Source organism: Limnobacter sp. MED105, from assembly GCF_000170915.1.
Lineage (GTDB): Bacteria > Pseudomonadota > Gammaproteobacteria > Burkholderiales > Burkholderiaceae_B > Limnobacter.
The window spans coordinates 56699-114369 of record NZ_ABCT01000013.1; the positions used below are offsets into that span (position 1 = coordinate 56699).

46 protein-coding genes (1 of these 46 cut by a window edge) are annotated in these 57671 nt (G+C 50.6%); 21 read left to right on the forward strand and 25 right to left on the reverse strand.

Annotation, left to right across the window (positions count from 1 at the left end):
* Positions 1-454: 454 nt before the first annotated feature.
* From LMED105_RS11945 to LMED105_RS11955, 3 genes are all read left to right on the forward strand, one after another.
* The gene (locus LMED105_RS11945; RefSeq protein ID WP_008251623.1) at positions 455-916 is read left to right on the forward strand and encodes a replication/maintenance protein RepL; all 462 of its coding nucleotides are present in this window, start codon (positions 455-457) and stop codon (positions 914-916) included.
* Positions 917-984: 68 nt separating this feature from the next.
* The gene (locus LMED105_RS11950) at positions 985-1515 is read left to right on the forward strand and encodes a hypothetical protein (protein ID WP_008251625.1); all 531 of its coding nucleotides are present in this window, start codon (positions 985-987) and stop codon (positions 1513-1515) included.
* A gap of 724 nt (positions 1516-2239) precedes the next feature.
* Positions 2240-4426 carry a hypothetical protein gene (locus LMED105_RS11955; protein WP_156799677.1) on the forward strand — a complete coding sequence of 729 codons (2187 nt, stop codon included), beginning with the start codon at positions 2240-2242 and terminating at the stop codon, positions 4424-4426.
* A 137-nt stretch (positions 4427-4563) separates the two neighbouring features.
* Here LMED105_RS11955 and LMED105_RS11960 read toward each other — a convergent pair whose 3' ends face one another.
* The 4 genes from LMED105_RS11960 to LMED105_RS11975 all read right to left on the reverse strand — a co-directional run bounded on the left by LMED105_RS11960 (position 4564) and on the right by LMED105_RS11975 (position 11887).
* On the reverse strand, positions 4564-7668 hold the full coding sequence (locus LMED105_RS11960; RefSeq protein ID WP_008251629.1) for a type I restriction endonuclease subunit R: 3105 nt from the start codon (positions 7666-7668) through the stop codon (positions 4564-4566).
* 26 nt (positions 7669-7694) lie between these two features.
* A complete protein-coding gene (locus LMED105_RS16445; RefSeq protein WP_008251631.1) occupies positions 7695-8981 on the reverse strand; it encodes a restriction endonuclease subunit S in 1287 nt (428 codons plus the stop codon).
* Positions 8965-11013 (reverse strand): class I SAM-dependent DNA methyltransferase, encoded by a 2049-nt coding sequence (locus tag LMED105_RS11970; RefSeq protein WP_008251638.1) that lies wholly within the window; start codon positions 11011-11013, stop codon positions 8965-8967. Before LMED105_RS11970 ends, LMED105_RS16445 begins: the two co-directional genes overlap by 17 nt.
* A gap of 61 nt (positions 11014-11074) precedes the next feature.
* Positions 11075-11887: a DNA-binding protein gene (locus LMED105_RS11975; RefSeq protein WP_156799678.1), complete on the reverse strand. Its 813-nt coding sequence runs from the start codon at positions 11885-11887 to the stop codon at positions 11075-11077.
* 246 nt (positions 11888-12133) lie between these two features.
* Between LMED105_RS11975 and LMED105_RS11980 the strand changes: the two genes are divergently transcribed.
* The 4 genes from LMED105_RS11980 (at position 12134) to LMED105_RS11995 (ending at position 16493) form a co-directional block, all read left to right on the forward strand.
* A complete protein-coding gene (locus LMED105_RS11980; protein ID WP_008251643.1) occupies positions 12134-12454 on the forward strand; it encodes an H-NS family nucleoid-associated regulatory protein in 321 nt (106 codons plus the stop codon).
* A gap of 37 nt (positions 12455-12491) precedes the next feature.
* On the forward strand, positions 12492-12788 hold the full coding sequence (locus LMED105_RS11985) for a hypothetical protein (protein ID WP_008251645.1): 297 nt from the start codon (positions 12492-12494) through the stop codon (positions 12786-12788).
* A 450-nt stretch (positions 12789-13238) separates the two neighbouring features.
* Positions 13239-15509 (forward strand): galactose oxidase-like domain-containing protein, encoded by a 2271-nt coding sequence (locus LMED105_RS11990; protein WP_008251647.1) that lies wholly within the window; start codon positions 13239-13241, stop codon positions 15507-15509.
* A gap of 9 nt (positions 15510-15518) precedes the next feature.
* The gene (locus LMED105_RS11995) at positions 15519-16493 is read left to right on the forward strand and encodes a hypothetical protein (RefSeq protein WP_008251648.1); all 975 of its coding nucleotides are present in this window, start codon (positions 15519-15521) and stop codon (positions 16491-16493) included.
* Between the two features lie 3 nt (positions 16494-16496).
* Here the strand turns inward: LMED105_RS11995 and LMED105_RS12000 are convergent, their stop codons facing one another.
* The 3 genes from LMED105_RS12000 to fabR all read right to left on the reverse strand — a co-directional run bounded on the left by LMED105_RS12000 (position 16497) and on the right by fabR (position 20184).
* Complete coding sequence (locus tag LMED105_RS12000; RefSeq protein ID WP_008251650.1) at positions 16497-17975, reverse strand: glycosyltransferase family 39 protein; 1479 nt, start codon at positions 17973-17975, stop codon at positions 16497-16499.
* 98 nt (positions 17976-18073) lie between these two features.
* Positions 18074-19486, reverse strand: a complete 1413-nt coding sequence (locus tag LMED105_RS12005; protein WP_008251653.1) for a UbiA family prenyltransferase — start codon at positions 19484-19486, stop codon at positions 18074-18076.
* Positions 19483-20184 carry an HTH-type transcriptional repressor FabR gene (gene fabR / locus LMED105_RS12010; RefSeq protein WP_008251655.1) on the reverse strand — a complete coding sequence of 234 codons (702 nt, stop codon included), beginning with the start codon at positions 20182-20184 and terminating at the stop codon, positions 19483-19485. Before fabR ends, LMED105_RS12005 begins: the two co-directional genes overlap by 4 nt.
* Before the next feature lie 317 nt (positions 20185-20501).
* On the opposite strand from fabR, the gene LMED105_RS12015 reads away from it, so the two are divergent.
* Together LMED105_RS12015 and LMED105_RS12020 are read left to right on the forward strand one after the other, a co-directional pair.
* Positions 20502-21173: a response regulator transcription factor gene (locus tag LMED105_RS12015; RefSeq protein WP_008251657.1), complete on the forward strand. Its 672-nt coding sequence runs from the start codon at positions 20502-20504 to the stop codon at positions 21171-21173.
* A gap of 45 nt (positions 21174-21218) precedes the next feature.
* Positions 21219-23027, forward strand: coding sequence for a HAMP domain-containing sensor histidine kinase (locus LMED105_RS12020; protein ID WP_008251659.1), 1809 nt, complete (start codon positions 21219-21221; stop codon positions 23025-23027).
* A 24-nt stretch (positions 23028-23051) separates the two neighbouring features.
* Here LMED105_RS12020 and LMED105_RS12025 read toward each other — a convergent pair whose 3' ends face one another.
* Positions 23052-24170 (reverse strand): anhydro-N-acetylmuramic acid kinase, encoded by a 1119-nt coding sequence (locus tag LMED105_RS12025; protein WP_008251660.1) that lies wholly within the window; start codon positions 24168-24170, stop codon positions 23052-23054.
* A gap of 3 nt (positions 24171-24173) precedes the next feature.
* The gene (locus tag LMED105_RS12030; RefSeq protein WP_008251662.1) at positions 24174-25409 is read right to left on the reverse strand and encodes a peptidoglycan DD-metalloendopeptidase family protein; all 1236 of its coding nucleotides are present in this window, start codon (positions 25407-25409) and stop codon (positions 24174-24176) included.
* A gap of 281 nt (positions 25410-25690) precedes the next feature.
* Here LMED105_RS12030 and tyrS point away from each other — a divergent pair, with 281 nt between their 5' ends.
* Genes tyrS through LMED105_RS12060 form a run of 6 tightly spaced genes read left to right on the forward strand, consistent with a single transcriptional unit; the run spans position 25691 to position 31310 of the window.
* Entirely contained in the window at positions 25691-26962 is a 1272-nt protein-coding gene (tyrS, locus tag LMED105_RS12035; RefSeq protein ID WP_050771232.1) for a tyrosine--tRNA ligase, read from the forward strand.
* A complete protein-coding gene (locus LMED105_RS12040; protein ID WP_008251675.1) occupies positions 26959-27684 on the forward strand; it encodes a histidine phosphatase family protein in 726 nt (241 codons plus the stop codon). Before tyrS ends, LMED105_RS12040 begins: the two co-directional genes overlap by 4 nt.
* Before the next feature lie 53 nt (positions 27685-27737).
* A complete protein-coding gene (gene glyA, locus LMED105_RS12045) occupies positions 27738-28982 on the forward strand; it encodes a serine hydroxymethyltransferase (RefSeq protein WP_008251677.1) in 1245 nt (414 codons plus the stop codon).
* An 18-nt stretch (positions 28983-29000) separates the two neighbouring features.
* Complete coding sequence (gene nrdR / locus LMED105_RS12050) at positions 29001-29513, forward strand: transcriptional regulator NrdR (RefSeq protein WP_008251679.1); 513 nt, start codon at positions 29001-29003, stop codon at positions 29511-29513.
* A 25-nt stretch (positions 29514-29538) separates the two neighbouring features.
* The gene (gene ribD, locus LMED105_RS12055) at positions 29539-30672 is read left to right on the forward strand and encodes a bifunctional diaminohydroxyphosphoribosylaminopyrimidine deaminase/5-amino-6-(5-phosphoribosylamino)uracil reductase RibD (protein WP_008251681.1); all 1134 of its coding nucleotides are present in this window, start codon (positions 29539-29541) and stop codon (positions 30670-30672) included.
* Positions 30673-30680: 8 nt separating this feature from the next.
* Complete coding sequence (locus LMED105_RS12060; protein ID WP_008251683.1) at positions 30681-31310, forward strand: riboflavin synthase; 630 nt, start codon at positions 30681-30683, stop codon at positions 31308-31310.
* 43 nt (positions 31311-31353) lie between these two features.
* Here LMED105_RS12060 and LMED105_RS12065 read toward each other — a convergent pair whose 3' ends face one another.
* From LMED105_RS12065 to LMED105_RS12100, 8 genes are all read right to left on the reverse strand, one after another.
* Positions 31354-31872 carry a porin family protein gene (locus LMED105_RS12065; RefSeq protein ID WP_008251685.1) on the reverse strand — a complete coding sequence of 173 codons (519 nt, stop codon included), beginning with the start codon at positions 31870-31872 and terminating at the stop codon, positions 31354-31356.
* Positions 31873-31991: 119 nt separating this feature from the next.
* Positions 31992-32744: a DUF3047 domain-containing protein gene (locus LMED105_RS12070; protein ID WP_198006853.1), complete on the reverse strand. Its 753-nt coding sequence runs from the start codon at positions 32742-32744 to the stop codon at positions 31992-31994.
* Between the two features lie 47 nt (positions 32745-32791).
* Entirely contained in the window at positions 32792-34174 is a 1383-nt protein-coding gene (locus LMED105_RS16690; protein WP_008251689.1) for a TIGR04283 family arsenosugar biosynthesis glycosyltransferase, read from the reverse strand.
* Between the two features lie 9 nt (positions 34175-34183).
* Positions 34184-35680, reverse strand: a complete 1497-nt coding sequence (mgtE, locus tag LMED105_RS12080; RefSeq protein ID WP_008251691.1) for a magnesium transporter — start codon at positions 35678-35680, stop codon at positions 34184-34186.
* A 21-nt stretch (positions 35681-35701) separates the two neighbouring features.
* The gene (locus LMED105_RS12085) at positions 35702-36961 is read right to left on the reverse strand and encodes a putative Na+/H+ antiporter (protein WP_008251692.1); all 1260 of its coding nucleotides are present in this window, start codon (positions 36959-36961) and stop codon (positions 35702-35704) included.
* A 22-nt stretch (positions 36962-36983) separates the two neighbouring features.
* Positions 36984-38783 (reverse strand): bifunctional chorismate-binding protein/class IV aminotransferase, encoded by a 1800-nt coding sequence (locus LMED105_RS12090; RefSeq protein WP_050771227.1) that lies wholly within the window; start codon positions 38781-38783, stop codon positions 36984-36986.
* Positions 38784-38843: 60 nt separating this feature from the next.
* Positions 38844-40046 carry a patatin-like phospholipase family protein gene (locus LMED105_RS12095; RefSeq protein ID WP_050771228.1) on the reverse strand — a complete coding sequence of 401 codons (1203 nt, stop codon included), beginning with the start codon at positions 40044-40046 and terminating at the stop codon, positions 38844-38846.
* Between the two features lie 86 nt (positions 40047-40132).
* Entirely contained in the window at positions 40133-42448 is a 2316-nt protein-coding gene (locus LMED105_RS12100) for an NADP-dependent malic enzyme (protein WP_040513353.1), read from the reverse strand.
* 93 nt (positions 42449-42541) lie between these two features.
* On the opposite strand from LMED105_RS12100, the gene LMED105_RS12105 reads away from it, so the two are divergent.
* Positions 42542-43741 (forward strand): aminotransferase class I/II-fold pyridoxal phosphate-dependent enzyme, encoded by a 1200-nt coding sequence (locus tag LMED105_RS12105; protein WP_232222752.1) that lies wholly within the window; start codon positions 42542-42544, stop codon positions 43739-43741.
* Positions 43742-43750: 9 nt separating this feature from the next.
* Here the strand turns inward: LMED105_RS12105 and LMED105_RS12110 are convergent, their stop codons facing one another.
* Positions 43751-44611: a lytic transglycosylase domain-containing protein gene (locus tag LMED105_RS12110; RefSeq protein ID WP_008251698.1), complete on the reverse strand. Its 861-nt coding sequence runs from the start codon at positions 44609-44611 to the stop codon at positions 43751-43753.
* A gap of 417 nt (positions 44612-45028) precedes the next feature.
* Between LMED105_RS12110 and LMED105_RS12115 the strand changes: the two genes are divergently transcribed.
* Positions 45029-46612 (forward strand): UbiD family decarboxylase, encoded by a 1584-nt coding sequence (locus LMED105_RS12115; RefSeq protein ID WP_008251700.1) that lies wholly within the window; start codon positions 45029-45031, stop codon positions 46610-46612.
* Here LMED105_RS12115 and LMED105_RS12120 read toward each other — a convergent pair.
* From LMED105_RS12120 to LMED105_RS16450, 5 genes are all read right to left on the reverse strand, one after another.
* Complete coding sequence (locus LMED105_RS12120; protein ID WP_008251706.1) at positions 46590-47000, reverse strand: hypothetical protein; 411 nt, start codon at positions 46998-47000, stop codon at positions 46590-46592. The genes LMED105_RS12115 and LMED105_RS12120 overlap by 23 nt on opposite strands.
* Positions 46997-47395 (reverse strand): phage holin family protein, encoded by a 399-nt coding sequence (locus LMED105_RS12125; protein ID WP_255348728.1) that lies wholly within the window; start codon positions 47393-47395, stop codon positions 46997-46999. Before LMED105_RS12125 ends, LMED105_RS12120 begins: the two co-directional genes overlap by 4 nt.
* Before the next feature lie 9 nt (positions 47396-47404).
* Positions 47405-47704 (reverse strand): YqjD family protein, encoded by a 300-nt coding sequence (locus LMED105_RS12130; RefSeq protein ID WP_008251715.1) that lies wholly within the window; start codon positions 47702-47704, stop codon positions 47405-47407.
* 104 nt (positions 47705-47808) lie between these two features.
* On the reverse strand, positions 47809-49260 hold the full coding sequence (gene dacB, locus LMED105_RS12135; RefSeq protein ID WP_198006854.1) for a D-alanyl-D-alanine carboxypeptidase/D-alanyl-D-alanine-endopeptidase: 1452 nt from the start codon (positions 49258-49260) through the stop codon (positions 47809-47811).
* 75 nt (positions 49261-49335) lie between these two features.
* Complete coding sequence (locus tag LMED105_RS16450; protein ID WP_050771229.1) at positions 49336-49926, reverse strand: hypothetical protein; 591 nt, start codon at positions 49924-49926, stop codon at positions 49336-49338.
* Between the two features lie 361 nt (positions 49927-50287).
* Here LMED105_RS16450 and LMED105_RS12145 point away from each other — a divergent pair, with 361 nt between their 5' ends.
* The 3 genes from LMED105_RS12145 to LMED105_RS12155 all read left to right on the forward strand — a co-directional run bounded on the left by LMED105_RS12145 (position 50288) and on the right by LMED105_RS12155 (position 54207).
* On the forward strand, positions 50288-52147 hold the full coding sequence (locus tag LMED105_RS12145) for a DEAD/DEAH box helicase (protein WP_083797195.1): 1860 nt from the start codon (positions 50288-50290) through the stop codon (positions 52145-52147).
* A gap of 126 nt (positions 52148-52273) precedes the next feature.
* Positions 52274-53644, forward strand: coding sequence for a chloride channel protein (locus LMED105_RS12150; protein ID WP_083797196.1), 1371 nt, complete (start codon positions 52274-52276; stop codon positions 53642-53644).
* Positions 53641-54207, forward strand: a complete 567-nt coding sequence (locus tag LMED105_RS12155) for a hypothetical protein (RefSeq protein ID WP_008251724.1) — start codon at positions 53641-53643, stop codon at positions 54205-54207. Before LMED105_RS12150 ends, LMED105_RS12155 begins: the two co-directional genes overlap by 4 nt.
* Here LMED105_RS12155 and LMED105_RS12160 read toward each other — a convergent pair.
* Positions 54186-54854: a response regulator transcription factor gene (locus tag LMED105_RS12160; RefSeq protein WP_008251726.1), complete on the reverse strand. Its 669-nt coding sequence runs from the start codon at positions 54852-54854 to the stop codon at positions 54186-54188. The two genes, LMED105_RS12155 and LMED105_RS12160, sit on opposite strands and share 22 nt — an antisense overlap.
* Complete coding sequence (locus tag LMED105_RS12165; protein ID WP_008251733.1) at positions 54841-56832, reverse strand: PAS domain-containing sensor histidine kinase; 1992 nt, start codon at positions 56830-56832, stop codon at positions 54841-54843. Before LMED105_RS12165 ends, LMED105_RS12160 begins: the two co-directional genes overlap by 14 nt.
* 113 nt (positions 56833-56945) lie before the next feature.
* Between LMED105_RS12165 and LMED105_RS12170 the strand changes: the two genes are divergently transcribed.
* The coding region annotated (locus LMED105_RS12170; RefSeq protein WP_008251734.1) for a TRAP transporter substrate-binding protein crosses the window boundary (this coding region is incomplete at its 3' end): on the forward strand, positions 56946-57671 show 726 of its 936 nt. Its footprint extends 210 nt past the window's final position.

Below are 57671 nucleotides of genomic sequence, written 5' to 3' on the forward strand. Positions count from 1 at the left end.
ACAATTTTGTGCTAATTCAACACATTTTTATCGTGGGAGCCATAATCCAAATTGTGGTCGTTTCAACACAATTTTGTGCTGATTTAACACATTTTTCATGCGGGGTTTAAGGCGACGCCCACCTCGGGGGGGCTAGGCATCGGGGGTCAAAAAGTGCTGAGCGAACGCGAACACTTTTCCTAGATATTCTATATATCTATTCTTAAGGGACTCCGAGACCCGCTACCAGCAACCTTCTCCAGCCATCGATTGTGGTGGTTTCAACACATTTTTGTGGTGGTTTCAACACATTAATTGTGGTGGTTTCAACACAATTTTGTGGTGGTTTCAACACATTGACAAAAGCAATTAATTTTATAATTTGAATTGAAATCAACAATTAACTCACTTGCACGTGTTGACTTTTACAACTCTTTTTCGTAATCAATTAGAGGAGATTAAAAAAGGAATTTAAATGGAATCAACAACAAGAGAACTGAGTGACGTTTTGGAAAATAATCTAGGCTTCGCAGCAGATGAAAAGTTTGACATCAGTATTAAAGACAAACGAGCGAAAGCGGGGCAAGAATTCGCTCTTGTTTTTCTGGAAAACCTCTCAAGCGTAATAGACAATCTGTCTAAGATGGAATTTAAAGTTCTGATCGCAATAGTCAAAATATGCCAGTTTAATAACGTCTACAAAGTCACACACGAATTGATTTCCAAGAGCAGCGGCATTGAACGCTCAAACGTGACACGATCAATTAAAAAGCTAAAAGAAAAAGGCTATATCTTGGTTGATGAGGAAACAAAGACTGAGTTCGTCAATCCTAATGTTTTCATGAAAGGCTCGTTACACTTGTTCAAAGGAAGTAACACATACCGGAAGATTAAAGAAGGAAAAATCAATTCCGGAGGACTTCCACAAGCGTTCTAAAATAAAACCGATCACCAATTTAAATCACAATTTATAACATTGGTGTATCTGATGAAGCACAAATACGGGTGCATATTTTATTAACGTATTGCGAGCAATATCAACACGAACTTTTTACAGACGAAGAACAACAAGAAAATAGCGGTGGTAGCATGAAAAAAATGAAACTAAGTAAAGAACAACAAGACTTGTTAAAAATTTTGTTAAGCAAAGCTTTTGCACCAACCAGCATTGGATTAATAAACGCTTACGATGAATTCAATTATCAAAATATAAACTGGGACTTTGGCCACCCAGATTATTGGTGTAGATACAGTGAAAGAGAAATCAGGCATTTCAGAGTATTAGCGAAAATATATGAAGCATATAAAAGTGGCCAGCCTATGCAAGTAGAATTTCATATCTGCATCGTTAATAACAACGAATCCCCAATTACTTTTAAATTCAGCGAAAAAGAAAACTCAACGGATACAAGAAGCGAAATTTACGAACATCCGCTTTACTTGTTTCTGAAAATGCAGGAAGAAAAAAAGGCAATGTGCGAAGGCTTGGTAGTAACTGACGAGCCGACGCAAAGCAAGGGACGAGCGCGATTATGATGATAAATTTCGTCAATAACTGAGAAGGTGTAGTGATATACACCTTTTTGCTCCGCAACAAAGTTACATTCGCAGCCAATCTTCTTTCAGCTATAAGCCTATCCCGCTCTTTAATGAAAATTAAATAATTTGGATGGGCATGGTGAAAGGATGAACGAAATCCAATCATTAGAACACCCAGCAACGATGAAAGCACTAGCCACACCAATCATTTAAATGCATCGGGTAGCCTACAACTCGAGCCATCCAAACCGAATCAATCGGATGAAAACCCCCACCCAAAACCGACCAAGTTAAGCCCCAAAACGGATGCAGGTCAAAAACGTGTAACGGCCTGTTTGCAATCTGTAGCAGGGGTTTTGTCTTTAGTGCCCCTCCCTTTTAAGGGGGGATAGGCACCAGGGGTGCACGCTTGCGTGCGCGTCGCAGACCCCTCGGAGAGTCCCCCGGAAGGGCCGACAATGACACAAAATGCCGATAGGCGTTTTTGTTATTGATAGTCGGTATTTTAGGATTATAAAAAGGGGTTGCTTTAGGATTTTAAATTAATATAATGAATAGAGAAGGATAAAAATAACAATAACACTTAGGAATAGGAATTGCACTAAAAAACCTAACTTTTAAAAGCCGGAGTAACGGGGGTCTATTTTAGGATTTGTTTTTCGGAAATTAGGATTTTCAAAAAAAGTAGCAACTTCTTTTCCAGAATTTTGAGGTAAAGAAGATGGAGCTTTTTAAATCGTGGGATCAGATGACCGAGGTTCAAAAGATCCGATTTTTGATCAAAGAAGATGAAGCCAAGCAGCGTGCGAACAAAGCCACCAGCCGCCGTGACGATAGCGAACAATCGATCGCTGAATACATTGAAGCCAGCAAGATCCGCAACAAGAATTACCGCAACAACGGGGTCGCATTCCTGCGCATTGAAGCCCGTCCAATCCACGATCAAAAGTTCGCCATGGATGGTGAAGTGAAGGCCCTAAAGAGTCGTGTGGCGAACCAAACGTTCAAGGATTTTTCGATTGAAAAGAAGTCCGATCGCAAAAAAATTTACAAACAAATTAGCTCGATGATCAATCGGGCTGGAACCCCGAAATCGGTGAAAAAAAGATTGCGCGGTGGTGTTCAACGAACGATTGATGAAGCGTTGCGATTGGGAGCCCTGAGCCACCTTAAGAACGATCAGCCAGAACACATTGCATTGGCGTTTGGGGATCCGGATGAGATGAAGGATTTGGATCGGTATTTGCGGGAAGAGTGGTGGCCTAGCGTCTGTGAATTGGATCAATCGGAGGGATCGGAATCATTTCAACAACGCCTCTATGAAGCATTGACTGGACCCAAACCCGAGGGCAAAAGGAAAGCTAAAAAAGATCAAAAAGAGATCCCAGAAAGTGCCTTGGGCTACCTTGGTGGGGTGATCTCTGCCCCGCCCTATGTGGATGACTCCATTCAATTTGCCTTCCTGGATTCCGCGTTAAATTACCTTAAAAAGGAATACGGGGAAAACCTGTTGGGCGTGGTGTTCCATGACGTCGAGGAACGCTTTGCAAAGGAACCTGCGGATGCTCAAGGCGGCCGCCATTTTCACTTCTTTATCAAACCGAAATTGGGTCAGCGGCTCGAAGACTTGCATCCAGGATTGAAAGCCTCCTTGGACTTGATTAAGACTGAAACCAAAGAGCACTACACCAACCCACGCCAATACATTGAAACCGAAATCACACGGCAAAAAGTGGATGGGGTTTTGATTGAAAAGACCCGCGAACGGTTGGTGGATGTGTGGTGGGATCCTGAAACCAATAAGGTAGAACGCCATGGTAATGAGTGGGAAACTAAGCCCGAGATCCAAACACCTGGTGGGAAATTTGATGCCCGAAAAGCCTTGGTTCGCAAGTTCAAACGAACAGAAAACCAATTGAAACTGGATAAGGAATTCGATAGAACATTGTTTGCCCGCCGTCGAATGGTTTACAGCGCTGCCATGACCAAGATCCAGGATCGGTTCTTCTATGAGGTGGCGAGCCAGTTTGAATTCACCCGCCTAGGGCCAAATCGCAAACGCTACAACCCGTTGGAATGGTCTGCCCACCGTCAACACCGTCAGCTTGTGGACAACAATCGGGAGATGATTCGCACCGAGAACAAGACCCGCAAGCAAATCGGGAAGCACAAACAAACATTGACCGATTTGAAAGATCAAAGTGTGAAAGTGGTTCAGGGAATCACCCGAACGATCACGGAACAACAGCGGATCCGAAAAGAGATTGAAGCCAAAAACCTGGAATTGAAGCTAACGGATGAAAACTACAAGAGAAAAAAGGAAGAAATTGAACGCGAGTTGGCGGAACACGATCGGCAATTGAAAGCGAAGATCGAGGTTCAGGAAAAGACCATTGAACAGCTTGAACAAAAGAAGATTGAGTCCGCCAAGGGATTGGAGGACATCACCGTTAAGACGAAAAAGACCAAAGAAGAGTTGAGAATGCTCATGGCCCGCCGCAAAAAACAGGCTCAGAAAATCGATGTGGCGGCTCAATTTACGGGGCGCGTGGCAGGGGTTGCCAAGGCCACACAAGAGAGCCTGCAAAGCATCTTGCCATCGGGTAAAAAGGAATTGGAAGAAAAGGCCGCCAAGTTGGAGGATGACTATCAAGCCAAATCAGCTCAATTAGACCGCATTAAAGAGGACTACCTGCGCGACATTGCGTATCACGAGAAGAAGGTGAAGGCTGAACAGGCCAAGCGTAAGGAAGCCGAGGAAAGTGTTGAATTACTGTATGGAGCCTTGCAGAACTCCCATGAAATTATTAAGAAACTGGTTCCGCCAGAGGTGTTCGACCGCTATGAGAACCGATTAAAAAACAAGCTCCCAAAACCAAGTCCGACCAAATCCAATGACGGCCATTGACTTTGTTGATCAGCTTGCTAAATTAAAAGTAGGATTCTCAATCTTCATCTCGTTGAGCTCCTTTTAAGATTAAAGACCAAATAGGATTTAATCGGAAGCAAAATTGGCACCTCTTTGGGGTGCCAATTTCATTTGAATCATTGATCTTTAAGTTCAGACCGCAATCGAAGGTGCAGTTCTTCTGCCAGAATTCGAGCCATACGATCAAAGACTTTTTGATCCTGCAGAACCTGATCGGCCATGACGTTGTGGCTCTGTAATGCGGCGACCACGGCTCGATTGAATTTCTCGATGTAGGCACCACTTAGAAACGCATCCACATCATCATTGGCCTTGGCTTGCTCAATCAATAACGGATCATCAAGCAGCTTTGCCAACAAGGTGTCCAGATAGCCACGATAATCCGTTTCATCCAAATTGCCTGCGAAGACCTCATTCATCTTTTTGATCACTGCCGACAATCTTTCTTCGGGATCATCCCACACGGCACCGCCTCCGGGCTTCATTGGGTTCATGGGTTTGGCGGTTCCCTCTTCCAATTTCAGTGTGTGGCCTTTTTCGTTCAAGAGCTTATAGGCCGTGAGCTGAATGGATTTTTCAACAGGTTCATCAATCCCGGTTTGCCCCGTCAATCTTGGCAACAAGCGGCTGTAAAACGCATGACGCTTTTCCAAATCAATGTCATCGTAGGAAACCAATTGCGTCAGAAAATCATAGGCGGTCACGAATGAAGACATGTCCGCACGGAACAAATCTTGTTGCTCTTTGGTGGCCTTCTTGAACCGTTCAAATGCTGTTTTGAGAAGCACCTGAATGTCTTTCTGCTGACCATTAGGACGGAAATAAGCTTTTGAAAATGCTTCAATTTCCGAATCCAGATAGTATCCAGCCTCATCCAGTTTGGCACTCAATGTATGAACCAAATTCCGATCCGTCACATCGCTAAGAGTGGCAGTTCGGTAAAAGGGTTGGAACGACTTCAGAATATCTTCGGGCTTGTTTCGGAAATCAATCACGACGGTGGTTCGCTTTCCTGGGAAGGTCCGATTCAATCGGGAAAGCGTTTGCACCGCCAAGACGTTATCAAGCCGTTTGTCCACATACATTGCACACAACTTGGGTTGATCAAATCCCGTTTGGAATTTACTGGCCACGATCAATAATTGGTAAGCATTCGTCTTGAAGGCTTCTTTGATCTCGTCGTCGCACTCCCCTTTATCGTTGAGATCGCCCTCGGTAGCCTTTACCACATCGGATTCTGGATCCGTCACATCACCAGAGAACGCCACCAACGCTTTGCAATCGGTATATCCCATCTTTTTGATGTATTCGTCCAAGGCCTTTTTGTATCGAACCGCGGCAATCCGCCCATCCGCCACCACCATGGCTTTAGCTTGATTGTCGAGCAAGTGCATCACATGTTCGCGGAAATGCTCCACGATCACGGCCACCTTTTGAGCAATGCTGGTGGGATGGATTTGGGCAAACCGGAATAACTTCTTTTTGGCCTTGCCCGATTTAACGTCGCGATCCTCTTTTTCTTTGCTCTCGAGTTTGAAGGCGAATTCGTAGGTGGTGTAACCCTTCAACACGTCCAAGATAAATTCTTCTTCAATGGCCTGACGCATCGAGTAAACGTGGAACGGCTTCGGAATGCCATCGGCTCCCTCGGTTCCAAACAGCTCCAATGTCTTGGGCTTAGGTGTCGCGGTAAAAGCGTAGTAGGACACATTGGGAGGACGCTTGCGAGCCTCAATCAATTTGTTGATCAAGTCTTCTTCGGTCACTTCTTCATCTGGGTTTTCATCGGAAATGATCGCCTCACCGCCGGTGGTCTTATCTCCTTTGGATAGAACCTCCCGCAACTTGATCGCCCCCTTACCTGCCTGACTCGAATGGGCTTCATCCAGAATCAATGCAAACCGCTTGTCCTTCAATCCCTCGACCTTGTTCAGAATCCATGGGAATTTCTGCAAAGTGGTGATGATGATGAGCTTTTGATTGTTCAGTGCGTCCGCAAGCTGCTGGCTGTTCTCATCAATTTTTTCGACCACGCCTTGTTGGTGATCAAACTGGTAGATGGTGTCCTGCAGTTGGGTATCCAATACCCTGCGATCCGTGATCACAATCACACTGCTAAACACTTTTTCGTCTTGGGCATCATGAAGGGAGGCCAAGCGATGGGCCAACCACGCGATGGTGTTGGACTTGCCTGATCCAGCGGAATGTTGAATCAAATAGGATTCGCCCACCGTATCTTCTAACGTGGCATTGACCAACGCCCCAACGGCTGACCACTGGTGGTATCGCGGAAACAGGATGTTGGGAAAGAATTCGGTTCGCCCCTTGGCGTCTTTCTTTTCTGACACATCGACCGCGAGAAATTTCCCAATGATGTTCAAGAAATTGTCGGGTTGAAAAACCTGGTGCCAGAGATAGCCAGTGGAATAACCCAATTCAGGATCCGGCGGATTGCCTGCACCTGCCCCACCAAACTCATCGGGAATGCCGCGATTAAAGGGCAGAAACCGTGTAGCACTGCCCGCCAACTTGGTGGTCATGTGGACTTCATCCGTGCTCACCGCGAAATGGACCAAAGCACGTTTACCAAACTGCAATAGAGGCTCTGGCATTTTGCTTGGGCCATCGATGGGTTGGCGGTCAGTCTTGTATTGAGAAATCGCATCATGAATGTTTTGGGTGGTGTCGGTCTTCAATTCAATGGTGGCAAGCGGAATACCATTGAGAAACAGCACAAGGTCAATGCACTTTCGGTTGTGGATGGAGTAATGCACCTGACGAACTAAGCGAAGGCGATTCTTTGTGTAGTGTTCCAGCGTGGTCGAGTTCTGTTTATTGCTCGGGGCGAATTGTGCCATCTTAAAGTGAGCATTGATGTCCTTGAATCCTTTCCGCAAAACATACAGCGAACCCCAAAGGCTGGGGGCATCCTTTTTGATCGTCGGGCGTTCTTTGTCCAACTCTTCAACCAATCGACGGATAAAAACTTCCTCTGGGTTCTTGGTGTGGTTCTTTGAAAACTTAGTCCACGAGTCGGGTTGTGTTTCCTTTACCCAATCCAATGCATCCTGTGGGAACAAGGCATTTTTGGCGTCATAGCCCGTGTCATAAACGAAGCTGCGTTTATACGGTAACGGGCCATTGAAAAGCCAACCTGCGGCCTTCAAATCGCCACACACCTCATCCTCAAAACGTTCTTCACTATGAATTGCTGACACCATGTTTCCTCCCACCCTTCTGCTCTTTTTTATTCAATTGATTCTGTGTTTAGATCGCGCACGTCGATTCGCCCCAGCACTGCATCAGCAATAGTTGCTGCCCGAAGTTCTCTTAGCAACTCAATTTCTTTTGTTGTGTGATTAATGAGATCTTCTAACCGTGCCATTTCTTTGTCCAAATGATCAGATATGGCTTTTTGCTCATGGCAGCTTGGGACTGGTAACTTCAATCCAACAATTTTTTCAACCGACAATCCAGGTTGAGCTGCTGCCAGCGAATACTGACCTAAATCCATAAATCTGAGCATGTAGAAGGCCCAACGCGAGTCAATATCAGTGTTAAGCGTCACTACAACCGCGTGCTCAGTAGCCCAAAACTCCCCTTTGACATGATGAACATTGCCACATAAAGCACCTTGCCTTCCAATTAAAAGATATTCGCCGTCATGAGTCTTCTCTGTGGTGAATCCTCTTAAGCCGTTGCCCCCATAGACTGGGTATTTCCCAGAATCATCAATGTTTTCTGAAGTGATGGTTTCGCCACTTCGCATATGTGCAATATGTTTGATTGATTTTGTAACCCATTGGGATGGGATTTCTGCTCCTTGCAGCCATTCAACATCGGAAGTCTTAAAATCTATGTTCGCTGAAAGTCCCTTTGTTAAAACCTGCTCAGTAACACTCTGTTTCCATTCATCTAGTAACCCAATCAGAGCTTCCTTTTCATAAATCAGTGTATCGATTCGAGCAGTTTCAATGTCAAGGTATTGCGCAATCGCAACTTGTTCACCTAATGAAGGAACATAAATTGATTCAGACAAATACGCAGTCGAATCCAAGTTTTGAATTCCAGTTGTCTGCTTAATGCTGATATTTGTAACACCCGATGCGTAAAGGTGTGAGTGAAGGTATACAAGAAATCTTGAGGCAATATTTTCTTTTGGTGTCATCTTGGCAACAAAGTTCGAACACACAGCTCCTTCTGGTCCCTGATACGAAACGACCATCCCAACGGGTTGTTGTTCACCCCCACCGGATTTCTCAATGAGCATATCGCCGTTGTATAGTGCACGACCTACCCTTTGAGTTTTTTCTACTTTTCGAACGGTTTCAAATTTTTCAACCTTGCGACTTGGGCGATCAAAATCTGCAACCCTAATCACTGGAATATCATCTTCACCACCATCGGGTTCATCCCCCCAAATGCCGTTAACACAACACTCAATGCAATCACGAAGCCTTTTTTTTTCCCAATGCGATGGAATATCCCCAAACACAGGCGATCCGCTGGATTTGTATTCAGGATAACGATTCATCTTTTTCGCCTCCTTTGATTGCCTTCAACATCTCCATGAATTTTTTTTCTTTGGCTTCAATGTCGGCGGCGATTTCTTCACGGCTGCGCGGTGGTTTGTAAACATAGAATTCACGATTGAAATTGATTTCAGTGCCGACAACACCAACCACCCCATCTTGGCTGTCCACTACCTCTTTGTTAATCCAAGCATCAGGCCAATGAGGCTTCACCTCCGATTCAAAGTAGGCGTCCACGTCCTTGTTCATCGGAACATATTCCGCATCCCTCAAATCAGAATCACTGATCACACTGCCCTTCTCGTCAGTGGTGATGTCGGCTTTGGGGTCTTTAACGCCAATTGTTTTACGAAGAAGTTCAATCGATTTGGCGGTGAGGCGTGAGGCCTTTCCGGTGAGCTGTTGAGTCGTTGCAACCTGATCCGCCGCAGCATTGAGAGCCGATCGGAAATCATCCGCATTGGTGAACACAGCAGTTGAATCAAAAACATCCAAAAGACAACCCACAAGGTGACGCTGTTCAAGAGGTAGTTTTGCAAAACTGGGGTTGCCCAACACAGCATCCCGAGCAAAATCCGTGAGCTGGAATCGCATCCGAAGCGGTCGCTCGATGGTGACTTTTCGATAATGGAAATGGGCGTTGTCAAACACTTTGGCATTGAGAACCCGTTCGCCTGCGGGATCCTTCCACGTCATGTCCTTGAAGTCTTCGTATGCTTTGTTGATTTGAGCAATGCAATCCTCAGTGAATTCACGTCGCTTCTTGCCCAGATTCTTTTTCATCAGAACACCCATCTTGCTTGCATCCAGCAACATCACTTTGCCTTGACGCTTTTCGGGCTTCCGATTGGTCATGAACCACAAATAGGTTTGAATGTTGGTGTTGTAAAACAGATCCGTGGGCATGGCGACAATTGCTTCCAAATAGTCATTAGCCATGATGTAACGCCGAATCTCACTTTCACCACTTCCCGCATCACCAGCAAACAGGGGTGAGCCGTTATGAACCACCCCAATCCGCCCACCACCTTTCCCATCAATGAAAGGTCGCATCTTGGACAACAGGTGAAGGGAGAACAGCATTTGTCCATCACGGATTGCGGGCAAACCTGGTGCAAATCGACCAGCAGCACCCAACTTGTGTTCACGACGAACGGCATCTTCGGCGGGCTTCCATTCAACACCATAAGGCGGATTGGCAGCTTGGTAATCAAAAACCTCACCTGCCAACAAATCAATCTTTAAGGTGTCTTCGTTCACAATGTTTGCGGGGTTCTGTCCACGAATCAACATGTCTGCTTTACAGATCGCGTAGGTCTCGTCTTCCAGTTCTTGGCCGAACAAACTGAGCACGGCCCGATCATTCATCCGCTTTACATATTCTTCACCAACACTCAATAGACCACCAGTTCCAGCCGTTGGGTCATACATGGTCTTCACAATTCCAGGGATTGAGAGCAGATCTTGATCCGTGCTAAACAAGAGCGACACCATCAGTTCAATCACATCACGGGGGGTGTATTGCTCACCTGCTGGCGACACATCATTGAACTTGCGAAGCAACTCTTCGAACGCCATCCCCATATCGTGATTGCTCACCACATCAGGATTCAAATCCGTTTCGGCAAAACGCTGAACCACTAAATAGAGTCGGCCTTTTTCCTCGAGCTTGTTGATGGTGGAAATGAATCCGAACTTCTCGAAGATGTCGCGAACGTTTTGCGAAAAGCCATTGACCATGGCTTCCAAATTGTCCCGAACATCGTCAGGCGTTTGGGCAAGAGCTTCAAGCGAGAACCGCGACGTGTTGAAAAAAGGATAATCACTAATAGTGGTGAGGATCTTTTCCATGTCGTATTTGGAATTGCGAAGGGCCTCATATTGCGTGTAAACCTCTTCACGCTTTGGAGCCAGAACACAATCCAAACGCCGAAGAATGGTGAAGGGAAGGATCACCTTACGATATTCATTTTCGCGATAGGCTCCGCGCAAAAGTTCTGCATTTTTCCAAATAAGATCCGCTAGTTTGCTCATTGTTGGTCTGTCATTCCCTGAATTGTTAGAAGTTGTTTGAAAGGATACCGAATCGCGGCGGTCATTTGAGGGGATCAGGTTGAGTCGGTGTCGTATCGTCATCCGCTTTCGTCACCTTGCCTGCTTTTGGGGGCTTTGACGTCGGGCGAATCGCTTTCGGGTTTTGGATGGTCGTGCACAAGTCATTAATCAACTTGTCTTTCATTTCACAATGGCCGTGCATCCGATCAATCTCAGTTTTCAGCGATACGCTGGCCTTTTGCTCCATCTCGGATCGGGTTTCCGCTTTTGCCAATTCAATTTTGCAATGCTCCAAATCGCAAGCCATTTCTTGATATTTTGCCTTTTGATTGATCGATTCTTTTTGGGCTTGATCCAAAAGAACCTCAACCCGAATTTGATCCTTTTCAAGGGACTCATTACGAACCTTTAATTCATTGATTTGATTTGATTGAACCGATACCAATTCTTTAAGCTCTGCCAATTGCTGAACGAATTGAGCATTGATCGCTTTTAAGGATTCGTTTTCAGCCTGAATACGATCGTTTTCCGTTTCAAGATAGGATCCTTCTTTTTCAAGGATGTCCTTTTCCTCATTAATTTGCTTGATCTCTTGATTCAACGCAGTGCTGGCGCTCTCAGAGGCATCACGAATGGTTGTCGCCAGTGCTCTTAGAAGTGCATCAGGAATATTGAATTGACTGAAATCGGGAGTTTTGGTCTCTTGGCGGTATTGGGTCAAATAGCGGTGAACGGTATTAGGAGAGGCCCTAAATTTATCCCGTAAAGCCGTCAGTGTAATTGGTTGTGAGTTCTTTTCTGCTTCTTTAACAACAGTTAAAAAATCTTCATAGCTTAGTCCTTGTCTTCCCATTTTGATCACCTCTTTTTAAGTTTGATTAAAAAGGTATATCTAAAACGAGAATTAAACTCAAGCAATTTAATACGATACCAACAATATAATACAGTATTATACGATACAGTATTATATGATACGGTATTATATCGTATCGTATTATACGCTACAGTATTATACGATACTGTATCCTATACTAGTATATGCTAGTGTTTAGAACTTCAATGGCTTGAACCCAAACTCAATCTTAAAAGGCTAGATCAAATGGACTTTCAAAGCGCAATCAATCAAATGAAGGCGAAGGAAGAGGCACTGGCAAAAGAGAAAGATCAGCTAAAAGGCGCTGCCTTAAACCAAATTAGAGAACTTGTGGCCTTATTTGGTATCTCCTCTGCTGAGATCTTCACTACTCCAAAGAAACCAGCTGCCGCCAAATCAACGGTGGACTACTCGGCATTCGAGGTTGGCAAAACCTATTCCGACGGTGTTAAGACTTACAAGTTCGCCTCAAAAGGCAAACGCCCTGATTGGCTGAAGAAGGCGATCGAAGAAGGCAAAACGGCAAAAGACTTGATTACGAAGTAAGATCAAGCCTCAACCAAAATCATTGCTGGAGTAGTAAATGACGAACGAAGAATTCATGACTTTTGCAACACACGCCGACAACTTGGGCGAGGAAGCACTGCAATCCCTTAACTGGGAAGAAATTGAACAGTTACCAGCCGAAGCTAAGATCATTCAAGAGGCTTTGTTCCTCTGGTCTCAGTTCATCGTCGGAAACGTATCAGAACCGGCAGATGACATTAGGGCGATGGACGCGGAAGACCGACGCCGTGTTTTACGGACTTGGATTGACATCACCAACGATGAGATGGCATTGCGGTCAATCTCGATTTTTATCCTCGAAACGCTGGCCTAAAAGCAGTATCCGGTTTTTTTCCGGTAATGTATCCGGTCCGGTCCGAGACAATTGAAAGAGAAGATCGGATATAAGGCTTTGAAATTATGGTGGAATTTTGGAAAAATTGGGGATGATCGCTCGGGTCCCTGATTCGCCACCAAACAAGAAACCCCTCAGTGAAAGCTGAGGGGTTTTTTCATTTCCGAACAACTGTGAAGGGTTTGCTCACAAATCCTTTTTGAACAGCGTTTAACTCCTCCTCCTTATACGTTGCATTACTATTTATTGACAGTATAACGACGATTGTTCAAAACCATAATCACGGTTATTATTTTTAGAAAGATGCATCTAAAAATGCGCTTCAACAGTAACAACTGTTAACAACGGCAAGGAAGGATAGTTGCAGTACCGAAACAGCTGCACCTGACCTTTCTTCTACAAAAACAGCTTGCTAGGAGGAGATGACACGTGTTCAAGCTGAATAAACTATCTGCAGTAATCGCCATTGGATTGGGAGCTGCTCTGCCTGTACAAGCCGGTCTTTTAGACGATCTGATCGGTGCCAAATTCAACCCCATCAGCACTGAAAAAGGCGTGGCGGCAGAGGGTCAGAAAGGCTCCTTTAGTTCGCCATTTGAAGAGCCCTTCGTGTACGAACGCTCAGGCGACAACGACAATAACCCAGATGCCACACCCATTCCGGCACCCGAGAAGTGCATGGGCATTGGTGAAAACGGCAAGCTTCGTTGCAAGCCCGCAGCCGGTACCATCTCGTTGCTGCCGAACGGCGATTTCCTATATTTCAACGCGCTGGAGGGAACTGAAGACTTTGAGTTCAGCATCTTGGTGGATTTTGGTCAAAAGGCCATTAACGACCAAACTCGCCGCATGATCATTCCGAAAGATGCGACTTCTGCGACCAACTGGATTCGACCACTTGAGGTGGACTCTGGCGCCAACCCTGACGGTTACGAGATCACCGAACTGCTGCCAGGTCTCGGCCTAACCAACAAGGAAACCAATAGCTCAGACGGTGCCCTGTTCTGCGCAGACGTGGCCATGCTCGCCGATGGTTCCATCATGGCCGTGGGCGGCACTGCTTATTACAGCGAGCCAGGCAGCAACCTGATCGGGTACGGCCTGACCGAACTGGAAGGTCTGAAGACTAGCCGAGTTTACAACCCCAACACCAACCGCTGGATGCAGGGCAACGACATGAACTTTGGTCGTTGGTATCCTGCTTTGATCACCCTGCCCGACAGCAAAATGTTCGTTGCAAGCGGAGTTACAAAGCTGCTAAAACCTGTATATCCTCAGGCACCAGAGCAAAGTGGCCGCAATGTTCCGCAAACCGAAACATTCGATCCGGCAACTGGTAAGTGGACTGTCAACCCGCAAACTGCCCAGCGCTCTCTCCCTCTTTACCCACGACTACATCTGCTACCCAACGGCCACGTGTATTACAATGCGGGAGGTCAAGCCTTTAATCCCTTTGGTCAGTCCTACGATCAAGCGGTTTGGAACATTTCCGCGACTTACAACCCAAAAAATCAGAATTGGTCAGATTTAGCCTACGCTGGCTTCCCGTTGAAATTCAGTGATGCTGGACTTGAATCACTTACACAGGTTCTAAATCCACTTACTGCAACCAATGCCGCAGTCGGTGCTTTAACCAAAACTTTGACAGATGTTGTGATAAAAAGCCCTCAAGCACTTCAGAAGCTATTGAGCGTGGTAACTACCGGCAACCCAGAGCAGCTCCTACAAAAGGTAGTTGGCGCAGGTATGAGAGGCTCCACATTTTCAATCATGATGCCGCTGCGCCCCAACTCCCAAGGTCTGTACAAGGAAGCCAGCTTCCTTACGGCAGGAGGTGTTCTTCCTTTAGTGGGTCTAGCCTCTCCGGGCGGATATATAGCGGTTGGATCTTCGCGTATAGATACCGTTAAAACTGATGGAGACAATATTATTGACTACCAAAGCGAAGTAACAGGTTCTTTGAACGAAACCCGCTGGTATGGGTCTGGAGTGCTGATGCCCGATGACTCAGTGATAGTCTTTAACGGTGCAGATCGGGATGGAGTTGTCGCGCCTGGCATAGAATTTCCAAGAAAAACCGCTGAACGCTTTGACCCAGCGACCAAGAAATGGACGCAAATGGCTGTGGCCAACAAACCCCGCACTTATCACAACACTGCCCTGCTGATGCAAGACGGCCGTGTGCTGGTGGGTGGTCATGCGCCAATTTCCACGTTGTACTTGAAGAACATCAATCTGGCAGCGTTTGGTTTTGCTCCCAATGACGGCCGTGATCCCTCGTTCGAGATTTACACCCCACCGTATGTGAACAATCCAAACCGCCCCAACTTGATTGGTTTCGCAGGCGGCAACTCGACACCCGCTGGCAATGGAAAAACCATGTTGCGCGAATTCCGCAAAGGTCAACAAGTGACACTGGAAATGGCACCTGGAACTGATATGGGCAAAATTGACTCAGTTTCCTTGGTACGCCATACCGTGACAACGCACTTGACCGACGCTGACCAGCGTACCGTTGTTATTCCCAAGAACCAGCTGACCGTGACTGGGCAAAGCGTACGCTTCACCATTCCAGATCAGGCCGCTGTGGTTCCACAAGGCGCTTACATGACCTTTGTGCGTGCCAAGCAAGCGGATGGTTCACTGCTGCCTTCCAAATCTGTCAGCTTCATGTTGAAGCACGGCAATGGACAAGAGTGATGACTGCCAATGCCCGTCGTTAAAACGAACTGGGTGAAGAAAACGCTGGGCGCCTGCCTGGCGTTTTCTTTTTCTACCCTAATTATCTCAAGCCCCCTGATTGCCCCTAGCGTCGCTTTCGCACATGCTGAACACGGCACCGAGGGAGGTGTTCCAACTGTCAGTCCAAAAACGAAGCTACCCAAAGGTATCTCGCTGCAGGTAGTGAAAAGCAATGCATTTCAGTTTGCATTGGCCACAGACGGCCAACAACAAATTGAAATTTTGGGCGAGGACAAACGCGCCTTTCTAAGATTCAAAGGCAACAAACTGTATGCGGACTTAAACGCAACAGGTTGGCACCGTTCCCGACAACCCGGTGGCGGCCCTATCCCTGACCGTCTCAAAGACAACCCAAAGTTGAAACCCAATTGGGTTTTGCTGGACAAACAACCTGGCTATGGTTGGTACGATCCCCGTTTGATTAAAGAGGACTTGGCTCACTTTAATCTGGCCATGGTTGCCAACGGCAAACCCATCAGTGTTCGAATCGAACGTATAGAGCCCGAACCCATGACAGGTTACTGGCGCCCAACGCTGGTCAACGAAGCTGACTTCACTGGCCTGAACGCCATGGTGCCAGGCCTGAGTGGCAACAACTTCCTACTCAGCCGCATGGGCACGGCCAAAGGTGAGTTTCAGGTGCTGGATGACCAGGGTGTGCCATTCATCGAGCTTCGAAAAGATGGAGTCTGGCTGAACAGCATGCATGCATGGGCAAACTCAGTTGAACTGTTTCATACCCCTGGCACTGAACAAGCACCATGGGTCAAAGTATCAGAAACTGGAACGGTGACCTATGCGGATCCACGACTGGATAAGAAACCCGCAAAGATCTCTGAAACTGGCAGCTGGGTTATACCTGTCAAACTGAAGGAAGGCGAACAACAAAGTTTGCTGAAAGGCGAACTGACATGGCAAAAGATTGTTGAAAACACCAATTAGTGTTTAGCCGCCTGGAATCACCAGGCGGCATTCTTCTTCAAATCCATATTTGCGTGCAAACGGACAGTCCATCACAGGCAGTATCGATGGAATTTGATAGTACTTCTCCACAGCTTCACGTAACACCACGTCTCTGAACCGGGAGTAATTGAAATTGCTGCCGTCTACGATCGTAAAAGGCACGCCTTCAATCACTTGGGTTTGCACTGAAACGTTACTCAGATAATCTTGATAAAGCGCCGGGTCGATCGGCTTGGCTTTGGCCACAATCCGAATGGGTTTGCCGTCCATTTCCCGCCAGTCAACAAAGGTATCGTCATTGCGTGCATGGTATTTTCCAGGACCAAAAACAGGCACCACCTTGCCGTAGTGATAAGTCATCAAGGCGGCAGGCGAATAAGCCACAGTGGTCAATACGCCGTCTGAAGGCATGTCGCGAGTCAACTCATCCAGAATAGCCGGCATTTCGCGGTGAAACAGCACATCTTCCTGAAAATCCTGTTTTGGCCATACCGATACTTCAGCATGCATCAAGAGACCAAACAACACCAAGTGTGGGATCGACAACACAGCATTGAAGCCAATGTAACGTTTCATCCAGATGCCCGGCGTGCACAAGGCAAGAAGCACAAAGGCAATGGGTAAAAAGCCCAGCACCCAATGCAAGCCAACTGTTTTTTCGAGTGAAATGACAAAAAACAGGGCCAGTGGCACCAAGAGGGCAAACGCCAAGGCGCTTTGGCGCAACCAAACCCGACTGCCCTTGAGCAAACTCCACAAAGCCCACGGAGTAATCAGGTAAATCATCATGCCCAGGTACGTAAGCACCGTGCCCCAACCCAACTGGGCATCTTCATGCCTGTTCACCAGGTTGAACATGATGTTGTTCCAGCAATTATGTAGGTTGTAGCCAATATTCACGCTGGCAAACGGCAAAACACCAGCCAACAACAGAAACAGGTACTTGAAACGCTGCCGCTGAAACAACAAGTGAAACCCAAACGCGAAACCCAACAAGACAGCAAAGTATTTGGACAAAAATGCCAAACCCAAAAAACAACCAGCGAGAAACATTGCCGCACTCGACTCAGTGCGAATCGCTTTGACATAGGTGTAAATGGAAAGGCCCATAAAAAATATCAACGGCGTGTCGGTGGTAACAAACACGGCAAACCACGATACCGGCATTGACAAATAAACAGCACCAGCCAACCAGGCTCGGGGCTCTTGCTCGCGTGGCAACAATTCACGGGCCAGCAGCACCACACCGTAAGCAATAACTGTGGTTAACAGCAGGGTCAGGCTGCGCACCACAATCGGTTCATTGCCAAGATGACTCAGCGCCCACAACCACCAGCCGACCATGGGCGGATGATCGTAATAGCCCCAATTCAGATCAGTCGACCACAAATGGAAGAAAGCCTCGTCGCCAGTCATGGGAAAAAACCACGCCAACCAGAGTTTGATGACGGCGGTCAGCACAACAGTCCAGACAAACAAACTTTTGGCAGTTCTTAACGTCAGCTCGGGTCCTTGGGATCTGGACGAAGAAAAATGACTAGACATGGATATTGGATATCTCAGGAGGCCAAATACACAAGCACACCCACTGAAGCCAAAAAGCCCCAACTGATGCGATCATGAATGGCGAAATGCACTGGGTCATCAATCATTTCCTTGCGGGAGGTCATGATCCAGATTCGCATTAACCAGTACAAAAACAAGGGGCAAATTCCCCACAAAAACTCAGGTGTCGCGTACAACATCGAGCCATTCTGACTGTCGACATACAAGGCCAACACCAATACAGCGACAAATCCACTGGAGATACCCATGGACACCAAGTAACTCAGATCGCTCATGCGATAACCACGGCCTTGAGGCTGGGTGCCCTCAAGCTGCAAAAACTCAAGTTCGGCGCAACGTTTGACCAATGCCAAACTCAAAAACACGAAAAGTGAAATGGCCAATAACCAACTGGAGAGGTCGATGCCCGTACCCACGCCGCCCGCGATTACACGCACGGTGTAAAGCATCGCCAGCAACAAGACATCCACAAAAGCGGTGCGCTTGAATACGAAGGTGTACATCAAGGTAACCACGGTGTACACCAACAACACCAAGGTAAATTGCCAACCCACCGCCAACCAGGCCACCGCAAAGCCGGCAATGCCCAAACACTTCATCAATACAAACGCCTTGGTGATGCTGAGCATGCCGCTGGCCATTGGCCGGTGGCGCTTGCGCGGATGCTGGCGATCCGCATTCAGGTCCATCAGGTCATTCCAAATGTAAGTGGCAGAGGCCAAAAAGCCAAACGCCAAAAAGCCCCACATCATCTTGCCCCACAAAGCAAAATCTGTTTCATGGGCAGCAATCAGAGGCAAGAACAGCAAACCATTTTTGGCCCATTGCTGGAGTCGCATGGCCTTGAGCCAAACTTTGATGCCAGTACTTCGCGTGTCTAGCCGGTTCAATTCAATACCAGCGGCTGCAGCTTTTCCTCGGGTGCGAAGGGAAGTATTCACACCGAATGCCAGTGAAGACTGTTTCCAGATCGGAATATCTACTGAAGCATCACCAAAATACACAAAGGGCCGCCCCTGACTATCCGCCTGAATGGCTGCCAGTTTTTGTTGGCCCTTCAAATTGCTGTGCTCGCTTGCGATGACCCGGGAAAACAGTCCCAAACGGGTGGCAATCTTCAGCACATCTCGACGCATCGATGCGCTGGCCAATACCAATTCATGGCCAGCCGCTTTCAATTGATTCAGTCGCTCCAGCACCATGGGATCAATTGGCAAATGATCCAGCACCGGATCAATTCTTCTAGATACCTCGGTTTTAAATACCCAAGCACCCTGCATCGCCCACAACAACATTGGAAACACATAAAAAATGTTTTGCTTCAACAGCAGCAGGCAACTCTCGAGCAGCACATCCGATGGACTCAAGGTGCCGTCCAGGTCGACGTAAACAATGGGTTTAGTCATTTTGGTTTGGACAAGCCACTGAGCAGTGACTGGGTGGGCTCTTCTTCCCAATGCGCCGCACCAAGAAACACCATCACAATTTGCTTCACGAAATTGTCGAGCATTTCTTTTTCAATTTGCGGCTGATCTGGCCTGACATCCAGAAAATCCGTGGCCGAGTTCATCATCAGGGTAACCACGAGGCTGCAAATCAGAGTAAGGGTGTGCGTGGACAGTCCAGGGAAGATGTTCAACAGCCGCAGGTCGCTGGCCATTTCATTGGTGAAATGTGCAATCTCATTGCGAATGGCATTGCGCAAGGACTGCGAACCACCTGACCTTTCTGAGCTGATAAAACGCCACTCAAGGTGGTGCTGCTTCAGGTAGGTCACAAACACGCTCACCGAATGTCGAATCATGTCCTCGCCTGGCAGGCTGGCTTGGCGAGCCTCTCGCAACAGCCTGCGCAAGGTAATACCGCCGTCCTCGACCAGAGCCAGACCCAGTTCATCGGTGGTTTTGAAATGGCGATAAAACGCAGTCGGCACCACGCCAGCCTCTCGGGTAATTTCCCGAATGCCCAGGGCAGTAAAGCTGCTGCCGTTGCCAACAAGGGTAAGCGCAGCCTGCATCAAATTCTGGCGTGTTTGTTCTTTGCGTCGCACCCGGGCCTGTGTTTCGTCCACCGGCTTGGTCGCGGCGCTTAATCTTGTTCTCATGATTCTTGCTCGAGCCTAGTCTGGATTAGTCAACTTCCTGACCTACCCCGTTATTGTAATGAAAAGCGACCAGTTCACAGCTTAACAGCCTGCAAGCCTGTGAAATAGGGCCCAAACACGATGAAAAGAAGTAACAGAACGAAGTCACTTCAAGAATTATTACTGTAATTACGGGTTTTGCGTATTGACTGCATGAACCCAAGACGATTAACTCCCCCTAAAGAGGGTTGGAAAAAGGTGTTAATCCAATAAAGATGTTCATATGCTCACATCTGGTGACACCTTTTCAACTAGCTTTTCCTCGGGAGGAGACATTCATGCCATCAAACCAAATTCTGGTTATTGAGGATCACCCACTTTTCGCAACAGGCATCAAAGACCTGGTTGAATTCGTGGCAACCAACGCAGACATACTCTGCGCGGCCAGCATTGCACACGCGAAAGAATTGTTCAGCAAAAATTCCCCGGCACTTGTGATTACTGACCTGCGTTTGCCAGACTGCCAAGGGCAGGATGTGATTGATACCTTGGCCTTGATGAGTGCAAACCTACCCACCTTGATCATGAGTGGCGACGACACCCTTCTTCACTCCGTGGTACCCAATCAACATGCCCCTTCTTGGACACTGTCCAAATCGGAAGGCTTTGAACAAACTTCGGCGGTGTTGCTGGAGGCACTCACCCGTGCGGGTGTTCAGGTTCAATGGCGCCCCAATGCGCTGTCCAATCGCCAAACCAACGGCGAACACATCACTGGGCGACTTGGTCAAAACAATGGCATTCAGTTAACGCACAAACAACAACAAGTCATGCACTTTCTGGCCTCTGGCCTTTCCAACAAGGAAATTGCCCGCAAGCTTGATTTATCACCAGAAACTATAAAAACACACTTGCGCGAGATTTTCACGCGCATGAATGTGAAAAACAGAACCCAGGCCGTCAGTCTTTATCGCAAAATTCCGCGACTCAACGCATCAGCCATGGCATAAAAACCAAAAGCCGGCAACAAAGCCGGCAATGACTATAACTATAAAATGACAGACAGTTCACTATCAGGGCTAGCCGTATTACTGGGTATTGCTTTATACCCATTCTTTGCAAATCACCTTCCCAATCAGCGGCAAAATGCGGCCGCTGTCATTGGTGTGGTTCTGCTTGGATTCGTAATTCTTGGTTACAACACACCACAAGAACTTGAACACGGCACCCCGTTTCATGCAGCACTGCAGGCCGCGTCATTCCTGTTTTTCGGGAGTGCCTTTCTAGGTCGAAAAAGAGGTGTTGTCGCTGCAGAGCGTTCTGCCCTGGTTCCTTTCGCGATCGGCTGCATCACTGCGATTGCAGACATGTTCACCACTTCTGGGTTGGTATACACGGCCTTTATTACTGTTCAAGCGGTCTGTCTGCTGGCAATTACAAAAACCTACAGCAATTTACCCAAAGTTACCCTGATCAAAGCGGTTTATTTCGGTCTGTTGTACTGTTTGGTCAATGGCCTCTTCCACGCATCAACATCGACAGAACTCGCGTGGATACTGGACTACAGGATTGTGGAAATTCTCTTTTACGTCTTGCTTGGTACCTGCGTTTTTCACATGGTGTTTCAAGATTTTTCACGAACCCGTACGAAAAAAGGTCTTGATGGGCAAACAAGAATTGATCAAGACATCATGAAACTGGCGTTTCGAGGGCGCCGGGTTTTAAAGGACTTTCGTCACGATTTGCGCCAGCCCTTGAGTACCTTAGGCATATTGGCCAGCGTGGGCAAAGCCATTTCGAAAGACCCTGAAGTTACAGCAAGATACCAACACATTCAAACCGCACAAAAAGCGTTGAAAAATATGCTGGAAGATTTCTTTGACCAATTGGGCAATGCAATCCGGTATCCGCAAGATGAAAACGCCGCCCCTATGATGCCGGTAACGGTACATGACATTCTTGGTCCGTTAATCGAAGAATACAGAATGCTGGCCGAGGTCAAAGCGCTTCAAGTTCGCTATGTACCCAGCGAAATTACGGTGACGAGTAACAAGGAAGCTTTGGCCAAGATTATCCGCAATGGTCTGGACAACGCCATCAAATACACCAACAAGGGGGGTGTTGTGGTTGGTCTGCGCAGACGAAAGGGACGGGTATGTATTCAAATTGTGGACACAGGTTCTGGCGTTGAGAACAACAAAGTAGCTGCTCACAACAAAGGCTGGGGCCACGGTTCAAGTATCGTTCGCGATTTGAGCGAACAGATACTCGCCAAAACTGAATGCCGCAACCGCTACTACAATGGCAAATTGGCTGGCTCTGTGTTCGAGGTCATCTTGCCGGAAGAAGCCGAAGTTAGCCATCACAGCAAAAGACCCGCTTTCAATACTCAAACTGTATTTGAAGCACAGGTCATGGCGATGAGCCACGATCATCTTCTGGAAATTCGGCGTCGACTTCCGGTACAAGGATTTGACAAAGTCGAGTTCAGTCTCAATGGTGCTTATCGCGCCTACCTTACCGCCCTGCGTAAAGGCATGTCACCTGTGTATATCCTTTACGCCGGCGACCCAGCCCAAAAAATGCATGCAATCGAGCAATTGAAACTTTTAGGCTCTTTGTTAGACTACGAGCCCTGCTGTATTTTGATTTACAACGCGAGCCTTGAAAACAATCCCCAAGTTGAATTCGGGCGTGAAATGATTAGGGTCCCCTGGATTCCAGGGCAAGCCGATATTAGTCTTGGGGTCATTTCCGAGCTATTTCCCACTCGAGACAACTCCTTGAGTACATTCAGCGAAGCAGCAGTCCATTCTCAAAACACAAACAAGAATTTGGGCAGTAAATCATTGCTGGCGAACTAGGTTTGGCAAATACACACCGCCTGCTTATTTGGCCACGTGTAAAGCGCCCAAGATCGCAGGCCTGCTTGCACCAGTGATTGAAGGGCAATTGCCAGTTGCAGCCAACACGTACTGCGCGCCAAGCCAGGCAAAAGCAGCGGCCTCAACCGCCTGAGTTGGCAAGCCCAAATTCTCAATCGGCAGGAAATCTGCTGGCGCACATTCACAGCGTAGCTGATTAATGAAGGTGCTGTTTTTTGCACCGCCACCGCACACATAAACCTGCTCAACCAAAACAGGTAAACACGACTTTACCGCCCTGACAGCTAAAGCCAGTAGGGTCGCCATGATGTCTTCCGATGAAAGCTCATTAGAGTCTACCAAACACGACTCAAACCAGTGCGCACTGAAATCATCACGACCAGTGCTCTTGGGCCAGGGTTGATGAAAGAAAGGATGGGTCCAAAAACGTTCAAGCAAAGTGTCGTTCGGGCTGCCCATCGCAGCAATTTCACCGTCATTGTCCATAGGCAAGCCAAAGGCGCGCTGAGCCCACAGATCCATCAAACAGTTGGCTGGCCCACAGTCACCACCAGTCAATTCTTGCCCCTGTCCGTTAAGCACCGTGAGGTTTGAAAATCCCCCCAGGTTCAACACAGCGGTTTGGTCGTAAATACCTTTGCCATTCAACCATGCTCGGTGAAAAGCAGGAACCAGCGGAGCACCCTGCCCGCCCAAGGCAACGTCTTTTGAACGCAGGTCATTCACCACATCTATCCGGGTTTTACTGGCCAGCAAAGCTCCATCCAGCATTTGGTAGGTGTATCCGAGATCGGGCCGATGGCGAAGTGTTTGACCGTGTGCGCCAAGCACCCGAACATCAGCCGGCTCTAATCCGAGAAAACACAACAATTCATTCACGGTGCTTGCATACAGCTCCGTCAGGTCTTTTCGAGCCTGCAGAAAAATCGCAATAGGATCAGAATTGGAAGGAAAACGGGGGGGAATTTCTTGCAGCAGTAAGAGAGTTTCTCTCAAACTCTGCGGAAACTCAGCGCTAAGTACGCCGAGAAACCGCATTTCCTGAGTTTTGGAATCAATCTGAACCGCTGCGACGTCAACACCATCTGTACTGGTGCCAGACATGGCGCCCAAGGCAATCATGATTTACTGGGCGCGAGCCAAGCGTTGGGCGGTGGCCAGCTCCATGCGGCGGTCAAGCGCAAGCTGTACGCGCTTGAATTCACCGAATGAATTTCGATCCAATGGTTCAGCCTGAGCCACGGTAATGCTTAAAGGATTTTTCGGAACCCGGTTGACGCGGAACTCATAGTGCAAATGTGGCCCGGTTGCCCAGCCTGTGGCACCCACGTATCCAATCACATCACCCTGTTCTACTTTCTGGCCAACTTTAACGCCTTTGCCAAAACGAGAAAGGTGGGCATAGGCCGTGCTGTAGCCGCTGTGGTGTTGAATTTCCACAAAATTGCCGTACCCGTTTTGCCAGCCAGAAAACTTCACTGTGCCGCTGGCTGTGGCCATAATCGGCGTGCCTGTGGGTGCAGCGTAATCCACGCCATTGTGCGCCTTCCAGCGTTGTTGAATGGGGTGGAAACGACGAGGAGTGAACCCTGAAGAAATTCTGGAGAAAGCCAAAGGCGATCTCAGGAAAGATTTTTTAAGGCTACGACCTTCTTCGTTGTAATAACCCGCGTTTCTATTTCCACTTGGCGCAAACCAATAGGCTTTGTAGGGTTTATTGTTGTTGACGAACTCAACCGCCAACACACGCCCCGAACGCGCCGACCGGCCTTCAAGTGTAAGGTCTTCGTACACTACCTTGAACTCATCGCCCTTTTGCAGTTCGCGGTGAAAGTCAATGTCAGATCCAAAAATTTCCGTCAGTTGAATAGCCACTGAATCGGGCATGCCTGCCTTGTCAGCAGCGGCAAACAGAGATGACTCAATTCGACCGGAGCGGAAAACTATCTGTTTCTCAAAGTTGACAGATTCAAGCTTCGAGACAAATTGCCCATTCAGCTTCTGAACCAGGATCGACTCTTGGCTGTCTTCATCGATGCCGCTTTTGTAGCGGAGCCACTGCAGATCGCCATCAGCGGTTTGCTGAACTGTCAACACACGGCCTGCACGCAGGTTTACCAAATTACGCGCGGTTTTGTCTTGGCCCAAGAAAGTGGCCAGGCCAGCAGTGTTCACACCCATGCGCTCAAGTAAACCCACCAGTGTGTCACCACGGCGAATTCGCTCTTCGGCAACCAATGGATCAAAGGTGTAAACGCCCTCATCTGCGAGGTTAAGTTCAACTGCCTCTACAACCACTTCCGAATTGATTAGAGCGGAATCAACCGGCGAATTTTGAACAGAGCCAGCAATTGCAACCACTGCACCGAGAACAGGGAATGAAAAAAACCCTACAATGACCCACTTTCTGTGATTGTGGGATTGGGGAAGCGCGGAGTCGGCAAATTGCCACCCCGACTGGATAAAGCGCTTGGTAAGAGAAAAGCCCTGTCCCCACGCGGCGATTGCTCGCTCTAATAAATTCTGAAGCATCATGTTTTAGTTTTAAAGGTGTGAAATTTCACGTGCCGATCGCCCACAATCAGCTTTATTTTCAAAAATACAACACTGAAGTTTGCCAGAGTGTAACAAAGGATTGCCAAATGAACCAGTCACCTGATAGTAGGCCCCCCAAAATTACGGAAATTACTGAGAATTTGTCTGATTCCGTTCGGCACGCCCTCGATGTGACCAAGCGTGGCTGCGAAGAACTGTTGATTGAATCGGAATGGATTCAAAAACTGGTTCATAGCGAGAAAACAGGCAAACCCCTGCGCATTAAATTGGGATTGGACCCCACGGCACCCGACATTCATTTGGGCCACACAGTGGTACTCAACAAGCTTCGACAATTGCAAGATTTAGGCCATCAAGTCATTTTTCTGATTGGCGACTTCACGTCCATGATTGGCGATCCATCAGGTCGGAACAGTACTCGACCGCCATTGACCAAGGAACAGGTTCAGGAAAACGCGAAAACCTACCATGAGCAGGCCGTTAAAATTCTGGATCCCCAACGCACAGCAATTGAATTCAACAGTAAATGGCTGATGCCCTTGGGTGCAGACGGCATGATCCGCCTGGCCAGCAGCTACACCGTGGCGCGCATGCTGGAGCGTGATGACTTCACGAAGCGGTATCAATCCGGTACGCCGATTGCCGTGCACGAGTTTTTATACCCACTTCTGCAAGGCTACGACTCAGTTGCGCTGGAAAGCGATTTGGAGTTGGGTGGCACTGATCAAAAATTCAACTTGCTGATGGGTCGAGAGCTGCAAAAACAAAATGGCCAAAGCGCACAATGTATTTTGACCATGCCGCTGTTGGTGGGCACCGATGGTGTGGACAAAATGTCGAAGTCCAAGAACAACTACATTGGCGTAACAGAGACACCTTCCAATATGTTCGGCAAGGTGATGTCAATTTCTGACGAGCTAATGTGGAACTGGTACACCTTGCTTAGCTTTAAATCCCTGGCTGATATTGAAGCGCTGAAACAAGCCTGCGCCAGCGGTGAAAACCCACGCAACGCCAAAGTGGCACTGGCCCAAGAGTTGGTCGCGCGTTTTCACACCCCACAAGCAGCGGTTGACGCACTGAACGAATTCGAAGCACGGTTCAAGCAGGGGGCCTTGCCCGAGGACATGCCCGAGATCAAACTGGATTTGCCGGAAGGTGACGCGGACGCAGGTTTGGCCTGGGTACTGAAAGCTGCCAGCTTGTGTGAAAGCAGCAGCGACGCGAACCGAAATATCCAGCAGGGCGGCGTAAAAATTGACAGCGAGAAGATATCCGACAAAGCCACCCGCTTGGGCAAAGGCACTTACGTGATTCAGGTTGGCAAACGCCGCTTTGCGAAGGTGCACCTGAATTGAACAGCCAAGCTCTTGATTTTGGTGCAATTGTCAGCAAAAAACCGGTGGGATCGCGCTTCATTCTGGTGCGCCATGGAGAAACGGACTGGAACAAGGAAAAGCGCTTTCAGGGCCACACCGACATTGCCCTGAATGCGCACGGCCTGTTGCAAGCTCAATTGCTTCGCAAGTACTTTGATTCGCTGGAAGCGCGAGAAATTTCGCTTTACGATCAGTGCGTCAGCAGCGACTTAACTCGGGCACACACCACCGCATCGACAATTCACGGCTCCAAAACACCCGCCATGCAGTTGTATAAAGGCCTTCGGGAACGTGATTACGGTCATTTGTCGGGCTTGACTGGCGATGAAATGCAGGTCAAAAGCCCCAATGAATTTGCTGGTCTAAAAAACCGAATCCCCGACTCTCCCCTGTCCGGAGGGGAGAGTCTGGCCCAGTTCTACCACAGGGTGGTATCCACGTTTCAGCAAATTTGCGCGGTCAGCACCCACAAAACAATATTGCTGGTGGCCCACGGCGGTGTACTCGATTGTATTTACCGATACTGCACTGGCGAGCTGTTGCATACGCAGCGTGAATGGCAACTGCCCAATTGCGCGCTCAATGTGGTCGATATTGATCCCCAAGGCAATAAAAGTGTGAAACTGTGGGCTTGGACCGGGCATTTGAACCACGACAAACCGGGCCAAAACATGGACGAAGTCGATGGTCGAATCGCTTGAAATCATTTAGAATGTTGGGCTTGTCTTGAACCCAATCCTTTCCGGAAATCGTTATGTTTGACCGCCAAAAGGGCATCGCCCAAACCGACCCAGAATTGTGGACTGCCATGCAGCAGGAAACCACCCGCCAGGAAGACCACATTGAGTTGATCGCGTCTGAAAACTACGCGAGCCCAGCCGTGATGGAAGCCCAGGGTTCACAGCTGACCAATAAGTATGCCGAAGGCTACCCCGGCAAGCGCTATTACGGCGGTTGCGAACATGTGGACACAGTTGAAGATCTGGCCATTGAGCGCCTGAAAAAACTGTTTGGCGCCGAAGCCGCCAACGTACAACCCAATTCTGGCTCACAGGCCAATCAGGCTGTATTTTTTGCATTGCTGCAACCCGGCGACACCATCATGGGCTTGTCGCTGGCTGAAGGTGGTCACCTAACCCACGGCATGCCGCTGAACATGTCTGGCAAGTGGTTCAACGTGGTTTCTTACGGCCTGAACAAGGAAGAAGCCATTGATTATGACCAGGTTGAAGCTTTGGCACGCGAACACAAACCCAAAATCATCATCGCGGGTGCATCGGCCTACGCCCTGCGTATCGACTTTGAGCGCTTTGCCAAAATCGCCAAGGAAGTGGGCGCCTACTTCATGGTGGACATGGCCCACTACGCGGGTTTGATTGCTGCGGGTGTGTACCCCAACCCTGTACCGCATGCTGATGTGTGCACATCGACCACGCACAAATCGCTGCGTGGCCCACGTGGCGGCATCATCTTGATGAAAGAGGAACTGGCCAAGAAAATCAACAGCGCAATTTTCCCCGGCATTCAGGGCGGTCCCCTGATGCATGTGATTGCTGGCAAAGCAGTGGCCTTCCACGAAGCCCTGCAACCTGCATTCAAGGAATACCAGCAGCAAGTAGTGTTGAATGCCAAGGCTTTGGCTGAAACCCTGGTTGAGCGAGGCTTGCGTATCGTGTCTGGCCGCACCGAAAGCCACGTGATGCTTGTTGACCTGCGTGCCAAGGGCATCACCGGCAAAGCTGCCGAAGCGGCTTTGGGCAATGCACACATCACAGTGAACAAGAACGCGATTCCGAACGACCCCGAGAAGCCATTTGTAACCAGCGGCATTCGCTTGGGTAGCCCTGCAATGACCACACGTGGCTTCAAGGAAGAGCAGGCCCGCGCAGTCGGTCACCTGATCGCCGACGTACTTGAAAACCCGGAAGACGAAGCCACATTGGCCACGGTCCGCGCCAAGGTCAAGGAATTGACCAGCCAGTTTCCTGTTTACAAGTAAGCAAGGGGCCACGGCGTCATGAAATGCCCTTTCTGTGGCAACGCCGACACCCAGGTAGTCGATTCGCGCACGTCTGAAGAAGGCGACGCGATTCGACGCCGCAGGCAGTGCAGCAGCTGCGGCAAACGCTTCACGACCTACGAACGGGCCGAACTGTTTTTGCCCGCAATCGTCAAAAAAGACGGTTCACGCGTCGAATTTTCACGAGACAAACTTCGCGGCAGTTTGATGCTTGCCTTGCGCAAACGCCCGGTTCGCGCCGAGGCCATTGATGACGCCATTTCAAGCATTGAAGAAAAACTGCTGGTGAGCGCCGCTCGGGAAGTAGACACGAAGTTTTTGGGTGAGTTGGTGATGCAACAACTCAAACAACTCGATACAGTGGCCTACATTCGTTTCGCATCGGTCTACAAAAGCTTTGAAGACCTGCAAAGTTTCTCTGAAGAAATTGCACATTTAACTGCCCCTGCCGAAAGCACAGGCAACACCAGTAAAACCAAAGCCCGACCCCCCGCCAAAAAAGGCGCCTAAAAGTAACTGTGAAGTAACTGAAGCCATGGCCACCTTTTCTCCCACCGACGAACACTGGATGCAGCATGCGCTGAACCTGGCCTGGAAGGGACAGTACAGCACCACGCCGAACCCACGCGTGGGTTGTGTGTTTGTGCGCGATGGCGTGGCGATTGCAGAGGGCTTTCATGCCAAGGCCGGTGAAGGCCATGCGGAAGTACAAGCCATTGCCGACTCCAGGGCTCGCGGTGTCTCCCTGGCAGGCAGCACCGCCTATGTAACCCTGGAACCCTGCGCCCACCATGGGCGCACCGGCCCCTGTGCTGAAGCACTGGTGGCAACGGGTGTAGCGCGGGTTGTAGCGGCGGTTCTAGACCCCAACCCGCTGGTGTCAGGCAAAGGCATGGCGATTTTACAAGCGGCTGGCATTGAGACCGCGCACGGTGTGTTGATTGAACAGGCGCGCTGGATTAACCGTGGTTTTTTCAGTCGCATGGAACGCCAACGCCCCTGGGTGCGCTTGAAAGTTGCCAGCAGCGCCGACGGTATCAGCGCGCTGAACAATGGGGCAAGCCAGTGGATCACCGGCGAGGCAGCCCGGCTGCATGGCCACCACCTGCGTGCGCAAGCCTGTGCGGTGCTCAGTGGCATTGGCACAGTAAAAGCCGACAACCCGCAACTGAATGTGCGCGGCATTGACACGGAACGCCAGCCCTTGAAAGTGATTGTGGACAGCAAGCTGGAAATTTCACCCGATGCCCGCCTGCTTCAATCCGGGCGCGTACTGATTGCACACACTGAACCACACAGACCGGGCTGGCTGACGACACACCCGAACGCAGCAAATATCGAGGCCTTGAACGTGGCGCCAGTGGCGGCAGGTTTGCATGCTGGCAAAGTAAAAACGGATTTGCTGCGCCTGTTACAAGAACTGGCACAACGTGGTATCAATGAGTTGCACCTCGAGGCAGGCTTCGGCCTGAACGGTTCGTTCCTGCAAGCGGGCCTAGTCGATGAAATTGTGCAATACATTGCCCCTCGATTTCTGGGGCCAGGCCAAGGCCTGTTCCGCCTGCCAGAACTCGAAGCCCTGCCCGCTTATGTCAGCTGGGCAATTCAGTCATTTGAACAAATTGGACCAGACCTGCGAATTACGTGGGTTCAAAATAATCAGGAGTAGTAGCACCCATGTTCACCGGAATTATTGAATCAATCGGTCAAATCAAAACTGTTGAGCCCTTGCAGGACTCAACTTATGCAGGAGTACGTCTTGCAGTGCATGCACCCTCGCTCGACTTCTCAGACGTCAAACTGGGGGACAGCATCGCCATTCAAGGTGCCTGCATGACCGTGGTGGCCATGCAAGATCAAACCTTTCACGTGGATGTCTCGCAGGAAAGCTTGTCGAAGACCGTGGGTTTAAGTCAACCCGGTGAAGTGAACCTGGAAAAAGCCATGCGCCTGTCCGATCGTGTTGGCGGTCACCTGGTCAGCGGTCATGTGGATGGTTTGGGCAGTGTGGTTGATTTTTCGCCAGTCGGTGAAAGCTGGCACTTGCAAATACGCGCGCCAAAATCCCTGTCGCCTTTCTTCGCCTACAAGGGTTCGGTCACAGTGAATGGCGTCAGCCTGACCGTGAACCAAGTCGATGACCATGCAAGCGGCGAATGCGATATTCACATCAACCTGATTCCGCACACGGTTCAAATGACCACCCTGAAACATTTGAAAGCGGGCAGCCCAGTGAATCTGGAAATTGACCAGATCGCCAGGTACTGCGAGCGAATCGTGAAGACGATGAATTTGAATCAGGGCTAAATGGTCGGGTTGTAGAAAAAAGGGGGCCGAGGCCCCCTTCTTATTAGAATGTGTAATTCACAGTGATGGTGTAGCCATCCGCTTTTACACTGTCCTTGTCATAGAAATTCTCGTATCCGATTCGATATTCAAGCGGACCCACAACATATGAAATGCCGAGGCCGTAAGCCGCTGAATCGCCTGAGTCTGAAGCGCGGAGTCCAAACCCTTGCGCAGTGACCTCTAGATCGTTGTAGCCCAAGCTACCGTAAAGCCTGAAGTTTTCGTCTCCCAGTGGGTATGTTCCCACAATGTTAGCGCTGACATAACGATCAACTTCAAACACGGCACCCGCAAAATTACCCTTGCTTTGACCACGCCCCAAACGGCCCTCGAGGGCGACGAAACGATTCACCCGATAACCGCCAACAACCGAGACTGTAGACAAATCAAATGTGACACCGTCTTGCTGATAATCAATGTTGGAATATGAACCACCCATGTACAGCCTGTTTTTATCCAAAGTCATGGACATGGCCGAAAAAGGCAGCAGAAACGCTGTGGCGATTATTAGTTTTTTCATGCAGACATTACTCCTTGAGGCAAGCCTGCACTATAAATTAGTTTACTTTTGTAAGTAATTTACTCATTTTGGGGGTTGCACTATCACCCGAAATAGGCATTTCACATGGATTGACCATTTCACTGCACACTGAGCTTCCCAAACAGGGCCTTGGCTTTCGATTTGGTATTGTCTGAATCAGCGCCCAAAGCCAAGCCCGTGATCATCACGGGCCCTTCTGGCAATTCTTTGCCGAACGCCTTACGTGCATCAGCCTGCAAATCCCGGTTTTCTGAAACCAGCTCAGCTGCGCTGGCTATATCGCGAAGCACAATGTTTTTCACACGGTCAGTGTAGGGATTATCAAACACCTGCCCTACTTTTTCACCCGGCGTACCCCACACATAACACAGGGTGGCCGCGGGCAAGCGCTCACCGGAAACAGTGCGCGCAGCGGCCAATGCAAGGCGGGTTCCAAGACCAATTTTGCTTTCATCCACCTGGACAAAAGCGCACAGTTTTGCGCCCGCATCGTCGCCCGCCTTGGTCTGCAAATTCGCCTTTGCTGGTTGGGTTAATACCTGCCATTCCCAACCCAATGTCTTCAATGCCTTCGGCTTATCAAACAGATGCACCAAGGTGCCGTAAGCCTTGTCTGCGTCAGCAAGCAACACTGTTTTCTCGCCGTTTTTCTGCAAGCTGAACTCGGTGTGTGCTGCAATGTCCGGGTGAAACTGGGGTTTCCATACAGCAGGAATTCCGGCAGACACATCGGTCGGCCATTGGGGCAAGGCCTCGGAGGCATGCAAAGGCATGCTTATGCAGATCAAGCTGGCTGCGAGTGCGCCAGCCACGCGTGCCTTTTTGGCACCTGTCCCATTTGGGGTTTTCATCAGCTCCTGTTTCACTGTCTGCATTTTTTCCTCACGACTAATTCTTGTCAGACCTTAACTGTCGGGTAACGTTCGACCCAATCTTCAGGGACACAACCTTGCAATACGGCCTGTTGCAAATCTTCGGGCTCGTCGATGTCAAGTTGCGCCTCAAACCATTTGGCTTCAATGCCAAGTCCGTCAAGTGCCTGGCGGGTTTGTGCAGCCACCTGCGCACCTCCCCATTGAATATGGCCAGAAAATACGGAGGACACACAACGCGTGCAAGCCAAGGCTACATAACCCCCGTCCAGCGCAGGGACGAAGGCCAATTCATGTTGTTTGGCGGCTTTTTCAAGTGCGCGCAGATCGTTCAACGTGAACTGCACTGCATCTGGCCCCAACAGCACAACCACCTCACTGTGCTTCAAATGGGTTTGAACTGCAGTTTGCATGCGCACACCCAAATGCCCTTCCGGTTGAATGCAGCGTGTCACCTGTCGCCCGGCCAGTAATGAATCCCACTGTGCGTCACTGCCGCCATCAGTCCACAAGACCACGTTCGCACCACTTAATTTATCCAGCGTACTGAGCAACAGATATCGGGCAAATTCTGCGCATTGTTCAGCGCCCAGCATGGGCTCCAGCCTGGTTTTTACACGCCCGGCCTGTGGATACTTCGCAAAAACAGCCACGGTCAAAGGGATCTTTTCGCGCGCATCTGCATACTGCCGCGCCAGCTCGGTAGCAGGCACCCCACGCCAGTACTGATAGCGAAAGCGCCACATCAACAGGATTGTTTTCCATGCGCCCTGGGTGTCCCAGCGTCGGCCAGAAGTCATCACGGGTGTGTCGATTGGCAGAAAGCACGGTGCGGCCACCTGTTTCAAGCGCTTGCTCCATTCAATGTCTTCCATCAAGGGTTGCTCAGGAAAACCGCCAACCTTTTCAAACAGCAGTCGACTGGCAAACAGGGCTTGATCACCTGTGGAGATTTTGCTGAAGCGGGAGCGATGATTCATGAACCAAGCCACTACAGGCAACCACCTGCTTTGCCCGGAAATTCGCACATTGAACCGACCCCATACAGACTGACCGCCGCGAGCCTGAAGCGCCTGAGAAAAACCGTTCCATGCAGCAGCATTCAGAACAGTGTCCGCATGCAGAAAAAGCAGAATGTCACCCTTGGCCGTGGCTGCACCGCAGTTCATTTGTCGCGCACGACCTTTTTGACTTTGAATGGCAGTAATTTGCAGATGCACCGCCAAGGATTGCAGGGTTTGCCAGCTTGCATCGCTCGAACCGCCATCGACCAAGATGATTTCATCACAAGGTCGAAGCAATTCAATCAGAGCGTGAATTCGCGGGGTGAAACTGTCACGATCAATGGTGGGTACTTCATTGAATACCGGCACCACAATCGACACGGAAGGCGCAGCAAAAGGCACCATATGCAGGCTTTAAAAGAACAGGGAGGCCAGTCCCAGGAAAATAAAGAAGCCCATGCTGTCAGTGGTAAAGGTCAGCAGCACGGAAGACCCCATGGCTGGGTCACGCCCCATTTTCTCCAAACCCAAAGGCACCAGCACACCAATCAGCGAGCCAACCAACAGGTTCAACATCACAGCAAGGGTCATCAACAAGCCCAACATGACGGCGTTGGGTGACCCGAAATACAGGCCCCATGCCGCAAGGCCTGCCACGCTGCCCCACACCAAACCGTTCAAGCCAGCAATGGCCAGTTCTTTCTTCAGCAACAATTTGAAATTCGCAGCGGTTACCTGGCCAAGTGCCAGCGAGCGAATCATCAAGGTCATGGTCTGGTTGCCCGAATTGCCCGCAATACCCGCCACAATGGGCATCAAAGTGGCCAAGGCGACGACTTTGGCAATCGTGCCTTCGAAGGAGTCAATCACGCGACTTGCAAAAAAAGCGGTACACAGATTCAGACCCAGCCACATCCAACGGTTTTTGGCAGACTCCCACACCGACGCAAACAGATCTTCTTCTTCACGCAAACCAGCACTCGAGAGCAGGTCTGCTTCGCTTTCCTCGCGAATCACATCCACGACTTCATTCACGGTCAGGCGACCAATCAGCTTTCCGGATGGATCAAGAACGGGCGCCGACACAAGATCGTAACGCTCAAAGGCCTGCGCAGCTTCATAGGCATCGTCCAATGCAGACAGCATCAGCACTTCACGACTCATCACCTCGCTCACCAGGGTTTCTGGTTCATTTACCAAAAGGCGGTCCAAGGGCAGACTGCCCTTGAAGTGATCGACCCGATCGACCACAAACACCTGATCGGTTTGATCTGGCAATTCATCAAACCTGCGCAGGTAGCGCAACACCACTTCCAGTGTCACATCATCGCGAATTGTCACCATGTCGAAGTCCATGCGCGCACCCACCGTGTCTTCCGGGTAACTCATGGCTGCGCGTAGTTGTTCGCGCTCCTCAAGGCTCAGGCTGCTGGCCAGTTTTTCCACCACATCGCGTGGCAAATCGGGGGCCAATTCCGCAATTTCATCTGCGTCCAGAGATTCGGTGGCAGCAAACAGTTCTTCGCTGTCCATGGACTTGATCAGGCTTTCACGAACGGCATCGCTCAATTCAAGAAGAATGTCGCCATCGCGTTCAGAGCGCACCAGGCTCCACACCAACATCCGCTCTTCTTGCGGCAAACTTTCCAGTACATAGGCCACGTCAGCAGGGTGCAACAGATACAGCTTGTTACCCAGTTCGGTCAGGTGCTGTCGGTGCACCAGCTCTTCGACCAGGCTTTGCCGCTGCGGATTGACTGTGGTTTGCTGATTGTGAACAACGCTTTCAATGACTTTCTGTTTGCGCAACATCGCCTGCACTTCGGCCAGGGCCCTCTGTGCATCATCGAGATCGTGAGGCAGCTCAATCGCTGGCTCTTGATCGTTGTAGTCGATGTTTTGTTCGCTCAAGTCAAAAGTCCCGAATCAGGATTACAAAAACTGGAATGCCACCACGGCCACCAATGTTGGGCCGAGCGCCGCAATCAACAGCTTGCCTGCATTGATGGAGCCGTCGTTGAAATACTTTTGCAAAATCGCAAATCCCGCCGGATTGGGCGCATTGGCGATCACGGTCAGGCCGCCGCCAGTCACGGCACCTGCCACCAGCGCATATTTGAACTGCTCATCCACACCTTCAACCAAAGAACCCAGGTAGGTCAATGCCGCATTGTCTGTGATTGCGGTCAAGGCAGTTGCACCGTAATACAACGCGGTGGGGCTCATTTCCTTCAACACATCTTGAAGCCACCAAGCCTGCATACCGCCCAACACCACCAAACCAGCCAGGAAAAATGCCACCATCAAGCCTTCTTTCAGAATCAGGCGGTCCTGGTAGCGGCTGTATGCGCTGGTATATCCCAGGAAAAACAGGAACAGCCCCATGAACATGGCCGCATGGTGCGCAAACACCACCACCCCGACCAAAAACAGCAGGTGTGTGGCAATCACCCAGATTGGCATGTCCTCTTTGGGACCATTCTCGGCTGGCTTTTTCATCGCTGTCAGTTCTTTGGCAAACAGGAAGGTGACCGCCGTGGCATTCACAAACACGGCAATCGCCGCCTTCCAGCCAAACATGGTCAGCATGTACTGCATGTCAAAGCCCCACTTCGCAGCCACCATCAACACAGGTGGCGCAGCAAATGGGGTCAATGTACCGCCGATCGAAATATTCACAAACAACACGCCCAGCGTGCCGTACATCAGTTTGTTGCTGATGCCTTGGGAATAGAAACGATCGCGCAACAGGAAGGCCGCGAGAGTCATGGCTGCCGGCTCTGTGATGAAGGAGCCCAGCAATGGCACAATCGACAAAGTGGTGAAAAAATAAGCCACCTGCCTGTCAATCGGAATGACAGAAGCCACCACTCGAACGATTCGTCCTGCCAGCACCAGAATCGGCTTGCTGGCTGCAATCACCATAATGGCGAACACAAACAAAGGTTCGGTGTAATTGCGCGTGTCGACATAATCCAGTGCTGCGGTTTGACCGATCACGAAGAACATGAAGACAACCAGCACCATGGCCCAAAAGCCAAACACCGCCTCCACTTCACCCAGCAAATGCCACAAACCCGCATGGTTGGGCTGTGTGTGTGCAAGTCGTTCAAAGTACTTGGTTGAAAACGTGTGTATGACCGCAATGGCGAACAGACTTGCGCCAATGATCTCTATGGTGGTCGGGTTCATGTCGGGTCCCTTTGATTATTTTTTATAGTTGATTGTTGGAAAACAGCGCCTTGCCTTCACGATCAAGCACCGACGAAACAGGTACCCAACCACGCAGGCTGTTGATCAACCACATGGCTTGAGCGCGTTGCAAGTCTTGCACAGTCAGCGCAGTTTGCCGAATCGTATTTTCCCTTAAAAGGCATTGACGCAACACACCGGGCAACAAATAAGTGCCTGAGTCTGTAGATATTTGTGGTGTTAAATACTCGCCATCAATTTTCAGAACAACATTGCAGCGACAAGTTTCAGTCAAGTGGCCATGCTGGTCGTACAGCAACACATCAAAATCACCCTGTGCCTGCTTCTGAAAAAATTCGTATTCGGGCCGATGTGTGGTTTTGTGCAAAATAAACTCGGAAGGCGCCAGCATCGCCCGGTCAGCCAGGCGAATTTGAACAGGTGCATCGCTCAAGGCAAACGCATGCAATTCCAGTTTGAATTCACCGACCGCGTTAAGCAAGCAGCGCGCACGAAAAACTCCTTCGGTATGCTCGGCAGCAGTTTGATGCAAAGTTTTCTTTACTTCGGACAGATTGAACACGTAGGAAAAATTGTCGGCACTGGCGGACATCCGTTGCAGATGTTCATCCAGATTCACCCATTGCCCCTGTTCCAGACGCAATGTTTCAAGCACCTGAAAATCACAGGTGGCCTGCCGCAGGAAAGTTGTTTTCTGCCACCATTCCTTCTTTTCATCTTCTTCGGTTGAATACCAGGTAATGCCACTGCCTACGCCGTATTCCAGAACACCGTCGTGTTCAATCACGGTACGAATCGGCACATTGAAATGTGCATGACCACCAGGACTGAGGACTCCCAAAGCACCGCAATAAAAATTGCGTGGAACCGCTTCCCATTCAGCGATTCGCAGCATGGCCTGCGATTTCGGCGCCCCAGTGACACTGCCGCATGGAAACAGGGCTGCAAACAAGTCCGCCAAGGTAACACCAGGCGCAGTTTGACCAATGATGCTGGAAGTCATTTGATCCACCGTGGGCAAATGCATGACATCAAACAGCGACCGAACCTGCACTGACCGTGGTTTGCAAACTTTCGCCATATCGTTGCGAAGAAGGTCTACGATCATGACGTTTTCTGCACGGTCTTTTTCGCTGTCGCTTAGCACACCAAATCCACTGGACACGGGATTGCGGGTGCCTTTCATTGGTGCGGTTTGTAGTTCTGTACCATCCCACTGAAAAAACAATTCCGGGGACAGGCTAATTGCGTTGAACGCACTGCCACGCAAGAACAGACTCTGGGGCGCAGCTTGTGTCAAATACAAATGCTGAAACAAAGCCCAGGCATCAATGCCGCCACTTGGCGCCTTAAGGCGTGTGGTCAAATTGATTTGATAAAATTCGCCCGCCTCGATGGCCTTGCGAACCAGTTGAAATGAATCTGAATATTCACTGTGCGTTTGCTGGTCTTGCCAAGGAGAAAACCCACCATCGAGGACAAGCGCTTGAAGCTGCTCAAGTGGATAAACACGCACCTGCCCCGCATCAAATGCGTGAAATTCAATCAAGGGGAAATTCGGGTTGCGACACACTTGCAATGAAGCATCAAACGCGCAGGCCGCTTCATAACTCAAACCGCCCACAACATACATGCCTTGCCGGGACAAGGCGTGTGCTTGCACCAGAACGGATTCAACTTCGTCCGGAACAAAACTACCCAGTACAGCCACCGGTTTGCCGATCGCAACACACAGTCCTTCCGGCGCCTGGGCGTTGGTCATTCTGGCGTGCCATGCGGCGGCTACAAACTGAGAAGACATGAAGAACAAACGCCCGCGCTACCCGTGAAGCATCAATTGTAACGCGGCTTTGCGCAGAACTCAGCGATCTGACTGACCCAGGTGGAAGAACTCATACACTGCATCTTTTTTGGCAATCGTGTCGGCAATGCCCATTCGAATTAACTCACGGGTGTAGTTTGCTTCGAACAGCAGGTAACTGGCCAAAGAGGAACCACTGGCCTCCGTAGCTCCCAAAGCCGACAACAAAGTGCGCACCGGGCGGGGCAAATCTTTCGTGTGGCGTGCTGCAATTTCATCAATCCTTTCAGAAGGTGAAATCACCAACAGCTCAATCGGTTTCAATATAGTTTTTGTAGCCATTTCGGGCGGCAACAATCCCAGCGTTTTGTTGACGCGGCTCAAGCGCTCAATGTCGATCGACAAGCTGTCCAGAAAAATGGATGCCATGGCATGGCCTGCAATTTGAGCCAGGCTGGGATACGCATTCTGGATTTCAACACGCTGCGTATGGTCTTTGTCCGATTGACTGGAGCCAATCACCATCACCCGGTTTGCCCCCAGATGGATTGCGGGACTAATTGGGGCCAATTGGCGAATGGAACCATCACCAAAATGCTCCATCTGCCCCTCGATATTTAGTTTCACTGCTGGAAATACAAAAGGAATTGCTGCAGAGGCCAACAGATGCTCGACAGTGATCCGATCGGGCAATGCCACCCTTTGCGTTCTGGCCCAGCTTTCAATGGCCTTCTGGGTTTGAAAGAAGGTTACGCTGCGACCAGAACTGTAGCTGGATGCAGTCACTGCCAAAGCGTGAATGGTGCCGTTTTCAAGTGCTTCATCCAGCCTTCGAAAATGCAACAACTCGTGCATTAAGTGCGAGAGAGGGGAATTGTCGAGCAGGCACTTGGGGCGCTTGCGAAGCATCCAGCCAATCGAAAGTGCAGACAACCAGCGTGCACCGGTGCGAATAATACCCAAGGAGTCTGAGCGGAATACTTGATCTGAGCTGAAGTTTTCCCAGACTTTGAGCATGCGGTCCGTAGACTGATAAAAGTTGCGACCTGCACAAGCCAAGGCTGCCGCATTAATTGCACCAGCCGAAGTACCGCACAAAATTTTGAATGGAAAATCGAATTCGCGTTTGTTTTCTTGCTCAAACCACTTGGCAAGCTGATGCAAAACACCCACCTGATAAGCGGCCCGTGCGCCGCCTCCTGACAACACCAGTCCGGTGATGTCATCATGCTCTTCACTGTGAAATGTGTCTTGATCGCTCATGAAACCATTGTGCGACACATTTCGAATAAGTTAAAACAAAAACAGGCGTGTCTTGCACGCCCATTTGTTGTTTTAAAGCGCTACTTTTAAAGCGAACTGACCCGCTCAGAATTCGCGTCGAGAACAGCCAGTGCAGTCATGTTGACGATACGACGTACCGTAGCCGACGCCGTCAAAATGTGTACAGGTTTGTCTGAACCCAGCAAAATTGGCCCCACAGCAATACCGTTACCTGCAGCCGACTTCAGCAAATTGTATGAAATATTGGCTGCATCAATGTTTGGACACACCAGCAAGTTGGCTTCACCGGTCAAGGTAGAACCCGAGAAGATGGTGTTACGCACCTGCTCGTCGATGGCACAATCACCGTGCATTTCGCCGTCTACTTCCAGCCAAGGGGCAATGTTGCGAAGAATCTGGAGCGCCTCGCGCATTTTCACAGCCGAAGGCTGATTGCTTGAGCCGAAGTTGGAATGCGAGAGCAAGGCTGCTTTAGGCTGAACACCCAAACGCAGCATTTCTTCGGCAGCCATCAAAGTAATCTCGGCAATTTGCTCAGCCGTTGGATCGTAATTCACGTGCGTGTCGACCAAAAACACCTGACGGTTGGTCAACATCAGGCCGTTCATGGCACCGTAGGTGTTGCAACCCGCGCGGCGACCCAACACTTGATCCACATAGTGCAAATGCAGCGAATGGGTACCAAAGGTACCGCAGATCATGCCGTCTGCATTGCCTTTGTGAATCATCATGGAACCAATCAAGGTGTTGCGGCGACGCATTTCTATTTTCGCGTAGGCCTCGGTCACGCCCTTGCGCTTGGTCAAGTCGTGGTACATGCGCCAATAGTCTTTGTAGCGCTCATCGTACTCGGGGTTGATCAACTCAAAATCTACACCAGGCTTGATACGCAGGCCGAAACGTTCCAGACGGCGCTCGATCACGGCTGGGCGACCAATCATGATGGGTTTGGCAATGGCTTCATCAACCACCACCTGCACCGCACGCATCACGCGTTCATCTTCACCCTCGGCGAAAACAATGCGGGAGGTTTGCGGCGTTTCGGCTACACAACGTTTGGCCACCGCAAAAATTGGCTTCATAAAAGTGCCAGAATGGTACACAAACTGCTGCAACTGGTCTTTGTAGGCTTCCAGATCAGCAATTGGACGTGTGGCCACACCGCTTTCCATGGCGGCTTTTGCCACTGCAGGCGCAATGTGCACGATCAGGCGGGGATCGAAAGGTTTTGGAATCAGGTATTCCGGACCAAAGCTTAAATTCTGCGTACGGTAGGCCGATGCCACGACATCTGATTGTTCCTTGCGAGCCAGCTCGGCCACTGCGCGAACTGCCGCAATTTCCATTTCTTTGGTGATGGTGGTGGCGCCCACATCAAGCGCACCCCTGAAAATAAATGGGAAGCACAACACGTTGTTTACCTGGTTCGGGTAGTCGGTACGGCCGGTACACATAATGGCGTCGTCGCGAACTTCCTTCACCTGTTCAGGCAGAATTTCCGGTGTGGGGTTGGCCAAAGCCAAAATCAGCGGCTTGGCTGCCATGGCTCGCACCATATCCTGTTTCAAAACGCCACCAGCTGACAAACCCAAAAACACATCTGCATCTTTGATGACATCGGCCAAAGTACGCGCATCGGTGTCTTGGGCAAACAGGTCTTTATCGGGATCCATGTTGGTGGTGCGGCCTTTGTAAACCACGCCATCAATGTCGGTGACCCACACGTTTTTACGCGGCAGACCCAACTCAACGAGCAACTCAAGACAAGCCAAGGCGGCAGCACCTGCGCCAGATACCACAAACTTCACTTCATCCAGTTTTTTACCGATTACTTCCAGGCCATTCAAAATGGCTGCACCCACCACGATAGCGGTGCCGTGCTGGTCATCGTGAAACACCGGAATATTCATGCGCCCGCGCAAGGCACGTTCAACTTTAAAACAATCTGGCGCCTTGATGTCTTCCAGATTGATGCCGCCAAATGTCGGCTCAAGGGAAGCAATAATTTCAATCAGCTTGTCGGGGTCGTTCTCGTTGATTTCAATATCAAATACATCGATACCCGCAAACTTTTTGAACAGTACCGCCTTGCCTTCCATGACAGGTTTAGCGGCTAACGGACCAATGTTGCCCAAACCAAGCACTGCCGTGCCGTTGGTAACCACACCCACCAGATTTGCTTTGGCGGTGTATCGCACAGCGGTTGACGGGTCCGCCTCAATTTCTTCGCAAGCTGCTGCAACCCCGGGGGAATAGGCCAAAGCCAAGTCACGCTGGTTAACCAGGCTTTTTGTCGCCGAAATCTGCAATTTCCCAGGCTTTGGAAATTCATGATATTCAAGGGCGGCCTGCCTGAAGCGCTGATCCATTGGTTGAGCCATATAATCTTCTCTTTGAGGTGAACAACAGAACCGAAAATTATAGGCTCAGCCAGTGAAGCTGTCCCTAGGGGTTTCCACAAATCGCGCAACTTGTTGGCGCCACTCACTAACAAGGGTGAAGAATTGAAGCAGTCCAGCCTTAGCAATCTTGTTCAACCCTTTCACGTCATGGAACTGGTGAAAGCGGCAGACGCCCTGCAAGACCAGGGAAAAAAGGTGATTCATCTTTCGATCGGTGAACCCGACTTTCCAATGCCAGAACCTGTTGAGCAGGCATTGGTCCGAGCGGTTTCAGAGCACAAAACCCGTTACACAGCGGCCCTGGGCTTGCCCGAGCTGCGTGAGGCCATTGGCCGGTATTACCAAAGCAATTTCAAGGTTGAGATACCGGCCCACCAAATCGTAATCACATCGGGAGCATCGGCCGCGCTTATGTATGCCTGCCTTGCGCTCATCAACCCGGCCGACCATGTGCTGCTAACCGACCCCGGTTACCCCTGCAACAAAACCTTTGTGCAAATGGCGGGTGGTATTCCTGATTTTGTGCAAACCCATGAAGCACAAAACTTTCAACCCAGTTGGGCCGATTTGAGCGCTCAGTGGACGCGACAAACCACAGGTGTACTGTTGGCCTCGCCTAGCAACCCGACCGGCACCCAACTCAGTGCACAAGCCATGCAGGAAATTGTCCACGGCGTAAGCACACGGGGCGGTTTTGTAATCGTCGATGAAATTTACCAGTCGTTGTGCTACGACCACTCCGCGCAAAGTGTACTTCAGGTGACTGGGGCACCCAGCGAACAACTACCCTTGGTGGTTATCAACAGTTTTTCAAAGTATTTTGGCATGACGGGCTTGCGCCTTGGATGGATGGTGGTACCAGAAACCATGTTGCCTGCCATTGAACGATTTGCCCAGAATTTAAGCATATGTCCCAATACACCCGCGCAATGGGCGGCATTGGCCTGTTTTGCACCGGAAACACTGGCTATTTGCGAGGAGCGACGACAGGTATTCAAGGCGAGAAGGGACTTTGTGGTGAGTGCACTTCCGAAAGCAGGGATCGAGCTGCACTCGACACCAGACTCTGCATTTTACGTTTACGCCAAGTCGCCCTATGACAGCGATCGCTATTGCGAGGAATTGCTGGAAAAGGCTTTGGTGTGCGCTGTCCCCGGCAAGGATTTTTCAGAATTCCGGGGAAGCGAGATGATGCGGTTGTCTTACGCCAATTCGATGGACAATCTGGAAACTGCCATCGAACGGATACGAATTTTCAACCAAGGCCGGTAACCTTGTGGATTAACCTTCTGTGCCGGCCACGGTGACTGCGGATACTTTCTGGCCATTTTCACGCGAAGCGACCAAGCTGCCTTGTTGGTAGGTTGAATCAATACGCGACTTGAGCGCCAAAACCTTGCCAGGGTAGCCACCATCGTTGCCGTGAATGGCTGCACCCACATACCAGCGCAAACCGGCACTCACGGAACCCGTGCGGCGGGTGTATTCGCGAATGATTTTCGCACCGACACGCATGTTCATTTCAGGATTCAGAGGCGACCAGTCACCGGGCGACAAAGCCTCAAACTTGTCTTTGTGAATTTTGGGCATCACCTGCATCAAACCGCGCGCACCGACTGGGCTTGCCGCAAATGGATTGTAAGAGGACTCGATACCCACAATCGCGAGGATCAGGGTGGGCTCTACTTTCTCTTCCTTGCCAACCTTGTAAGCCAATCGCACAATTGACTCTACAGCCTCGGGCGACACGCTGTAGCGCTTGGCCAGATAGGAGGTAATTTGACGTTGACCTGCGGTCAAAGGCTTACTCGAATCAATCGAATTGAACTTCACTGGCATCAAGTTTTTGGAACCCGAAGGGCTTGCCGAAGACTTGGCTGTGCTGTTGACCACCTCGGCGCCACCAGCTGCGAGGCCTGTGCTGAGCAAATCTATTTCAGTGGCGAAAATTGCCTGCACTGGGGCAGAGAAAAACACCTGACTGCGAAGTTCGGCGTTGGACAGCAAAATAGCCACTGCGCCTGCCACCAGAACTGACGTTGCTACACCGAGACCGGTAACAGCATGTTTCAAAGATTGAATTAAATTCTGAGACTGGACCTGCTGGCCATTAACGCTCAGAACGGTTTCGTACTGCTTCATGCAACCTCCTCTGCTACGCAAACGCAGGCTTAACCCTGCATTGTTTGACTCAGCGGTGCATCTGCCTCCATTTTGTCCGTGAGGCAGAACGTTCTGCTTTAACCAACGACTACAAGTACTGCATGGTTAAAGCACTCTTAAGATGAAGTTAGGCTGACTTGAGTTCCCTCAAGTTTCACCCTCCAACTGCGTTTGTGTGACTTAGGTGATACCTGTCACAAAGCTGACCGGATTCTAGGGTCAACCCGGGCAGGGGTCAATGCAAAATCTGGTAGAGTCTTTCTACTCAAAACAAGAACTTACCCCCATCGCTAGGCGTTATGCGCTTTTGGGGGGCTTGAAAAAGCCCTCTAGGTGTGGGTTGTAATTTCTTGTTAACTGTTCCTTTCGGACCACAAACAGGCAGTTTTTTTCACAATGCGATACAAGAACCTTCGAGACTTCATCGATTTACTCTACAAAGAAGGTGAACTTCAGCGAGTACCTGAATCCGTCAGTCCAATCCTGGAGATGACCCACCTGTGCGACAAAGTGCTACGCGCCGAGGGGCCTGCTCTATTGTTTGATGCGCCGCAAGGCTATCAACATCGGGTATTGGGCAACCTGTTTGGCACACCCAAACGGGTGGCTATGGGCATGGGCGCAAGCAACACCGAGGCGCTGCGGGACATTGGCCGCACTTTGGCTTATCTGAAAGAACCCGAACCACCCAAGGGAATGCGAGACGCACTGGACAAATTGCCTTTGGTGAAACAGGTGCTGTCGATGGCTCCTAAAGTGGTCAGTAAAGCACCGTGCCATGAAAACGTAGTAGAGGGTCCGGACGTTGACTTGAACCAGATACCCATTTGGACCTGTTGGCCCGACGATGCCGCCCCGCTGCTGACTTGGGGCTTGGTGGTTACCAAGGGTCCGAATCGTAAACGCCAGAACCTTGGCATTTACCGTCAACAACAAATTGGCAAGAACCGGCTGATCATGCGCTGGCTGGCACACCGTGGCGGTGCGCTCGATTTCCGCGACCATGCCCTGAAGTATCCCGGTCAACCCTTCCCTATTTCAGTGGCACTGGGTGCCGACCCCGCGACTATTCTGGGTGCAGTGACGCCCGTTCCCGACACACTGTCTGAATACCAGTTCGCAGGTTTGCTGCGCGGCAGCCGCACTGAACTTGTGGCTTGTAAAGGCAATTCGCTTCAGGTGCCAGCCGAGGCCGAAATGGTGCTGGAAGGCCACATTTACCCCTATGAGCACCCCATCGCAGTGGCGGCCCGCAAAGGAAGAACCGATGGCGAAGTGCCCGAGATACGCGACGGCGTCACTGTGCTCAGAGAACCCCCGCCTGTGCCCGGATACCTGAAAGGCTGGGACTGCGCACTGGAAGGTCCATACGGAGACCACACTGGCTATTACAATGAGCAAGACTGGTTCCCGGTATTCACGGTAGACCGCATTACGTTACGCAACGATGCGATTTATCACAGCACCTACACCGGCAAACCACCCGACGAACCTGCTGTATTGGGCGTGGCATTGAACGAGGTGTTCGTGCCAATACTGCAAAAGCAGTTTCCCGAAATTGTGGACTTTTACCTGCCGCCAGAGGGTTGCAGCTACCGCATGGCGGTTATCTCCATGAAAAAAGCGTATGCCGGACATGCCAAGCGAGTCATGATGGGTGCCTGGAGCTTTTTGCGCCAATTCATGTACACCAAGTTTATTGTGGTCGTCGACGACGATGTGAATGCGCGTGACTGGAAAGAGGTAATTTGGGCGATTACAACCCGAATGGACCCCGTGCGGGACACCGTATTGATACAGAACACCCCGATTGATTATCTGGACTTTGCAAGCCCTGTAAGTGGCTTGGGTGGCAAGATGGGACTGGACGCGACCAACAAGTGGCCCGGAGAAACCACGCGCGAGTGGGGCCGAAGCATTCAGCCCGACCCCAACCTGGATGAGCGAGTACGAGAACTTATGAGTCGCTTGGGTCTGTAGAGTGCCCAGGCACCGAACGGGAAGCCCAAGGGCTTTTCGTTTGAAACCAGAACATGCCAGCCGCCAAGGCGATTGCGCCTAGACCTGCGCGCAATGCCACCTTGGAAATGGGCTGTCGAAAACGAAGCAGTACAGTGGAGGCCAACATGCCAAGCAAGGGATACTTTTTTAAGCCCTCTTGCCAGAATTGACCACCCAAGCTAGCCACCGGACCCAGTGCGCGCATGTTGCGCTGCCCAAGCCAGCCACCAAACTGCCTGAACACATTGACCCAGGCAAATTCTTTTTTCAAAGTATCGATTTGCCCACCAAACTCCATGCGCTCTAGCTGGGCTTTCATCATCAACAATTCTTTGCGTGCTTCCAGTGCATCAAACTTTTTGCTCATGACTGCTCCCGGGGCTCGCTACCCAAACTGTCAAGCACCGCCTGTTTGTCCCGACCCAGTTCGGCCAATGTCGCTTCAAACAATGGGGGTTGCGAGGCCAGGGTGTCTTTTAATTGCACATAAAAGTACACACCCAAAACTGCATAGAAAGCGACGCATCCGGCAATTGCGAGAAAACGATGCGTATCCCATGCCAATGCAATCACCAAGATACAAGCAAACAACGAAGCAAATGCAGCGGCCAATGCAGTCAACAATGACCAAACCACGGTCCGCACCGTGGTTTGACGTACCTGAGCCAACTCGACGCCCGCCAACTCCAAGCGGGTTTGGGTCATGCCCAATAAACTGGCCACAACCCTTTTCAGTGCTGCCCTTGCATTTGGATTAAGCACAGCCAACCTTTAACGACGGTTAATAATCAAACCCAACACAAACCCCACTGCCGCTGCAATACCCACTGCCTTCCACGGGTGATCATGCACATAATCATCGGTGGCACGCGCTGCGGCTTTGCCTTTTTCGAGAACGGCCGACTGGGCGTCTTGCATCACCTCTTTCGCGCGGCGCAAACTAACTAGGGCTTTTTCACGAAGTTCAACTGCACGTTCACCTGAGGATGAAGCTGCGGCTTTCAACAGATCTTCTGCATCGCTCAACACAATTTTCATGTCACTAAAGAGTTTGTCTTTGCTGTTGTCCATATTTGTTGGCCTCGTGCTGGTGAATGAAAGTAATGAATCAGTCTAACAAAGGAAAACCCAGATTGGGAAAGGCTTGCGGGCAAGCGCATCATTTTTGGTTTGAATTATTCTGCCCTGTATAAAAACTCGAGCAAGCTTTCCATGGGACCCCAGCTGTCGTAAGCCCTGGGGCTTTTTACCAAAACACCAACAGCCCACAATTGCCCCTCGCGGTCTCGCAGATAACCACCCAAAGAACGCACTCCATTGAGACTACCGGTTTTCAGATAGGCGAATCCATCCACATTGGTCACACGTCGATGAAGGGTACCGTCTGCACCGGCGCGCGGAAAACTGGCGAGAAAATCGGGAAAATCCGATCGAGCTGCCATATTGCGCAGAAACTCGGCCAGACCTTTTGCATCAATCCGGGTGTCACGGGACAAACCCGATCCATTCTCGAAAAACCAGTCATTGGATGAAATTCCCTGCTGCTTCAACCAATCCTTAAGCTGCACATTAAAAGCCTCCGGAGTGCCTGCCACCGCCAATTCAAGATGGCGAGCCATCACATTGCTAGACCATTTGTTGATCTGCTTGATCAGGTCACTCAGTGGCTTTCCATAATGCGTATACAAGGCAATGGTGTTGGCTGGCGTCACCCCTTTAATCACCTGCCCGCCTTGTGGCCCGGCAAACTTGCCGCCCAACTCCAACCAAATTTCCTGTACCCACGATTCCCACAGCCAATCCTGCGCGGGCACACGAATGGGCAAGCGCGATTGACCGCAACGACGCGGGTAGTTGCCCTTCACAGTCACCACTACATCGCGCCCAGCCTTTGCAAAGTCAACGGACATGCCGTTTTTCCAGGCACCGCAACCGCCACCAGTCAAATTGATTTCCGAAACAAAAGCCCAGTCTTTTGGCGCCTCTTCAGGCACAACCAGCACTGTGTTTTCATTGATTTTCAGGTCAATCGACATTGCACCAAAATTCAGCAACAGGGCATCGGGTTGAGCATGATACGCACGGTGAGGCGCATCATCAAAAGCGTCCTCCTCAGCAAGGCCAAGGCTGGGCAGTTGTTCGGCAAAAGCGGAGTCATCCAACACAACCGGGCCGTTAATGATATCGACGCCTTTGGTTCGAAGCTGTCGAAGCGAAGCCCACAAGTCTGCACTCAAAAACGCCGGATCTCCGCTGCCTTTGATGTACAAGGGACCAGCCAACACACCATCCACTGGCTCAGAAACGGCATGAAATCCCGTTTTGAATCGATAAGTCGACTCAAGCTTTTGCAAAGCCAGCGCCGTTGTAAATACCTTGGCGACAGAGGCAGGATTGACCAACTGACTGGAACCGTGGGCGTAAGCCTGCGGTTTTCGGTGAACGAAAGGTGCGATGGGTAGTGCGTAGGCTGTGAAATTGTCTGCTGCAATGCCTTTTTTGACGAAGGCCTGAGTCACGCTATTGGGAAAAGCCCGCACTTGGGGATCCAGGGGGCTGGACCATGTGGCTTGCGGCAAAGCAAGACTGAAGAGGACGATAACACCACCTAGTTTACGAACTGACACGCGTGAAATCCTGAAGTGCAATTGTGAACTTTCAGGATATCATTCGTGCCACCTTGTGGCGCTTGGCACAGGTCCTCAGGTGTGTTTCTTCGGATCCTTTTTACGCTCCCAAGGTCGCGTGGGAGACTCTGTCGCCGGCGCATCCTGAACTGGTGCCTCCTCGGGACTTACCGAAGGGGAGGCCACAGTGGTATCGGCTTTGCCCACTGCGGGCGGTGCGGTCACAGTCGGATCAGTTGCCACCGAGTCGTCAACACCTTTGGGCAACCAGCGTTGCCGCCCTTGGGCGAGAGGCACAGCCTCTTCGGGCGTACCTACCGGTGCAGAACCCGGCTCAACCGGCACGGCATGCATCCCGGCCGGTTCAAGCGACGTCTTTTCCTGCTTGAAGGCCGAGTTCCGAATCTCGGGTTTCACCACTTCGATTTCATTGGCCAGCATGTAGTCGTTCATGTCGCGCCAACCCTCAAACACGCCGGACTGGTGTGTATTCGGGTTCAACGTAAAACAATCCTCCAGCGCACGCCCAGAATGCCTGCACGCCGCGCCCACCGCCTTGCTGTCTTCCATGGACAACTTGCCTGTCAGACCCGGGATCTGCGACAGGTCGCATGAACTCAGCATGGTCGCAGCACCCGCCACCATTAATATCTTCAGTTTTTTCATAATCCAGTCCTGATTGACTACCTCTACAGGTGATAACGTCCGGTTCCTGGAAAAATTGATAGACATTTGCGGGGATGTTGGTGTTTTTCTTCTAATTGTTGCTTTAACCACAATCTTTTCTTGTGCATCGCACACAAACCCAGTAGACTTCGCTCCAGATTGCAAATCAACGGGTCGTTTTACGATTCTCACCATTGGACCGCGTTGGGTTGCCTTTGTTGGCACAAGCTCTTGAAGCTGTGCTTTGCCCATCGCCGCCAGTTCTCTTGCGACCATCCGGAACAACTAAGTTCCTAGCCGCGTCGTCTCATTTCTGTTCGTCGATGAATTTTTAAGTCCACATCGAATTGGAACTTTTATTATGTCTATGTCATTTGATGACATGGGTCTTGCCGCGCCTTTGCTGCAAGCCCTGAATGCTTTGAACATTACTGCCCCTACACTCGTACAACAAGAAGTCGTGCCCCTGGGCAAAGACGGTGGCGACCTGATGGTCTCCAGCCAGACCGGTAGCGGCAAAACTTTCGGTTTCCTGCTGCCCGTTATGCACCGCATGATGACCGGCGAACAAAGCCCCATGGAAATGCTGGCTGGCCCGGAATGTCTGGTGCTGTGCCCAACACGTGAACTGGCCCAACAAGTTAGCCAAGATGCGATCAACCTGGTGAAATTCACCAAGGGCGTTCGCGTAGCAACTGTTGTTGGCGGCATGCCTTACGGCAAGCAAATGGCCAGCCTGCGTGGTGCACGCATTGTTGTGGGTACACCTGGCCGATTGCTCGATTTGGCCCAGCAAGGCAAATTGAACTTGAGCACAGTGACTACATTGATCGTTGACGAAGCCGACCGCATGCTCGACCTGGGCTTCTCTGAAGACCTGGAAGCCATCGACCAACTGTGCGGTAACCGCATTCAAACCTTGATGTTCTCCGCCACCTTTGCCAAGCGCATTATCGGTTTGGCCGAAAACATCATGAACAACCCAAAGCGCATTGAAATGGCGGCTCAGAACGAAGCCAACACTGACATCGCCCAAAAACTGATGTGGGCTGACAACCGTGGTCACAAGCGCAAGCTGTTGAACCATTGGCTGGAGCACCCAGACATGGTTCAAGCTGTTGTATTTACAAGCACACAAATTGATGCTGAAAACTTGGCCCGCGATTTGGCCGACGAAGGCGTTCGTGCCTGCGCCCTGCACGGTGGCATGCCACAAGTAGTGCGTAACCGCCGTTTGGCCAGCGTTCGCAAAGGCGACATCAAGGTACTGGTTGCAACCGATGTTGCTGCCCGTGGCCTGGACGTGCCTGCAATTTCTCACGTCATCAACTACGGCATGCCCATGAAGTCGGAAGACTATGTGCACCGCATTGGCCGTACCGGCCGTGCTGGCCGCAGTGGCGTGGCAGTAACCTTGGCCGAAGCCTGCGACATCATCAGTGTTCGTGGCATCGAGCGTTTCATCAATTCACGCATTCCCGAAGAACAGGTTGAAGGCCTGGAGCCACGCGGCAACTTCACACAGGCACCACGTGGCGGCAAGCCAAGTGGCGGCCGTGGTCGTTCTGGTGGTGGCGGCTACGCTGGCAACAGCGGTGGCCGTTCCGAAGGCCGCAGCTTTGGCGGTGGCGAGCGCAAGTCCTACGGCGACAAGCCTTCTTATGGCGACCGCAAGCCCTTCGAAGCGCGTGAAGAGCGCAGCTTCGGCGAACGCAAGTCTTATGGTGACAAGCCTGCCTTTGGCGAACGCAAGTCCTACGGTGACAAGCCGGCCTTCGGTGAACGCAAGTCTTTCGGTGACCGCAAGCCTTATGAAGCCCGCGAAGAGCGCAGCTTTGGCGACCGCAAGCCGTTTGTTCAAGGCGAAGAGCGCAGCTTTGGTGATCGCAAGCCATTCGGTGACCGCAAGCCATTCGGCGACAAGCCTTCATTTGGCGATCGCAAACCCTTCGGTGAGCGCAAGTCGTTTGGCGACAAGCCCTCCTTTGGTGATCGTAAGCCTTCCGGCTTTTCAGGCAACTCCGATGCACCGAAAAAGTGGAATCGCGATGCAGAACGTCCAAGCTTCCCACGCTCTGAAGAGCGTGCTCGCCCGGCCTTCCGCGCAGAAGGTACAGCACCTTCTGGCCCAAAGCGTGAACACGCTTCTGGTGCACGTAAAGAAAACGCGGCGCGCAACATGGGTGACCGTGGTGGCTTCAGCCGCCGCCGCGCTGGCTAAAAAAGCAGCGTAAAAGCAGCACCGGGGGAAACCCCAAGAAAAACCCTCAGCCGAAAGCCTGAGGGTTTTTTGTTTTTATGCGACAATTTGAGGCTTGTTGACCAACCAAGCAGGAAACCTCCCACCGTGCGGCCAAATTCCAAAAGCAAGTGGCTGGCGCAAAGCGCTCGACTATCCCGTTTCATGGCAGACCGGGGCATGATCGTCTCCGTGATCTATCTTTTTTCCCTGCTGGTAGGCCTGCTAGCCGTAGGCTTCGCGTGGATGTCAGACTTCGCTGGGGAGTGGAACAAGGAACTGTTTGCCGAGCACATGTGGATTGCGCTGCTCTTGCCGCCCATTGTGTTTCCAATTGCACTGTGGCTGGTCAACACAATTTTTTGGGGATCAGGGGGCAGCGGTATTCCACAAGCCATTAAAGTCACAAAGCATCCTAAGCCCCGCCTGATGGAACGGCTGTTGGGACCACGCGCCTTTATGGGCAAGCTGCTGATCACACCGTTTGTGATTGCTGCGGGTGCAGCTGCTGGTCGTGAAGGGCCCACGGTTCAAATTGGTGCTGCGCTGATGGCCTATGCAGGCCGTTTTCCCAATATTGCCAAACTGTTTGACACACGTTCGCTGATCATTGCCGGTGGCGCTGCAGGGGTTGCCGCTGCCTTCAATACGCCACTGGGTGGCTTAATGTTCGCCTTTGAAGAACTGGGGCGCCGCAAAACAATGCGACACACCTCGGCACTGCTGATGGCGATTGTGCTGGCTGGTTTGGTCGCCCTGATTCTTCAAGGTAACTATTCGTACTTTGGTTATTCAAATGCCACCATTGATTGGGTGCAGGAATGGCTGGTTATCTTCACGCTGGCCATTCTGACAGGGATCGTCGGTGGTTTGTACGGGCGCAGTATGTTGATCCTGGTGTCGAGCACCAGCTTTCTGGGCGGTTTGCGCAGCCGTTTTCCTTACCGCTTTGCGGCTGGTTGTGGCGTTGTGCTCTCCTTGATGGCACTGGTGTTTGGTGCAGAGGTGTTTGGTGCAGGTTACGAGGAAACCAAAGCCGCACTTCAGGACAGCGAAGAACTGTCACCCATGTTCTGGCTCACAAAAATGGTGGCCACTGTAGTGTCGTTTGCCAGCGGGGTGCCAGGTGGCGTGTTCTCGCCGACCCTGTCGATCGGCGCGGGTTTTGGTCATTTTTTTGCAGGCCTCACCAACAGTGAAACCGCGCCCTTAATGCTGTTGGCCATGGTAGGTGTATTGTCTGCTGTTACTCACTGCCCGATCACCGCATTCGTCATTGTGCTGGAAATGGTCGACAACCACGATTTGGTCATGCCGCTGATTTTCGTGTCAGCCATCTCCACGCAGGTCAGCAAACGGATTTTGCCAGCATCCATTTACCACTTGCTTGCAAATCAAATCAAAGTCAGCTTTGCTCAAACCGAATCAGCGCCGGAACCAAAACCTGCAGAAACCACCAGCCTTGACGACAAAAAATGAGCAAACGCTCAATTAGCAAGTTTGGAGCAGGAAAAATTGCTGGATTGTCGGCGGTCGCTGTGTTTTGCGCAATCAAACCTGGACATGCCATCGACAGCGTGGTTCAACGGTTAAGCAACCCGGAAATGCACTGCGGCCATCAACCTACACTTGACTTGTTCAACGGTGTGGTCAACGCGCTTTCGGAGTCACAGAGTACCGCAGCCGCGCTGACTCTTCGCCGGGAAGACAGACGACTGGAAATATTGATTCATTTCAAGCCAGGGCAAACTGAAATTCCGTCGAACTGTCTGCCCAAACTCGAGGCTTTGAATGAAGCCACCAAGGCGGGAAAATCTGGCCCGATTTTGATTCGCTCGAGCACTCAAACCGAGGGCAGTGCGGAACTGGATCTGGCCGTGGCCAGCCAAAGACTGGATGCTGTTCAAACTTATTTCAGGGACAATCGACTGGCCCGCAAAGCATTTGTCCTGGAGCTGCACCCGGACACCTCGAGCCCACTGTTTGGCGATGCAGTTCGGCTGCCCAATATGGTGGAAATTTATTCCAGTCCAGCCAACTGATCAAACCCCAAGCGGTCACTGAGGCGACTCAGTAAAGTTGCCAACTCGGCAGCCGAACGCACCTTGAGTTTGTCAAACACATTGGCACGGTGAACTTCAACTGTCCGCATGGAAATGTCCAACTCAGAGGCAATCACCTTGTTCAGCTTGCCCTTGGCCACCAAAAACATGACCTCTCTTTCGCGAGGTGACAGGCGATCAATGCGCTCAGACCATTGCTTCAATACTTCCAGATTCACCAGGAATTCACCTGATTTTTGAAGTGCCTGCTTGACTCGCTCAATCAAACGCTGATCGGTGGTAGGCTTTTCATAAAAATCGAACGCACCATTTTTTACAGCTTCTACAGCAGTAGAAATATCGCCATGCCCAGTCAAAAAAATGACAGGCAGACGGTCAAGACTGTAGCCGCTGCGCTTGAGCCACTCGAACACCTCAAGACCCGACATATCGGGCATGCGCAAGTCGAGTAACAGGCAAAGCTCGGCATCACTGCTGACATATTCATCGAGCCTGGACTTGAAGCTTTCAAAGTTCGCAAACCCTTGCATGGGAAGATCCACGGTTTCGAACATCCATTTCATGCCCTCGCGCAGATCGTCATCATCGTCAAGCAGCAATACCTGCACTTTTTTAGTTGGCTCCAACTGACTGTTCCCCTTCCATGGATTCTCTGACTGCCATTGGCAAGTCCATTGTAAAACACGTGCCGCCGGTGGGCACCGCTTCTGCCTTCAAGCGACCACCATGTGACTCAGCCACCGAACGACACAGGCTTAAACCCAGGCCCAATCCGTCAGGTTTGGTCGACACCAAAGCCTCGAACATTTTCTCAGTGTTGTTCAAGCTCAAACCTGGGCCATCATCGCGCACTGAAAACTCAAATGAGTTTTCCAACTGCCGCGCGCGTATCCACACATTGCGAATTCGTTGCGAAGCAGTGAACGCCTCGGATGCGTTTTTAACCAGATTCACCAAGGCCTGCTCCACCATGATTCGATCGATGTACAGCACGAAATCGGGTGTTCCAATGTCAAAATGCAAACGCACCTGGTGAAGCATCGCGGTGGAATTCACCATGAACTGAATCGAATCGATCAAATCGACCACACGAACATTCTCGCGAGTGGGCTTGCGTTTGCGCACCAGATTTTGAACTGAGCCAACCACACGGCCAGCGCGCTGCGCCTGATCACGCAACTTTTCAAACAACTGGCCATACATCTCAAGACTGGCACCACGCTGGCTTAAATTCATGCCGGCCTGCGCGTACGACACCATGGTGGCCAGTGGCTGATTCAACTCATGTGCAATGTTGGACGCCACTTCCCCCACCAAAGCAAATCGTGAAGCGGCTTGCAATTTCTCCCGCTGCTCGGCAATAAGTGACTCGGAACGTTTGCGATCAGTAATATCGATCACCGAGCTCATCCAGCCAGTGTGCACACCGCGGCCGTCTTTGAGCGGCGCCTCAACAATCAGCACATCAATGAACTTGCCGTTCTTGTGCTGGTAAATGGTTTCAAACCCTTCAGGCGGAGCATTGCCAGAAATAACGTCGGCCACCAACCTTTTGTATTCCTCGGTACTTTTGCTGGGCCAGTAAGGCAAGGGCTGGGGAATGCCAATCAACTCCTCGGGTTTGTAACCCACCATATTGCAAAACGCCGGGTTCACATAGCGAATAAAACCCTGCAAGTCCCAAACGCGCAAACCCACTGCCATGGAGTCTTGCATGGATTGGCGAAACAACTTTTCTTCTTCCAGGCGCGCTTCAATTTCCAGACGACGGCGAGAATCGCGCCACAACATGATGAAGCTCAGCAGCAACAACAACAGCAAAAATGCCAAAGCCCCGGTAATGCCGTAGTTGAACAATCGGGGGCCCTCTTGAATGCTGTTGACCCTGAGTTGAAATTGCAGCCCGCCAAGTTCCAGCGAAGTGGTGTGCATGTAAACCCCGGCACCCGGGCTGGCTTTGACCAGACGCGACAAAATTGCCCCGCTGGCATCGAGAAGCTCCACCTGGTTATCTTGCGCAAACCACCAAGGCAGCTCTTTTTCCAGCATCAGGTCGAGATCGATCAAACCCGCGGTAACAGCCTCACCACGCTGAGCCACACTGACATTGGCCACATAGTGCCGCCCTTGAAATAAAAAGGGTCCAACCAACCCGTCCAAGCGAGACTCGTAACGTTGATTGACTGGCGCTGAAATCAATTGACGAACCGCTTCGAGGTCGTACTCATCAAAATTGTCTTCCAGATTCACAATGGGAATTAGTTCTGGTCCACGAAATACAGCCACCAGTTCACCTGAACTACGACTGAGCTGATTCAAGCTTGCAGCCAGCCGTGCCGATGGATAAATGAGCGAATCGTTTGTTAGCGCTTGCAGCGAATTGATCAGACCGCCCACTTGAAACTGAATGTTCTGGCGAGCCCACAGTGCATCTGCAATCAGTTTTGCCTGGTTTTGATCCCGTTCGTCTTGCTGGGCGTAGTAAACTGCGGCCACCATCAAAGCCATTAAAAGTGAAAAAACAAGCACTGGCATGCCAAACCTCATGGCTTGGCGGCGCTTGATTTTCTTTAAATTGGGCTCATAAGGGGCGAACACTTGCATGGCTGGATAGTGCCACGAAATGGCAAAAAGATTTCAGAGGATGTGGAAACCCACAATGGTGAGGAAGGTCCTACTCTGGAATTTTCAATGAATAACTACGAACAAGCCGCAATATGAAATATTTATCAGCACTCGGACTTTTACTTGGACTTCATGGCGTTGCATTGGCACCCGCCAGTGCAGCTCCGCCGATTCTGATCAAGTTCAGCCATGTGGTCGATGAAAATACCCCAAAAGGAATTGCTGCACTGGAATTCAAGAAACTGGTGGAGGAACGCACACGAGGTCGTGTAAAAGTGGAGGTCTACCCAAACTCGTCTTTGTACAAAGACCGTGAAGAGCTTGAAGCGCTTCAACTGGGAGCGGTACAAATGCTGGCCCCCTCGCTGGCCAAGTTTGGCCAATTGGGCATGCGTGATTTCGAAGTGTTCGACCTTCCTTACATTTTCCCGAATCGCCAGGTGCTAAAAACCGTAACACAGGGTGAAATAGGCAAGCAGTTACTGACCCAACTTGAGGACCGCGGAATATTGGGGCTGGCCTATTGGGACAATGGCTTTAAGGTGATGAGCGCCAACACCCCTCTTCGTCTGCCTGAAGACTTGAAGGGCAAGCGCATGAGAATCCAGCCTTCGCGTGTTCTTGAGGCACAAATGGAAGCGTTGGGTGCCACGCCAATTCCGCTGGCGTTCTCGGATGTGCACACTGCACTAGAGACTGGTTTGGTGGACGGCACTGAGAACCCCCCTTCCAACCTGTATTCCAAGAAGATGCATGAAGTTCAAAAGTATGTGGCGGTAACCAATCACGGTTACCTGGGCTACGCAGTGATTGTTAAT

Coding starts and splice junctions, on each gene's coding strand:
- LMED105_RS11995 (WP_008251648.1), top strand. CDS start 15,519: ATGCCCGTCGTTAAAACGAACTGGGTGAAGAAAACGCTGGGCGCCTGC.
- ribD (WP_008251681.1), top strand. CDS start 29,539: ATGGCCACCTTTTCTCCCACCGACGAACACTGGATGCAGCATGCGCTG.
- glyA (WP_008251677.1), top strand. CDS start 27,738: ATGTTTGACCGCCAAAAGGGCATCGCCCAAACCGACCCAGAATTGTGG.
- LMED105_RS11970 (WP_008251638.1), bottom strand. CDS start 11,013: ATGAGCAAACTAGCGGATCTTATTTGGAAAAATGCAGAACTTTTGCGC.
- LMED105_RS12155 (WP_008251724.1), top strand. CDS start 53,641: ATGAGCAAACGCTCAATTAGCAAGTTTGGAGCAGGAAAAATTGCTGGA.
- LMED105_RS16690 (WP_008251689.1), bottom strand. CDS start 34,174: ATGGTGCCTTTTGCTGCGCCTTCCGTGTCGATTGTGGTGCCGGTATTC.
- LMED105_RS12115 (WP_008251700.1), top strand. CDS start 45,029: ATGCGATACAAGAACCTTCGAGACTTCATCGATTTACTCTACAAAGAA.
- fabR (WP_008251655.1), bottom strand. CDS start 20,184: ATGAGAACAAGATTAAGCGCCGCGACCAAGCCGGTGGACGAAACACAG.
- LMED105_RS12095 (WP_050771228.1), bottom strand. CDS start 40,046: ATGAGCGATCAAGACACATTTCACAGTGAAGAGCATGATGACATCACC.
- LMED105_RS16450 (WP_050771229.1), bottom strand. CDS start 49,926: ATGAAAAAACTGAAGATATTAATGGTGGCGGGTGCTGCGACCATGCTG.
- LMED105_RS12130 (WP_008251715.1), bottom strand. CDS start 47,704: ATGGACAACAGCAAAGACAAACTCTTTAGTGACATGAAAATTGTGTTG.
- LMED105_RS12070 (WP_198006853.1), bottom strand. CDS start 32,744: ATGAAAACCCCAAATGGGACAGGTGCCAAAAAGGCACGCGTGGCTGGC.
- LMED105_RS11960 (WP_008251629.1), bottom strand. CDS start 7,668: ATGGTGTCAGCAATTCATAGTGAAGAACGTTTTGAGGATGAGGTGTGT.
- LMED105_RS12100 (WP_040513353.1), bottom strand. CDS start 42,448: ATGGCTCAACCAATGGATCAGCGCTTCAGGCAGGCCGCCCTTGAATAT.
- LMED105_RS12145 (WP_083797195.1), top strand. CDS start 50,288: ATGTCTATGTCATTTGATGACATGGGTCTTGCCGCGCCTTTGCTGCAA.
- LMED105_RS12025 (WP_008251660.1), bottom strand. CDS start 24,170: ATGATTGCCTTGGGCGCCATGTCTGGCACCAGTACAGATGGTGTTGAC.
- LMED105_RS12110 (WP_008251698.1), bottom strand. CDS start 44,611: ATGAAGCAGTACGAAACCGTTCTGAGCGTTAATGGCCAGCAGGTCCAG.
- LMED105_RS12120 (WP_008251706.1), bottom strand. CDS start 47,000: ATGAGCAAAAAGTTTGATGCACTGGAAGCACGCAAAGAATTGTTGATG.
- LMED105_RS12165 (WP_008251733.1), bottom strand. CDS start 56,832: ATGCAAGTGTTCGCCCCTTATGAGCCCAATTTAAAGAAAATCAAGCGC.
- LMED105_RS12005 (WP_008251653.1), bottom strand. CDS start 19,486: ATGACTAAACCCATTGTTTACGTCGACCTGGACGGCACCTTGAGTCCA.
- LMED105_RS11975 (WP_156799678.1), bottom strand. CDS start 11,887: ATGGGAAGACAAGGACTAAGCTATGAAGATTTTTTAACTGTTGTTAAA.
- LMED105_RS12065 (WP_008251685.1), bottom strand. CDS start 31,872: ATGAAAAAACTAATAATCGCCACAGCGTTTCTGCTGCCTTTTTCGGCC.
- nrdR (WP_008251679.1), top strand. CDS start 29,001: ATGAAATGCCCTTTCTGTGGCAACGCCGACACCCAGGTAGTCGATTCG.
- LMED105_RS11955 (WP_156799677.1), top strand. CDS start 2,240: ATGGAGCTTTTTAAATCGTGGGATCAGATGACCGAGGTTCAAAAGATC.
- LMED105_RS12085 (WP_008251692.1), bottom strand. CDS start 36,961: ATGAACCCGACCACCATAGAGATCATTGGCGCAAGTCTGTTCGCCATT.
- LMED105_RS11985 (WP_008251645.1), top strand. CDS start 12,492: ATGACGAACGAAGAATTCATGACTTTTGCAACACACGCCGACAACTTG.
- LMED105_RS12015 (WP_008251657.1), top strand. CDS start 20,502: ATGCCATCAAACCAAATTCTGGTTATTGAGGATCACCCACTTTTCGCA.
- LMED105_RS11980 (WP_008251643.1), top strand. CDS start 12,134: ATGGACTTTCAAAGCGCAATCAATCAAATGAAGGCGAAGGAAGAGGCA.
- LMED105_RS16445 (WP_008251631.1), bottom strand. CDS start 8,981: ATGAATCGTTATCCTGAATACAAATCCAGCGGATCGCCTGTGTTTGGG.
- LMED105_RS12060 (WP_008251683.1), top strand. CDS start 30,681: ATGTTCACCGGAATTATTGAATCAATCGGTCAAATCAAAACTGTTGAG.
- tyrS (WP_050771232.1), top strand. CDS start 25,691: ATGAACCAGTCACCTGATAGTAGGCCCCCCAAAATTACGGAAATTACT.
- LMED105_RS12020 (WP_008251659.1), top strand. CDS start 21,219: ATGACAGACAGTTCACTATCAGGGCTAGCCGTATTACTGGGTATTGCT.
- LMED105_RS11945 (WP_008251623.1), top strand. CDS start 455: ATGGAATCAACAACAAGAGAACTGAGTGACGTTTTGGAAAATAATCTA.
- LMED105_RS12090 (WP_050771227.1), bottom strand. CDS start 38,783: ATGTCTTCTCAGTTTGTAGCCGCCGCATGGCACGCCAGAATGACCAAC.